Annotated in this window: 44 protein-coding genes and 3 tRNA genes; 33 read left to right on the top strand and 14 right to left on the bottom strand. The window is 37.5% G+C overall.

Annotation, left to right across the window (positions count from 1 at the left end; genetic code table 11):
* The first annotated feature begins 187 nt into the window (after positions 1–187).
* The 6 genes from KKC91_09140 to KKC91_09115 all read left to right on the top strand — a co-directional run bounded on the left by KKC91_09140 (position 188) and on the right by KKC91_09115 (position 4,542).
* On the top strand, positions 188–898 hold the full coding sequence (locus KKC91_09140) for an rRNA pseudouridine synthase (protein MBU0478716.1): 711 nt from the start codon (positions 188–190) through the stop codon (positions 896–898).
* A tRNA-Arg gene (locus KKC91_09135) sits at positions 889–962 on the top strand. Before KKC91_09140 ends, KKC91_09135 begins: the two co-directional genes overlap by 10 nt.
* A 34-nt stretch (positions 963–996) precedes the next feature.
* A complete protein-coding gene (locus tag KKC91_09130) occupies positions 997–1,902 on the top strand; it encodes a UTP--glucose-1-phosphate uridylyltransferase (GenBank protein MBU0478715.1) in 906 nt (301 codons plus the stop codon).
* Positions 1,895–2,887, top strand: a complete 993-nt coding sequence (locus tag KKC91_09125; protein ID MBU0478714.1) for a hypothetical protein — start codon at positions 1,895–1,897, stop codon at positions 2,885–2,887. Before KKC91_09130 ends, KKC91_09125 begins: the two co-directional genes overlap by 8 nt.
* 111 nt (positions 2,888–2,998) lie before the next feature.
* Positions 2,999–3,694 carry a nickel pincer cofactor biosynthesis protein LarB gene (larB, locus tag KKC91_09120; protein MBU0478713.1) on the top strand — a complete coding sequence of 232 codons (696 nt, stop codon included), beginning with the start codon at positions 2,999–3,001 and terminating at the stop codon, positions 3,692–3,694.
* 56 nt (positions 3,695–3,750) lie between these two features.
* Entirely contained in the window at positions 3,751–4,542 is a 792-nt protein-coding gene (locus KKC91_09115) for a sugar phosphate isomerase/epimerase (protein ID MBU0478712.1), read from the top strand.
* On the opposite strand, the gene KKC91_09110 is transcribed toward KKC91_09115, so the two are convergent.
* Both KKC91_09110 and KKC91_09105 read right to left on the bottom strand, forming a co-directional pair.
* Positions 4,528–5,505 (bottom strand): ROK family glucokinase, encoded by a 978-nt coding sequence (locus KKC91_09110; protein MBU0478711.1) that lies wholly within the window; start codon positions 5,503–5,505, stop codon positions 4,528–4,530. The two genes, KKC91_09115 and KKC91_09110, sit on opposite strands and share 15 nt — an antisense overlap.
* Positions 5,502–6,650 (bottom strand): MFS transporter, encoded by a 1,149-nt coding sequence (locus KKC91_09105; GenBank protein MBU0478710.1) that lies wholly within the window; start codon positions 6,648–6,650, stop codon positions 5,502–5,504. The genes KKC91_09110 and KKC91_09105 overlap by 4 nt, the downstream gene beginning before the upstream one ends.
* Positions 6,651–6,765: 115 nt before the next feature.
* Here KKC91_09105 and cysE point away from each other — a divergent pair, with 115 nt between their 5' ends.
* The 3 genes from cysE to KKC91_09090 are packed head-to-tail and all read left to right on the top strand — an operon-like array spanning position 6,766 to position 10,239.
* Positions 6,766–7,419, top strand: a complete 654-nt coding sequence (gene cysE / locus KKC91_09100) for a serine O-acetyltransferase (GenBank protein MBU0478709.1) — start codon at positions 6,766–6,768, stop codon at positions 7,417–7,419.
* A complete protein-coding gene (gene cysS / locus KKC91_09095; GenBank protein ID MBU0478708.1) occupies positions 7,412–8,809 on the top strand; it encodes a cysteine--tRNA ligase in 1,398 nt (465 codons plus the stop codon). The genes cysE and cysS overlap by 8 nt, the downstream gene beginning before the upstream one ends.
* A 5-nt stretch (positions 8,810–8,814) precedes the next feature.
* Entirely contained in the window at positions 8,815–10,239 is a 1,425-nt protein-coding gene (locus tag KKC91_09090; GenBank protein MBU0478707.1) for an FAD-binding oxidoreductase, read from the top strand.
* Here the strand turns inward: KKC91_09090 and KKC91_09085 are convergent.
* From KKC91_09085 to KKC91_09045, 9 genes are read right to left on the bottom strand one after another with little or no spacing between them, the layout of a single operon-like run.
* Positions 10,231–11,295 carry a uroporphyrinogen decarboxylase family protein gene (locus tag KKC91_09085; GenBank protein MBU0478706.1) on the bottom strand — a complete coding sequence of 355 codons (1,065 nt, stop codon included), beginning with the start codon at positions 11,293–11,295 and terminating at the stop codon, positions 10,231–10,233. The genes KKC91_09090 and KKC91_09085 overlap by 9 nt on opposite strands.
* Before the next feature lie 57 nt (positions 11,296–11,352).
* A complete protein-coding gene (locus KKC91_09080; GenBank protein MBU0478705.1) occupies positions 11,353–11,973 on the bottom strand; it encodes a threonylcarbamoyl-AMP synthase in 621 nt (206 codons plus the stop codon).
* The gene (locus KKC91_09075) at positions 11,945–13,054 is read right to left on the bottom strand and encodes a PilT/PilU family type 4a pilus ATPase (protein ID MBU0478704.1); all 1,110 of its coding nucleotides are present in this window, start codon (positions 13,052–13,054) and stop codon (positions 11,945–11,947) included. The genes KKC91_09080 and KKC91_09075 overlap by 29 nt, the downstream gene beginning before the upstream one ends.
* A gap of 40 nt (positions 13,055–13,094) precedes the next feature.
* Positions 13,095–14,207, bottom strand: coding sequence for a cell division protein FtsZ (gene ftsZ / locus KKC91_09070; protein ID MBU0478703.1), 1,113 nt, complete (start codon positions 14,205–14,207; stop codon positions 13,095–13,097).
* Positions 14,207–15,421, bottom strand: a complete 1,215-nt coding sequence (gene ftsA / locus KKC91_09065) for a cell division protein FtsA (GenBank protein ID MBU0478702.1) — start codon at positions 15,419–15,421, stop codon at positions 14,207–14,209. The genes ftsZ and ftsA overlap by 1 nt, the downstream gene beginning before the upstream one ends.
* A gap of 4 nt (positions 15,422–15,425) precedes the next feature.
* Complete coding sequence (locus KKC91_09060) at positions 15,426–16,283, bottom strand: FtsQ-type POTRA domain-containing protein (protein ID MBU0478701.1); 858 nt, start codon at positions 16,281–16,283, stop codon at positions 15,426–15,428.
* Entirely contained in the window at positions 16,273–17,184 is a 912-nt protein-coding gene (locus tag KKC91_09055) for a D-alanine--D-alanine ligase (GenBank protein ID MBU0478700.1), read from the bottom strand. The genes KKC91_09060 and KKC91_09055 overlap by 11 nt, the downstream gene beginning before the upstream one ends.
* Complete coding sequence (gene murB, locus KKC91_09050) at positions 17,181–18,122, bottom strand: UDP-N-acetylmuramate dehydrogenase (protein ID MBU0478699.1); 942 nt, start codon at positions 18,120–18,122, stop codon at positions 17,181–17,183. The genes KKC91_09055 and murB overlap by 4 nt, the downstream gene beginning before the upstream one ends.
* Positions 18,119–19,501, bottom strand: coding sequence for a UDP-N-acetylmuramate--L-alanine ligase (locus KKC91_09045; protein MBU0478698.1), 1,383 nt, complete (start codon positions 19,499–19,501; stop codon positions 18,119–18,121). The genes murB and KKC91_09045 overlap by 4 nt, the downstream gene beginning before the upstream one ends.
* Positions 19,502–19,612: 111 nt before the next feature.
* Here KKC91_09045 and KKC91_09040 point away from each other — a divergent pair, with 111 nt between their 5' ends.
* The 6 genes from KKC91_09040 (at position 19,613) to KKC91_09015 (ending at position 25,864) form a co-directional block, all read left to right on the top strand.
* Entirely contained in the window at positions 19,613–20,236 is a 624-nt protein-coding gene (locus KKC91_09040) for a sigma-70 family RNA polymerase sigma factor (GenBank protein ID MBU0478697.1), read from the top strand.
* The gene (locus tag KKC91_09035) at positions 20,236–20,751 is read left to right on the top strand and encodes a zf-HC2 domain-containing protein (protein ID MBU0478696.1); all 516 of its coding nucleotides are present in this window, start codon (positions 20,236–20,238) and stop codon (positions 20,749–20,751) included. Before KKC91_09040 ends, KKC91_09035 begins: the two co-directional genes overlap by 1 nt.
* A 27-nt stretch (positions 20,752–20,778) precedes the next feature.
* Positions 20,779–21,030: a hypothetical protein gene (locus tag KKC91_09030; GenBank protein MBU0478695.1), complete on the top strand. Its 252-nt coding sequence runs from the start codon at positions 20,779–20,781 to the stop codon at positions 21,028–21,030.
* Between the two features lie 14 nt (positions 21,031–21,044).
* Positions 21,045–23,291 (top strand): hypothetical protein, encoded by a 2,247-nt coding sequence (locus tag KKC91_09025; protein MBU0478694.1) that lies wholly within the window; start codon positions 21,045–21,047, stop codon positions 23,289–23,291.
* Between the two features lie 98 nt (positions 23,292–23,389).
* The gene (locus KKC91_09020; protein MBU0478693.1) at positions 23,390–24,751 is read left to right on the top strand and encodes a hypothetical protein; all 1,362 of its coding nucleotides are present in this window, start codon (positions 23,390–23,392) and stop codon (positions 24,749–24,751) included.
* A gap of 120 nt (positions 24,752–24,871) precedes the next feature.
* Positions 24,872–25,864 (top strand): hypothetical protein, encoded by a 993-nt coding sequence (locus tag KKC91_09015; protein MBU0478692.1) that lies wholly within the window; start codon positions 24,872–24,874, stop codon positions 25,862–25,864.
* 54 nt (positions 25,865–25,918) lie between these two features.
* Here the strand turns inward: KKC91_09015 and rnr are convergent, their stop codons facing one another.
* The 3 genes from rnr to KKC91_09000 form a co-directional block, all read right to left on the bottom strand.
* Positions 25,919–27,448, bottom strand: coding sequence for a ribonuclease R (gene rnr / locus KKC91_09010; GenBank protein MBU0478691.1), 1,530 nt, complete (start codon positions 27,446–27,448; stop codon positions 25,919–25,921).
* Complete coding sequence (locus tag KKC91_09005) at positions 27,426–29,030, bottom strand: SurA N-terminal domain-containing protein (protein ID MBU0478690.1); 1,605 nt, start codon at positions 29,028–29,030, stop codon at positions 27,426–27,428. Before KKC91_09005 ends, rnr begins: the two co-directional genes overlap by 23 nt.
* A gap of 24 nt (positions 29,031–29,054) precedes the next feature.
* Positions 29,055–29,128: transfer RNA gene (locus KKC91_09000), tRNA-Arg, on the bottom strand.
* A gap of 96 nt (positions 29,129–29,224) precedes the next feature.
* Here KKC91_09000 and tmk point away from each other — a divergent pair.
* From tmk to KKC91_08910, 18 genes are all read left to right on the top strand, one after another.
* Entirely contained in the window at positions 29,225–29,887 is a 663-nt protein-coding gene (gene tmk / locus KKC91_08995) for a dTMP kinase (GenBank protein MBU0478689.1), read from the top strand.
* The gene (holB, locus tag KKC91_08990) at positions 29,877–30,911 is read left to right on the top strand and encodes a DNA polymerase III subunit delta' (protein MBU0478688.1); all 1,035 of its coding nucleotides are present in this window, start codon (positions 29,877–29,879) and stop codon (positions 30,909–30,911) included. The genes tmk and holB overlap by 11 nt, the downstream gene beginning before the upstream one ends.
* Positions 30,904–31,686, top strand: a complete 783-nt coding sequence (locus KKC91_08985) for a stage 0 sporulation protein (protein MBU0478687.1) — start codon at positions 30,904–30,906, stop codon at positions 31,684–31,686. The genes holB and KKC91_08985 overlap by 8 nt, the downstream gene beginning before the upstream one ends.
* A 21-nt stretch (positions 31,687–31,707) precedes the next feature.
* A complete protein-coding gene (locus KKC91_08980) occupies positions 31,708–32,484 on the top strand; it encodes a PIG-L family deacetylase (GenBank protein MBU0478686.1) in 777 nt (258 codons plus the stop codon).
* 2 nt (positions 32,485–32,486) lie between these two features.
* Entirely contained in the window at positions 32,487–33,437 is a 951-nt protein-coding gene (locus tag KKC91_08975; protein MBU0478685.1) for a glucosamine-6-phosphate isomerase, read from the top strand.
* A gap of 29 nt (positions 33,438–33,466) precedes the next feature.
* Positions 33,467–33,552, top strand: a tRNA-Leu gene (locus tag KKC91_08970).
* A gap of 25 nt (positions 33,553–33,577) precedes the next feature.
* Positions 33,578–35,074, top strand: coding sequence for an Rne/Rng family ribonuclease (locus KKC91_08965; protein ID MBU0478684.1), 1,497 nt, complete (start codon positions 33,578–33,580; stop codon positions 35,072–35,074).
* 83 nt (positions 35,075–35,157) lie between these two features.
* Positions 35,158–35,490, top strand: a complete 333-nt coding sequence (gene rplU / locus KKC91_08960) for a 50S ribosomal protein L21 (GenBank protein ID MBU0478683.1) — start codon at positions 35,158–35,160, stop codon at positions 35,488–35,490.
* The gene (locus KKC91_08955; GenBank protein MBU0478682.1) at positions 35,483–36,130 is read left to right on the top strand and encodes a hypothetical protein; all 648 of its coding nucleotides are present in this window, start codon (positions 35,483–35,485) and stop codon (positions 36,128–36,130) included. The genes rplU and KKC91_08955 overlap by 8 nt, the downstream gene beginning before the upstream one ends.
* 13 nt (positions 36,131–36,143) lie before the next feature.
* Complete coding sequence (locus KKC91_08950; protein MBU0478681.1) at positions 36,144–36,419, top strand: integration host factor subunit beta; 276 nt, start codon at positions 36,144–36,146, stop codon at positions 36,417–36,419.
* Positions 36,420–36,488: 69 nt separating this feature from the next.
* On the top strand, positions 36,489–37,490 hold the full coding sequence (gene purM, locus KKC91_08945) for a phosphoribosylformylglycinamidine cyclo-ligase (protein MBU0478680.1): 1,002 nt from the start codon (positions 36,489–36,491) through the stop codon (positions 37,488–37,490).
* A gap of 71 nt (positions 37,491–37,561) precedes the next feature.
* On the top strand, positions 37,562–37,723 hold the full coding sequence (locus tag KKC91_08940; GenBank protein MBU0478679.1) for a transposase: 162 nt from the start codon (positions 37,562–37,564) through the stop codon (positions 37,721–37,723).
* 117 nt (positions 37,724–37,840) lie between these two features.
* Positions 37,841–38,971 (top strand): aminotransferase class I/II-fold pyridoxal phosphate-dependent enzyme, encoded by a 1,131-nt coding sequence (locus KKC91_08935; GenBank protein MBU0478678.1) that lies wholly within the window; start codon positions 37,841–37,843, stop codon positions 38,969–38,971.
* A gap of 22 nt (positions 38,972–38,993) precedes the next feature.
* A complete protein-coding gene (locus tag KKC91_08930) occupies positions 38,994–40,145 on the top strand; it encodes a Gfo/Idh/MocA family oxidoreductase (GenBank protein MBU0478677.1) in 1,152 nt (383 codons plus the stop codon).
* A gap of 84 nt (positions 40,146–40,229) precedes the next feature.
* The gene (locus KKC91_08925) at positions 40,230–41,636 is read left to right on the top strand and encodes a hypothetical protein (protein ID MBU0478676.1); all 1,407 of its coding nucleotides are present in this window, start codon (positions 40,230–40,232) and stop codon (positions 41,634–41,636) included.
* Positions 41,633–43,132 (top strand): hypothetical protein, encoded by a 1,500-nt coding sequence (locus KKC91_08920; GenBank protein MBU0478675.1) that lies wholly within the window; start codon positions 41,633–41,635, stop codon positions 43,130–43,132. The genes KKC91_08925 and KKC91_08920 overlap by 4 nt, the downstream gene beginning before the upstream one ends.
* Positions 43,129–45,981, top strand: a complete 2,853-nt coding sequence (gene uvrA / locus KKC91_08915; GenBank protein ID MBU0478674.1) for an excinuclease ABC subunit UvrA — start codon at positions 43,129–43,131, stop codon at positions 45,979–45,981. Before KKC91_08920 ends, uvrA begins: the two co-directional genes overlap by 4 nt.
* Positions 45,975–46,424 carry a DUF3109 family protein gene (locus KKC91_08910; GenBank protein MBU0478673.1) on the top strand — a complete coding sequence of 150 codons (450 nt, stop codon included), beginning with the start codon at positions 45,975–45,977 and terminating at the stop codon, positions 46,422–46,424. The genes uvrA and KKC91_08910 overlap by 7 nt, the downstream gene beginning before the upstream one ends.
* The last annotated feature ends 137 nt before the right edge of the window (positions 46,425–46,561 follow it).

Genomic DNA, 46,561 nt, shown 5'->3' with positions numbered 1-46,561 from the left:
CGTATCATATTTTCCTGGGCGCATTCTCTCTTCTCCTTTTTCCCGATACTTTCTCGGGATTCTGTTTTTTTCTTAGGAGAGAGGATAGCCCTTTCTTTTTCCTATCTCAATTACTTTTGCATAAAATATTTTACATTACCCCACTTTCTTGACAGCGCTGTCAGCGATGTGCTAGTTTACTGCTATTATGAAAATCAGGTTGCAGAAGGTTCTTGCAGATGCTGGCGTTGCGTCAAGAAGGGCATGTGATAAACTGATTGATGAAGGGCTTGTAAAGGTAAATAACGAGGTTGCCACAATCTCGGGGCTAAGGGTTGATCCGGAAAAAGACAAGATTACTTATAAGGGAAAACCTCTTAAACCGGTGAAAAAATTTTATGTTATGGTAAATAAGCCTACAGGGTATGTCTGTACCAACTCTGATGAAAAAGGAAGGCGAAAAACAATAGATCTTATTAAAGATATACCTGCACGGCTTTATACGGTTGGCAGGCTTGACTGGGATGTAGAGGGATTGATAATTCTGACAAATGACGGGGATTTTGCATACAAGCTGACACATCCGAAACATCATGTTCCAAAAACATATGTTGTGAAGGTCAAAGGCGCTATCGAATCAAAACAGGTTGCAAAGATTTTTTCAGGGATTTATATAGATGGAAGAAAAACACAACCTGCAAAAGCAGAGATATTAAAAACTTCCAGGCAGATATCGCATGTAAGGCTCACATTATTTGAAGGCAAGAAAAGAGAAATAAAACGTATGTTCTTTCAGCTTGGATATAGAGTTTACCACATTAAGAGGATTTCTATAGACGGACTTAAACTTAGAAATCTACAGTCTGGAAGATATAGAAATTTAAGAGATTATGAGATAAAAAGACTTATGCGCCTGTAGTTCAGCTGGATAGAACGACAGATTCCGGATCTGTAGGTCGGGGGTTCGAATCCCTTCAGGCGTACTATATTAATAAAAAAACAAAAAGGAATATTATTATGAAAATTGAGAAAGCCATTATTCCAGTTGCCGGATTGGGAACAAGACTTCTTCCTGCTACAAAATCGCAGCCTAAAGAGATGCTGCCTGTGGGCAGGAAGCCTGTTGTGCAGTATGTTGTGGAGGAGATAATTAATGCTGACGTTCCTCAAATACTTTTTGTTACAGGCAGAAAGAAAACAGCTATTGAAGACCATTTTGACCCGGACCCTGAACTTATAAAAAAACTTAAGGAATCAGGCAAATTCAGTCTTTTGAAGGATCTTGAATATGAGAAGGATGTGTCTGATTTTTACTACATTCGCCAGAGTGTACAGGCAGGGCTCGCAGACGCAATAAGATTGGGCAGAAATTTTGTTGGTCAGGAGCCTTTTATTGTTGCGCTGGGTGATTCTATAATAAGAAGTTCTGATAATAGTAATTTACTAAAAAGAATGATTGATGTTCACCTTAAAACAAATTCTGCGTGCACGATTGCTGTTGAAGAAGTTCCAGATAATGAGGTGTATAAGTATGGGATTATTGAGCCTAAGGACAAGAAAACCAGTCATACAGGCGAGGTTAAAGATTTGATTGAAAAGCCGGAAATCAGCAGGGCAAAAAGCAATCTTGCAATAGCAGCAAGATATGTGTTCAATCCTGTTGTGTTTGACTTTATTGATAAGACAATGCCTGACGATGGGGGAGAGCTTCAAATTACTGACTCAATCAGGCTAATAATTAAGAATGGACACAAGGTTAGCTATGTAAAACTTATTGAAGAAGAAAAAAGATACGATATAGGTAATTTTGAGAGTTACTTCAAGGCATTTATAGATTTTGCATTATTAGATGATAAATATGGATATCTTCTTAGACAGCATTTAATTAAAAAAATGCATACGGGTGAGCTTCAACATGATTAAAGCTTCTGCTCCTGGTAGAGCAGGTATTATAGGAAATCCCACAGACGGTTATGGCGGTAGTGTTATATCATGCTCTATTGCAGAGCAGGCATATGTTACTATTGAGAGATGCGACAAACTAGTTCTTGAAATAGGGAATGAAAAGTTCGTAACAGACAGCAAAGTGGAATTTAATATTAAAAGTGAGCATTTCCTGATACCAGAAGCTATACTTAATTACTTAAATATTTGGGAAATCAAGATGCATCTGAAAGCATGGAGCGATGTTCCTTTTCAGGCTGGTCTTGCCGGCTCTACTGCAATGCTTGTTGCATCATTGAATGCTATTCTGAAATTCCTGAATACAAGCGCTGGTTGCGAAGATAAATATCATATGGCTGAAATGGCAAGAACTATTGAATTGAATTATATGAAAATTCAATGCGGATATCAGGATCAATATATGGCAACATTCGGAGGTCTTAATTATATTGATTTTCGGGATAAAGAGCATTATAGACAATTAAAGCATGAGGTTTATGCTACAGTGGAGCCGCTTCATTTTTATGTTAAAGAGCTCCCATTTGTGCTTGCGCATACCGGAGTTAGAAGAGTATCGGGTTCTGTTCTTAAGCCAATACGCGACAGATGGATGGACGGTGATATGAAGGTTATATCAGCATATGAAAAGATTGCACATATTTGCAGGCAAGGGAAAAAGGCACTACTTAATAAGGACTGGGTCAAGTTAGGTAATCTTATGAATCAGAATCATAGAATACAGCAGGATCTTGGAGCATCAGGCAAAGAGAACGACCGTTTAATTGAGATAGCCCTGAAAAATGGTGCTTTAGGAGCAAAGCTTGCCGGCGCTGGGGGAGGAGGAACAATAATTGCATTACATCCAAAACCTGATAAAATGATCAAAAAACTTAAACGTGCTGGGGCAGATAGAATTCTTTTTTTAGACCCCAGTAAAAAAGCGGAAGTAGTAGATACAGAATAAGGGAGGAGGTGATAAGAATGGCGCATGAAAAAAACAAAGGACAAAAAAAGGACAAAAAAGAAGCCAAGCTCTCATTAAAGGAAAAGAGGAAGCAGAAGAAGCAGAAGAAGAATGAAAGTTGATAAGAAATCCGCAGAAAAACTTTGCGGCTTTCAATATCATGAACTTGGTTTTGCGAAAGTAGATACACATAGAAGTCTTCGCCTGGGAACTGATGAGGTTATTTTCTGTATTGGGAAAACTCTCTCTCAGATAGTAAGGATTGCGCAAGTTATTTTGGAAAGCAATAATAGGCTCATTGCTACAAAGGCGAATCGCGAAGTTTTTAAGGCAATAAAGTCGAGATGGGGTAAGGCAGTATTTCATGAGAAAGCCTCTATAATTACAGTTAATAAATTCCCTAAGAAGAAGACAAATAAGAATATTCTTATACTTACAGCTGGTACTGCTGATATCCCTGTTGCAGAGGAGGCCTCAGTTACTGCGGAATTTCTTGGAAATAATGTAAAAAAGATCTATGACGTTGGTGTTGCAGGAATACACAGGCTGTTTAAGAATCTAGGGGAAATTCAATCTGCAAACGTTATTATTGTAGTTGCCGGAATGGAGGGAGCTCTTGCCAGCGTTGTGGGAGGCATTACTCCGAAACCTGTTATTGGGGTGCCGACAAGTGTTGGATATGGTGCTAGTTTTTCTGGCATTACACCTCTTCTTACAATGCTCAATAGCTGCGCTGAAGGTGTTGTAGTTGTAAATATAGATAACGGCTTCGGCGCTGGGTATTTTGCAAGTCTTATAAATAAATGAGTTTTTCTCTCATCTCAATAATAATTTTTTAAAAACGGAGACACAGGAGAGTAATAATGGGTAAAAGGAAGATTGGTGTGTTTGTTGATAACTTAAAGCTTGGAGTTTACGGCGGTATAAAAAAAGCAAAGGAAATTGGAGCAGATGGGTGTCAATTTATGGTAACTCGTGGAGAATTATATCCTGACAATTTTTCAAAAGAAAAAAGAGGAAAACTCAAGAAATTTGTAAGTGGGCTGGGATTAGAAATCACAGCACTTTGCGGTGATTTTGACTGGGTCAAAGGATTTACAAATGCTGAGTTCAACAAAGTGAATATTCCTAGGATTAAAAAATGTATTGATTTAGCCTGTGATTTGAACACAAGGGTTGTAACTATGCATATAGGTAAGTTTCCGCAGGAAGAGAGCCATCAAGTTTATCAGGAGACATTCAGGACAACTGTTGAACTTGCAAAATACGCTGGAGAGAGAAACATTATATTAGCAACTGAGACAGGGCCTGAAGACCCGGTAGAACTTAAAATATTTCTGGATAGAGTTTCAAGTAAGGGAATTGGAGTGAATTACGATCCTGCAAATCTTGTAATGTGCGGTCCGTTTGATCATATAGGAGGTGTGAAAATTCTTAGAGATTATATTTGTCATACACATGCAAAAGATGGATTGTGTCTCGGAGAAGGTAAATACATAGAGCTTCCTCTGGGCAGGGGAGGCGTTGTTTTTGAATATTATCTGAAGGCACTTGATGAAATAGGATATGACGGCTATCTCACAGTTGAAAGAGAAGCAGGGGATAATCGTGTGGAAGACGTAAAAAAAGCTGTTGAGTTTTTAAGAACTTTCTGACTTGCTGATATTATTCTTTGCCAGCATTGCTGAACCTACTACACCTGCTTCATCACCAAGCTGGGCGTGAACGATCTGTATTTTTTCTGCAAGGAATGGAAAAACTCGTTTTTTAATCATATCTCTAAGTGGGTCAAAGATATATTTACCAGCATTAGCTATCCCACCGCCAATTACTATTATCTCAGGATTTAGAAAATTTATAACACCTGTAAGCGCAGTTGCCAGATATTGGGCAGTTTCTTTCCATATTTCAATTGCGAGCATGTCTCCCTTTTCTGCAGCTTCATAAACAATCTTTGGTGTTATTTTCTCCAAATCTCCATCAACTAGTTTCAGAATCATACTTTCTTTTCTCTGTATAAGTTTTTCAATGGTTCTTTTTATGATTCTATCTTTGCCGATATAACTTTCAAGGCATGCTCTTCCGCTGCATATGCATTTCGGGCCATCAACATTTACAGGGATATGCCCGATTTCTCCTGCGCTAAGCGAGCTTCCGCGATAGATATTTCCATCTATTATTATTCCTCCGCCAACACCTGTGCCCAGAGTCAGGCATACAATATTCATTGCATCTTTTCCTGCGCCGCATTTTAATTCGCCGTATGCCATGACATTAACATCATTATCAATAGATGTTGGAATATCCAGAGCAGATTCAACATATTCCTTCATATGCACATTCTCAAATCCTTTAATATTTGTTAATCCGTGTATTATTCCTTTTTCGCTATCTACAAGACCTGGTGATCCTATGCCAATACCTATAATTTCTGATTTATCCTTTCCTGTCTTACTTATAATATTTTCAATAGCTTCAACAATTTGTTTCAATACAATATCTTTACTCTCCCCAGTATCTGCTATAATCTTTTTTAAGATTTTGCCATCCATGTTTACGAGGCCTGTCTTTAAATTTGTTCCTCCAAGGTCTACACCAATTAAAAAAGATTTATTCATAATACTCCCCATTTTTTATATCTAAAGCGAACAGCTAACTGGATAATAATGCAAATAATCATAAAGATTATGCATGTGAAGTATGCTCCAGATGCGGAAAATAGTTTTGCTATAATTCCGCCAAGAAATGTTCCCAGTAAACTTCCACCCATTATAATCGCTTCATGAAAACCTGTTTTTTCGCTTTTAATACTCCGCGCTTGTGAACTGTAGAATAAACTTGAAGAATATAAAAAGCCAACAGTTACTCCTATCAGGGAAAAAGATAATGTCCACCACATAACATTATGGGAGAAAACAAGTATTACAAGTCCGGATATTAGCACAAGCTCATAGAAAAACAAATGTGAGAATGAGTACTGCCATCTATGATTTAGTCTGAGAATAAAAAATATTATAACCTGAAATATTCCCAAAACTGCTCTGAGGGAGCCTATAATCAATGGAGACACGCCAACATCCGTAGCAAATTTCGGAAAAAGCCAGACTATAACTCCCATAGAAAAGAACACAGCAAATACACCTATCCATGCAAGTATCAGGAAGAATTTGGACTGCGATTGATCGTTCTGCTTATTTTGAGTAGTACATTCTATTATTGGATCAGTTAATTTATTATGGATATGTCTGGCTACAAGATATGCTCCTATAAAACTCATTATCAGGTTAAGAACAAATAACATTTTAATATTCATGCCAGAAATAATAACTCCACCCATAAAACAGCCTATAACCACTGCAGAGCCCCATGCAACATTAAATGCTTGAAGGCTACGAGTAGTTTGAGCAGGATCTAATCTAATAGTTATATGGGATTGATATGTAGGCCAGAACATTGATAAAACTATACCCATTAAGCCGCATAATATAATGATAGCAGGAATATTATTGAATAATAAAAATCCAAGTATTATAAAAGGATATGTAATGGATACAGACAGAATAGCAGTTCTTTTATTGATGCGATTTGAGAGCAAACTTTGAAGTATACATAATGGCGCGTAGAAGATTGAAAATACACTTCCTGCCAGACCAAGAATAAATGGATTGCTTACGCCTAAATCAATTATATGAAGCGGGATTGCAATAAAGAGACTTGAGCCGATAAAAGCATATATAAAAGGAATTATAAATATATTTACCATTTGAACTTTCCCTTGGTCAGTATGCCAACTACAGCATACAGTGTCAAGAGAATCTGGTTGTTTTTAAGGAGCAAAAATGGTATTTTGTTTTTGAGTCAAGAAAAGGAGGTAGCTAATGTTTCAAACATTAAGGCATGATATACAGGCTGTGTTTGACAGAGATCCTGCAGCAAGAAATATGTTGGAGGTTTTAACATATGCAGGGCTTCACGCAATTATCTGGTACAGAGTGGCTCATTATCTCCATAAGAAAGATGTGCCATTCTTCCCAAGGCTTATATCACAAATAGCCCGGTTTTTTACAGGAATTGAGATTCATCCCGGCGCAGAGATTGGCAGAGGATTCTTTATCGATCATGGTATGGGTGTTGTAATTGGGGAGACAACAGTTATTGGGGACAATGTAACGCTATTTCAAGGTGCTACACTTGGAGGCACAGGCAAGGAAAAGGGGAAGAGGCACCCTACACTTGGCAATAGCATTGTTGTTGGTGCAGGAGCAAAGATTCTGGGAAATATTGTAATTGGCAATAATGTAATGGTTGGCGCTAATGCTGTAGTACTAAAAAATGTACCTTCGGATTGCACGGTTGTTGGTATTCCCGGGAGGATAACGCGAAAAAAGGGGAGGAAGGTTGCTGGCATAAGTCTTGATCACACAAACCTGCCGGATCCAATTGCAGAAAAAATCAAACATCTGGAGAAGATGATAAATGAAACCTCCTCTCAGATAAAGAACTGGGAGAGGGGAAAACATAAGAATGCTTAGGGTTTATAATACACTTACAGGTAAAAAAGAGGAGTTTCACTCTCTAGTTCCAGGCAAAGTCAGGATGTATAACTGTGGTCCTACAGTATATGACTATTTTCATGCAGGGAATGCAAGGAATTTTATTGTATTTGATGTAATAAAAAGATATCTCAAATATAAGGGGTATGAAGTTACCTTTGTACAGAATATTACAGATATTGATGATAAGATTATAAACAGAGCAAATAAAGAGAAGGTCTCTGCTGGGGAAATAGCTCATAAATATACGGATGCTTTTTTTGAGGATTTGAAAATTCTCGATATTACAAAGCCTGATATATGTCCAAAGGCAACTGAACATGTTCCAGATATTATTTCTTTGATTAAAAGGCTTATGGATGCAGGTTTTGCCTATCAAGTTGATGAAGATGTTTTTTTTGAAGTGGGCAAGTTTTCTGATTATGGTAAGTTATCAAAGCGTCCGCTTGATGAAATGAAGCATGCTGCAAGGGTTGAGATAGACAAGCGCAAAAAGCAACCCAGCGATTTTGCTTTATGGAAAAGAGCCAAACCTAATGAGCCAAGCTGGAATAGCCCGTGGGGTAAAGGCAGGCCAGGATGGCATGTTGAATGTTCTGCTATGAGTATGAAATACCTTGGAGAAACATTTGATATACATTCTGGAGGACAGGATCTGATCTTCCCTCATCATGAAAACGAAATAGCCCAAAGTGAGGCAGCAACAGGCAAGCCCTTTGTTAAGTATTGGCTGCATAACGGGTTTCTAAATATTAATGGAGAGAAGATGTCTAAATCTCTTGGCAATTTCTTTCTAGTGAGAGACATACTTAAAAGATTTAGGCCTCAGGTTGTACGATATTTTATGATATCTGCTCACTACCGCAGCCCGCTTGATTTTAGCGACGAAAGTCTCGCTGAATCAGGAAAAGCACTTGAGAGAATAGAAAATTGTTTTGACAACATTAGGGAAAATGCAAAGGATTTAGATACGCCTCAAAAAAATATACATCTAGAATGGATGAACAAGTTTGAGGAAGCTATGGACGATGATTTTAATACAGCATCTGCTCTGGGAGTTGTGTTTGATCTCATAACTGAAATTAATAGCTTGATAGCAGATAAGAGCAGAGATTCTGCTCAATTAAAACAGAATATTCTTAATCTGGAAACATTTTGTTCTATACTTGGGATCCTGCCAAGGATAGAGGATAAGGAATTGGATAGAGATTTGCTGGATTTAATTAAAGAACGAACGAAGGCTCGCAGAAAGAGGGACTGGCAAGGAGCAGACAGAATTCGGAGCCTGCTGGAAGATAGAGGCGTTATTCTCAAAGACAATCCGGACGGAACAACCAGTTGGAAGCAAAATAATACAAGCAGACACTAGACAATATGATAATTAAAAGGGATAAAGATCAGATAATTGGCTATTTAGAGGATGCTTCCAATTTAGAAGGAGGTAATGCTGATATTCTCTATATCCCTGAGAGTGAGGATGACGTAAAAGAGGTTGTTTGCGAATGTGCCAGCAAAAAAATACCCCTAACTATTTCTGCAGGAGGAACAGGAACAGTCGGCAGTAGAGTTTCGCGGAATGGCGCTATTCTTTCAGTAGAGAGACTGAATAAAATTCTATCAATAGATAAGGAAAATAAAAGAGCTGTTTTGCAGTCAGGGGTGATTATTAATGATTTTTTAGGAGTATTGTCCGAACAGAACTTATTTTACCCGCCATTTCCTACAGAAAGAACAGCTTTTATTGGAGGTAATATAGCAACGAATGCTTCCGGAGAATATAGCTATTACTTTGGATCAACACGTAATTATGTAAGAAGGATTAAAGTCCTGCTTTCTACAGGCAAACTTCTGAATATAGAAAGAGGCAAGATTTTTGCAAATAAGGAGGGAATTATTAGAATAGACGAATTAAACATCAAGATTCCTTCTTATATCAGTCCGCAAGTTAAGAATGCTGCAGGTTATTTTTCAAAGCCGCAAATGGATTTAATTGACTTATTCATTGGTTCAGAGGGCACATTAGGAGTAGTTACAGAGGCAGAGGTTGAAATAATTGATGATCTGCAGTCTCGGTTCATAATGGTTATCTTTCTACCCGATGAACAAAGGCTTTTAGAATTTGTTTCTGAAATTAAGAATAATTCAGGTCTAAATCCAGTTTCCTTAGAATATTTTGACAAAAACAGCCTGGACTTTTTAAGAAGCGATTTTCAGAGCATACCAGATAATTCAACAGCAGCTGTCTACATAGAAGAGGAAGAAGGGGAGAATACTCTGGATGCATGGTTAAATCTTCTGGATAAATATGAAGTTATTGATACATGGATAAGCCAGGATAAAAAGAGATATCAGGAGCTTATAAATTTTCGGCACAAGCTTCCGGAAAAAGTAAGAGATTACTTTAAAGAGATTAAATCACACAAGATCGCTCTTGATATTGCTGTGCCTGATGAATCATTTGAGAAGCTTTTCTATTTTTACAAACATGCTTTAGATAATGAGAAGATTCAATTTGTTCTCTATGGACATATTGGAGAAAACCATCTGCATCTTAATTTTTTCCCAAAGAATGAGAAAGAAAAAACAATAGTTAATGGTATATGCAGCAAAGCTGTCCATAAAGCAGTGGAAATGGGAGGGACAGTGTCTGCAGAACATGGCATAGGGAAGATAAAGCACAAGTATTTGGAAGTAATGTATGGCAGAGAAGGAATATTAGAGATGGTAAGGGTTAAGAAAACACTTGACCCATATTGTATTTTAGGGTTGGACAATATCTTTTCGAGAGGATTAGTTTAGTACACCATACTCTTTACACGCTTCTACAAATGTATCAATATTTTCCCACGGAACTTCTGGTTCCAGTACATGTGTTGGTGCGAGAACTAGTCCTCCGTCGTGTCCAACCTTTTCTATCATATTCTTTACAACATCTTTTACATCTTGAGGGGTGCCAAATGGCATTGTAGATTGTGTGCCAATCGTTCCCCAAAAGGAGAGTTTATCTCCATACTTATTTTTCATTATGACGGGATCCATGCACTCAGGCTGTACAGGGTTGAGAATGTCCAATCCAATCTCAATAAGTTCAGGGATAATGACTTCAATGTTGCCGTCTGAGTGATACCATGTAAGAACATTCGGATTTACGTCTTTCGCCGCTCTGATCTGTCGTTCCAAACGTGGTTTTAAAAATTCGCGCCATATGTCTGGACTCATCATCATTCCTGTTTGGGTTCCTACATCATCACCGAGCTTTACAATATCAACTCCAGCTTCAGCAAATTTTCTTGAAGCAACTATGTTTTTCTCTGCTATGCGTTCAAGCAGAGTATGTGCTAAATTTGGATTATCATAAAAGTTCATCAGCATGTCCTCCATTCCTCGAATTTGCCAGGCACTTTCAAAAGTATGCCCAACAAATGCGCACACAGCGTACCCCTTTTTATGAATATCTGAGACGTGCTTATCTTTCCCTTCATAGCGGTAATCTGCTTCACGGTCTGACATCGGATATTCCTCAATATCTTTTGTTGTTGTATCCGAGCCGGCTAGCGGAGAAATATAGTGTGTAAAGTGCTCTAATGACCCCGGTTCATGAGCTACACCTAAATCATCAAGATAATAACCTTCCTTGAGGGATTTTCCTTCATAATATCTACTGAAATCCAACTTGATTCTAGATGGATTTAGTCCTACATCTCTGAAGTCAAAATCATAATATTCCGACACATTATTGGTTTCTGTTCTCTGCTCAAACTCTTTTTGAAGTTTAGGTGTAAATGACAGTTCAAATGGAATGTGTTCTCCTCCTTGTCTTTTAAGTATTCTGATTATATTTTCTCGTTTTGTCATATTCATTCTCCAATTCATTAATGTTTCAATTATTGTATTTTAACATTTCTTCTACATCTATTGAAAGCGTGTTAAGCATGATTTTATCTGACTTGCTAATGCGCCTTCACGTAATATTGAAGGCGGACTGACACTGCAGTCTATAACAGTGGATTCTATCCCAGTTGGCATCTCATTATCGTCAATACATAAATCTACTTTATTCTCAAATATCCTCTCTAGTATCTTAACTGAAGTCGCTTGATAGTTATATCCAGAGATATTAGCACTTGTTGTAGCAAGCGGCACTCCTAACTCCTTTACTAGAAATCGCGGTATTGGATGATTAGGTATTCTGAAACTTATCGTATTGAAATTATCTGTTTTAAAGATACATGCTTGAGATATTGGAATATTTTCTTTTGCTCTTAAGATAATTGTGAGCGGACCGGGCCAGAACTTGTTCATAAGCTCTTTTGCTATTTGAGGGATATTGCAGGCAAGGTCTTTTACCTGCTTTAAATTAGAAACAAATAAAATTAATGGTTTTCTGCGATCTCTGTTTTTTAGGTCATAAATCCTATTTGCGGCTTGTTCACTATTGCACATGCATCCAAGGCCATAAACAGTATCAGTTGGAAGAACTATAACTTTCCCTTTTCTTAATGCTTCAACTGCCGAGTATCTGTTTATCTTCATCAAGAAAGATTCCTTCAAGATTCATTTTTAACGCTTCAGGATTTGTCGCATTGGCCATAGCTTGTTCTCTGCTTATAAAGCCCTCTTTGCATAATTTAACCAGGGACATATTAAATGTCTGCATACCATCTTCCTGTCCACCTTGAATAGCAGATATTATCTTATTCAGTCTGTTTTCCCTTATTAATCTAGAAACCACAGGGGTATTTATCAATATTTCCACTGCAGGTGTTAGGCCATCCTTGTCCATTCTTGGTATAAGCCGCTGGCAAATGACAGCTTTAAGATTAAGAGAAAGTTGCATTCTGATCTGATGATGTTGAGACGGAGGGAAAAAATCAAGTATTCTGCCAAATACGCCTGACGTATCAGTTGAATGAAGTGTTGTGAGTACAATATGTCCCGTTTCTGCCGCACCTAGAGCAATATGAAAACTTTCAATATCTCTCATTTCGCCTATTAGAATAACATCTGGATCCTGGCGCATGGCATGGCGCAATGCGATAGCGTATGAAGATGTATCTATATGTACTTCTCTCTGATTCACAATGCTTTTTTTGTCTTTATGGAGAAACTCAATAGGATCTTCAACTGTGATAATATGACGATTCAAGTTCTCGTTTATATAATTTATCATAGATGCAACAGTTGTTGATTTTCCACAACTTGTTGTGCCAGAAACAATGATTAAACCTCTGTTTGACAGGGATATCTTCTCTAACGTAGAAGGCAGATTTAGCTCTTTAAATGATCCTATCTGTGTTCTTACCCTTCTCAAAACCAATCCCACAGTTCCTCTCTGATAGAAAATATTAACCCTGAAGCGTCCTAAATTCGAAACTCCGTATGAAATATCCATCTCAAATTCTTTATCAAACTTTTGCCTTTGTTCGTCATTCATTAACTCAAGAGCAATTTCTCTGGTATCTTTTGAAGAAAGTATTTCGCCATATGAACATAACTCTCCATTTATTCTAATTTTAGCAGAGCTGCCCGCTTTCAGATGTAAATCCGTACCGTTTTTTTGAACCAGTTCTTTGAGATATTTTTCTATGTCCATTTTTCTCCTTGTATTACTCATCTTTCCCTCTCTTTTTAAGAGAGGGTCAGGGGATGAAATTCTAACCTGGTTTAGTTCTTAAAAATGTTGGTATGTCTAAATTACTGTCACCTCCTAGCTCTCTATTCACTTTTTCCCGCATAACTCGATCCTTTATTGTAGCTTCCTTTCTATGAACTCCTGAGACGTCTGAGATGAATTTTGCTTCCTTTTTTTCTAGAGATGGGATATCAGTAGCAATAATTGTAAGTTTCAGCTTATTATTTACTTTTTTATCTATAATAGCTCCAAATACTATATTGACACTGTGTGTAACCGCTTTACGAACATTATCAATGATTTTTTCAACTTCTCCAAAGCTGAGATCTTCGTCACCTGTTATATTAACAAGCATTGTCTTTGCACTCTTAACATCAACCTCTTCTAAGAGCGGACATAAAAGAGCATTCTTTACAACAGAGGATGTTCTCTCTTCACCATATGCAGTTCCTACTGCTAAGGTAGCCTCCTTGCCATGGGCTATTACCTGCCGAATGTCTGATATATCAAGATTTATTATTCCTGGGGCAGTTACTAGGTCAGAGATTGCACTAATAGTGTCAAATAGAGTGTTGTTTGCAAATTCAAATGCTTTTAAAAAAGATGATTCTTTGTCAATTGTTCCAAAAAGTTTCTGGTTTGGGATAGAGATTGTTGCATTGGATTTTTCCTTTATTGCTCCTAATCCATCTTTAGCCTGCAAACATCTTTTTTTCCCTTCAAATAGAAAAGGACTTGTAACTATTGCTATTGTTAGCGCCCCCAGTTCCTGGGCAATTTCGCAGATGAGTGGTGCTGCCCCTGTGCCTGTTCCACCTCCAAGTCCACAGGTTACAAATACAATGTCTGAGTTTTTTAATGCTTCAGCAACTTCTGCTCTACTTTCATTCAGACTGCGGCGTCCTAAATCTATATTAGAACCTGTTCCAACTCCTTCTGTTGTCTTTAGCCCGATTTGAATTTTATGGGGAACAATAGATGCTTTAAGAGCCTGTATATCTGTGTTAATATTAATATATTCTATTCCAGAGAGGCCTTTTTTATATATTGCATCTACAGAATTATTACCTCCTCCACCAACTCCAACCAGTTTGATACTTGCACCTGCTGTCGTCTCTTCAACTATTTCAAACATTAGAAAAAATCTCCAAATATCTTCTTTACACTTCCTGTCATTCTACCCATAAGATTTTTATTTTCAAATTTTGACGTTCCTCCAAATTTTCTGAAGTCAGAACCATGTTGTAATAGGCCGATACACGTTGAATAGCTTGGTCCCTCAGGTATGTCTCCAAGCTGGTACGCAAGGTTTGGCGTACCTATTCTTGTTGGCAGATTGAATATATCTCTTGCGGTTGAAGACATTCCCTTAAGTAAAGAACTGCCACCCGTGAGAACTACTCCAGAGGCAATTAAATTTACGAAATCAGCTCTTTCTATCTCTTCCTTTACAATTCGGATAGTTTCTGCAATCCTGGGTTGAACAATCTCCGAAAGCTGATACGGTGAGAAATGATTTGGGTCTTCTTGATTATTAGTATTTGTTTCCATGTCTAATCCAGCACCGTATTTTTTCTTTATTTTCTCCGCTTCCGGTGTAGAGATATGAAGACCTATAGCTATGTCATTTGTTATATGATTACCGCCTATTGCTAGTACCTGAGAGTACTTCAAGCTATCTTTTTCAAAAATAACAAAATTTGTTGTGCCTGCTCCCATTTCAATCAATACAACGCCAAGCTCCTTTTCACTCTGCGATAGTACTGATTCAGAAGAAGCTAATAGATTAAATATAATATCTTCTATCTTAAACCCAGCCTGATTGACGCTTTTTATGAAATTCTGTGTATGTGTTATCATTCCAGTAACAATATGTGTCATTATTTCAAGTTTTACACCATTCATGCCGATTGGATCCTTAATCTCTGCCTGTCCGTCCACAATGAAGTCTTGAGGTAAAACCTGAATAATCTCTCTCCCTTCTGGCAAAGCAATTGCTTTAGCTGTTTCTATCACGTTTCGAGTATCTTCAATTGTTATCTCTCTATCTTCTCTTCTAACTGGAACACTACCTTTACTATTAACTGTCTTGATATGTCCACCGCCGATTCCCATAAATACAGACGAAATTTCTAATTCCGATGTCTTTTCTGCCTCTCTAAGAGCTTCCTTGATATCATCAGTCACAATATCAATATTAACAATAAGCCCTTTTTTCAGGCCTTTGGTAGGAACAGTTCCCATCCCTATAATTTCTATGCTATTCTCTTTGTCTAATTTGCCAACCATGGCGCATATTTTAGAAGTTCCTATATCCAGTGCTGTTACAATGTCTTTTCGAGTTCGCATGAGTTTACTTTCTGTATTTTACAGGAATAGCGTTTAAATCCGCTCCAAAACGCAGATCTATATAGAGAAGTTTTTCCCTTTGAGTTTGTCCAAGTCTACTTAGAAGATCCTCTAATATTGCGAGTTTTTCTTCAAAGTCAGTTTTGCCTATTTTGATTTTTATTTCATTATCTTGACACATAAAGTCAAGAATTAGATTTTTAGATTCTTTAACATTTATATTCTTTAAACTGCCAAATTCAGCAAGTCTTCCCATATTATAAGTCTTTATAATTGCAATAATCTTTTTTATTAATTCAGACACTTCGGGATTAGATGCAATATTTTCTCCTGAATATACATTGTTTATTTTCAATCCTATTATTTCCGGCAACCCTCTTGAATCATTAAGCTTAATAATTATTCCATCTTCATCTATCCCATATATATTACGACTGTATGATATTTGTCCAATAGGAATTCTTTCTGTTATATCTACTAAAATCGTATTTGGAAATGAGCGTTCAATAACAACCGTCTTTACATTTGCTAGTGCCTCACAGTGTGATCTCAATGTGTCGATATCAAGAGTAAAAATATTCTTACCTTTTATGCTATTAATTTCCTTTAAAATAACTACATTATCAAGAAATTTATCGTTATTTACAATAACATTATTAATACAAAAGTAATTTGAATGAATAATGAATTTTTTAAATTTTAATACTATGAAGAAAGTAGCATATATGATTAGAAAGAGAGTTAAAATTTTACTTATCTGTAGTGCTCTCTTTTTAACTACCTTCTTATGTAAACGAGGTGCAGCAGAGATTCTAGACGCTATTTTAACATTCTTGCGAAGTTTTGTTTTTCTACTTTTCATGTTTCTTGATTGCCAGATCCAGTAATCTCAGACAGAGTTCTATAAAACTTATTCCAGCCGCCTGTGCGGCTTTTGGCAGAAGACTTGTTTCTGTAAGACCTGGAATTGTATTAATCTCTAAAACATAGGGATTTAGTTTGCAGTCAAGTTTCATATCCACTCTTGACATCCCATAGCATCCAAGTATCTTATGCGCCTTGAGAGCTATCTGCTTTATCTGTGTGCTTTTCTCCTCTTGAAGCTCTGCAGGCACAACGAAATCCGTGGATTTTTTCTTATATTTTGCATTAAAGTCGTAAAATCCGAATTTTGGAATAATTTCAATTACCGGCAAGGCTTTCTCCTCTAATATACCAACTGTTATTTCTTTTCCGTCTATATACTTTTCGCATATTATATTATCATCATAATGGAAAGCAGTTTTCAGAGCTTTCTCGAATTTATCTTCTTTTCTTACGATAGATATTCCGATTGTTGAGCCCTCGCTAGATGGCTTAACAACTATAGGAAAGTTCTCCAAAGTATTAATATGATATTTGCCTTTGCTCATTACTCTGAACTCTGGAGTCGGAATTCCAGCAGTCTGAAACAAACGCTTGGAAGCTATTTTATTCATAGAGAGTGCACTTGCAAGAACTCCTGAACCCGTATAGGGAATATTTAATATATCGAGCATTCCCTGAATTGTTCCATCCTCTCCGGGTTTCCCGTGAAGAGCAATAAATACCAGATCTATTTTCTCCTTTATCAGCCTGTCAGGCAACTCTCTATTAACATCAAAAGCGGTAACATTCAGCTGAGCCGCTTTAAGAGCCTTTAGTACACAATTCCCACTTTTAAGAGATATTTCTCTCTCAGAAGAAGGCCCTCCCATTAAAACAGCAATACGCCTATTTTTCATATTCCTATAATTTTAATTTCTTCTTCTAGTTTTATGCCAGTTTTTTCAAAAACTGTTGATTTTATTTTTTTAATAAGTTCAAGTACATCATGAGCGCTTGCATTGCCATTATTAACAATAAAGTTAGCATGTTTCTCTGAGACCTGTGCATCTCCAATAGCAAGCCCTTTTAATCCAGTTTGATCAATTAATTTACCGGAAGAATGGCCATCCGGATTTTTAAATATGCATCCTGCGCTTGGTATGTCAAGAACCTGTGTGGACTTTTTGTGCTCCAAAAGCTTGAATATGCGTTCATTGATTTCTTTTTTACTGCCTGTTTTTAGTTTTAGTTTTACCTCAAGTATTATGTATTTAGATAAATTAGACTTGCGATACCCAAAACGCAGATCATTTTTCCCAAGTTCAGATACATTACCCTTCATATCAATTACTTTAACTGATTCAACCAAATCCCCAATTGCTGTATACTCTACGTTTCGGATTTCGGATTTCGGATTTCGGATTTCTTTCGTTCCTGCATTCATACTCACTGCGCCGCCAACAGTCCCTGGAATTCCTGCAGTAAATTCAAGTCCTGTAAGTTCTTCTCTTGCAGCCTGTTTTAGAAGCTTTGAGAGCAAGGCGCCAGTCCCACAAGTAATACGTTCTCCTTTTATTTTGATACCACATAACCCACGTTCCAAATTCAACACAACGCCTCTTATTCCTTTATCACTACTGATTAAAACGTTTGTTCCTCCACCAAGGGTTGTAACAGGAATGTTATAACTATTACAGAACATGAGAATGTTTTTGATATCTGAGATATCTTTTGGATATATCCACACATCTGCAGGGCCGCCAATTCTAAAAGAGGTGTGCTTGGATAAAAGTTCATTAAACCTGATCTCTCCTTTTATCAAATTAGAGAGCTCTTTAGTTAATTTTTTATTCATATTAATTTCTCAGCAAGTTCCTCTGCTACCGCAGAAATATCACCTGCTCCCATACAAAGCATTATATCTCCTTTCTCTATAGTATTGCTCAGATAACTGAGAATTCTACTTTTGTCAGGAATATATACGGCATTTTTGTAGCCATTATTTTTCATAGCATTAAAGATTATATCTGTATTAGCCCCTTTTATAGGAGCTTCTCCTGCGCTGTATACATCGGTTAATATGACCTTATCAGCTTTTGATAATGAGGCAGCGAATTGTTTATATAGCTTTTCAGTTCTTGTATATCGATGAGGCTGAAATACAGCCACAATACGCTTTCTCCCTAAGTTTTTAGCTGTTTCTAAAACAGCTTGAATTTCAGCCGGATGATGAGCATAATCATTTATAACCATTACATCTCCAATATTCGCCTTGATCTGGAATCTTCTGTCAACGCCTTTAAAACCTTGCATGGCTTTCCGTATTGCATCAAAGGGTAATCCTATTTCCACGCCAAGCGCAATTGCCGAAAGCGCATTAAGTACATTATGTTTTCCCGGAACGCTGAGTGTAAAAGAACCAAGTAATTCAGCATTTTTATATACATCAAAACGTGTTGAAAGCGCTTCGCATATCAGGCCCTCAGCCCGTATCTCAGCATTCTTGCTCATTCCATAGGTTGTTATTGGAGTTTTGAATTTTCCTTTATGTAGTTTGAAAATCAATTCTTTTACGTTGTTATTGTCAATACAGCAAAATATTCTGCCGGATTTATCTATACGCTCTGTAAAATACAGGAACGTATTTATGATATTCTCAAGATTTTCATAATGCTCCAGATGGTCTTCATCAATATTTGTAATAATTCCAAAATATGGATTTAGTTTCAAAAAAGACTTATCACTTTCATCAGCCTCTGCTACAAACCATGGGCTTATCCCTAAGCGGGCATTCCCCCCTAAAGAACTAATCTCGCCTCCTATTATTACTGTCGGGTCGTATCCTGTTTCTATAAGCATATGCGCAATCATTGATGTTACAGTAGTTTTTCCATGGCAACCTGTTACAAATATACTCTTTTTGTTATTTGCTATTTTTGCGAGAAGTTCTGCTCTGTGAATTATTGGGATTTTCTTTTTTCTGGCTTCAGCAAGTTCCGGATTAGATTCTGAGATAGCTGTGGAATAAACAACTAACTCCTGAGCTATTATATGCTTAGCATCGTGTCCGATAAAAATATGCGCACCATTTATTTTTAGTTTATTGATTATTGATGAGGTTACCTTGTCTGAGCCGCTTACCTGATATCCTGATTTAAGCAGAATATAGGCTATCCCGCTCATTCCTATACCACCGATGCCAACAAAATGAATAGATTTTACGTTTTTTAGCATTTGCAATATTATACTAAACCTGTATCGTTAATTAAATAGGAATCAATTGAAAAGTTAATAAAAAACATGTAACTTAATTGAACCTTTTAACCTATTTTAGCATATATAAATATGGAAGAACTAAATAAGTCAGCAGGTACACATGAACTAGATGATGAAACTTTAATAGAGAAGTTTAAAAATGGTGATCGTGGAAGCTTCAATATGTTGGCAAAAAGGTATCAAAAACGAGCTGTGAACTACCTTTATAAGCTTAGTAGAAATTTTGAGTTAGCGGAGGATATAGCCCAGATGGCATTTCTAACTCTATATCAAAAGGCAGCACTTTTCCATACCGGTTGTAGATTCCGACCATGGTTTTATAAGATATTGACAAATCTATATTATTATGAAATGCGCAAGAAAAAAAATTTTCTTCAGTATAGTTTGGACGCTTCTTATGAGTTTCCTAATGGCACGACTGTAAGCCTTAAAGAAACAATAGCTAGCAAAGCCGGAACACCTCTGGATGAATTAAAGGAAAAAGAAAAGCGGGCTAATATGAAGAAACTCATAGCTTCATTGCCACATAAACAAAAGGCAGCGCTCGTTCTTTATATATATAATGGACTGAACTATAAAGATATAGCCTTGACCCTGGGCTGTAGTGCGGGAACAGTTAAATCACGCATCCATTACGCGCTAAGAAGTCTAGGGGAAAAGGTATCTCAACTTAAAAGGGAAGGAAGAATTTAATGAGATGCAGGCGAATAAATAAGAATCTTCTGTCTTTCTATAATAATGAGCTGACCAAAACTGATAAAGAAAAAGTTAAGCTACACCTTGAGACATGCTCTAATTGCAGAGGAGAATATGATGTCTTGATAAATACAATTAATACTATAAATGATCTGGAGGATGTTGAGCTTTCCCCGGACTTTAACAGCAGACTAGAGGAGAAGATAGTAGCACTTGATAGGGAACAAATAAAAAAGGCAGGTCTAATATCATCTTTAAGAAGTTTGTGGGAGTATCCTTTGTTTTCTCCAGAACGACTTTGGCCTGAAGTGGCTGCATGCGTTTTAGCCATGCTTTTTATTAGCCTTATTCAATTCTCATGGCCCATAGTTAACCTAGATTATCCTATTACAAAATGGCCAGCTGCAAGGAACTTTGACCTAAGGGAAATAAGCTTAAATTATAACTTTTTGGGAATCAGTCTGCAAAATAGGAATGGAGATATTTCTTTAAGGATACATGTAGGGTCCTAGAAATTAAGAAAAAAGGAGGTGAAAAGCATGAATGTAATATTATTAATAGTCAAGATAGCAGCAGTGATAGGCATGTTCTTCTTGTTTGTATGGCTTCTCAAATGGCTCTGGAACATAACTATGACAGTAATATTCAATTTAAAAGCCATCACTTACTGGCAGGCTTTCAGGTTATTGCTTATTGCCATGATTCTCTTTGGCCGGCCACAAGCTAAATTGGGAAAAAGAGCTATACAGGAAAAGGTTCCTGCTCAAGAGCTGCTAGAAACATTCAAATAAAATAGAGGCGAATTATGTTAAGAAAAAAGAAGATCAGCAAAAGTCTTATTATCGCTTGTCTAATTTTACTCATTGGCATTACATTTGTTCTGACAAGCTATGCCCAAGCAGACGATAGAGGACAGTCTATCACCCAAGAGCAGTACATAGATATTATGAACAGGGTTCTTGATTCTATTATAACTAATTGTCAAAACCAGCCCCAGCACAAGATTAATTTTTCTGCAAATCTATTTTTCGCCCATGAAGTCTGTATCAAGAACATGCCTCTGGAGACTCTCAAGAAATGTGTGGATGCTTTAAAAGAAGCAGGCGTAAACAGAATTGACATCAATATGGGATTATTTCCATGGCTGGATAATCATCAGGAGACAATTCAAAAATACGATAACCTTATTGAATATATCCGTCATCATAATCTGCAAATTGCTATAAATGCATTTTATGGACCAATGTATCACCGCGTCAATAGTTTTGAGGAATGGAGAAATATGGCACTTCAGATCTATCCTGAAATTGCAAAACGATATACACCGGAAATTTTTATAGTAATACATGAACCTACTACAATGGCCAGTCGAATGGGTTTTGAAGTTAGCCCGGAAGAGTGGGGAGAATTTGTTAAAGAAACAGCCAGAGTCGTTAAGGCCGTTTCGCAAAAAACGCGTTGCGGGGCAGGAGTATTGGCAGACCCTGTGTTTATACAGTCTGAACAGAAATGTTTTGATAAATTTTTATCCATTGATGAACTCGAGATAATAACCCTGGATATTTATAATATTAGAAGTTTTGATGCAGCAAATAAAATGATTCGAGAAGCCAGAAGACAAGGGAAAAAAGTCTACATTGAAGAGACATGGCGGTCGCCATACTACGTACCACAAGCAGGTAAGACTGAAACACTAGACAACATCAGTGCTATGGGAATTGGAAATGAAGCATTTCAGACACTTGACGTTAAGTGGTTAGAAGCAATGTCACTTTATGCCAGTGTATGGGGACTTGAGGCAATAACGCCTTTCTGGATACAGACCTTCTTTAAATATGTAAAAGAAGGGGGTAATGCACTTAGCCAAGGTTATAATCTACAAGTGATCGAAGCTATCAACAATGAAGAGCGTACCAAGACCTTTGAAGCATTCAAAGAGATTATCCAGAAAAGAGGCCTAGCCCAAACAGCAATAAAGCCAGAAATAAAGCTGGGCAAAAATAATAATTATAGTTCTCGATTGGTAAAAAGCATAAAAATAATTCAAGAAGATGGCGGCAGGGTTGCCTGGTCTCCAAAAGATGACTTGATTGCCTTTGATAGAAGAGGAGAGGATGGTTATTATGATGTTTGGATTATGAAGTCTGATGGCTCAGGGCAAAGATGTCTCACCTGCGATAACCCGAATGTCCCTCAAAAACATAATGGGCAACCTGCATGGCATCCTTCTGGTGAATATATTGTATTTCAAGCGCAGAATCCAAGCTTGGCAGGTTTTCCGAATATTTTTCAAAAAATAGAGAAAGCGTTTACAGGACCTGGATCAGGGGTAAATAACAATATTTGGCTTATGGACAAATGTGCAAAGCAATTCTGGCAGCTGACAAATATTCCTGAAAGAAAAGCCGTTCTTCATCCTCATTTCTCCCATGATGGGAAAAAACTTATTTGGTCAGAAATGATAGATCGTAATATCAAACCTTCAGGGAGATGGGTTATAAAAATAGCAGATATTATTATTAACCATAGTAATGTTCGTCTTGAAAACATATTAATACTGAATCCGGGTGATATGCAGTTTTATGAGACTCATGGATTTTTCCCTGATGATAAGATTATCCTGTTTTCCGCAACAAAAGATGGCCAATATAAGAATCTGGATATTTATTCATACAATCTTATTACAACAGAATTAATAGCGCTAACGAATACATCACTTTCAGAATGGGATGAGCATGCTCATTTCTCGCCAGATGGCAGGAATATAATTTGGATGTCCAGTATGGAAATACCACAGCAAATTAAGCAATATGAGGTTTTAGCTGACTACTGGATAATGGATTCAAATGGTAAAAACAAAAAAAGGCTTACTTATTTTAATAATCCAAGCAGCAAGGAATATATCCCTGGCGGTGTGACTGCTGCTGACTTTGCGTGGTCTCCTAACGGGGGAAAAATAATTGCATACTTAGTTCTTAGAATCAAAAATGAGTTAGGCAAAAAAGTAATAATTGAGCTATCTGAAGCCTCGGGAGGTAATGTTAAGAATTGATTGGAATAAAAATTGTGATGATAGAGCTTGGCATTGACCAGGATGGTTAATAAATATATGATAGGATGAATCCAATTTAGAAAAAAGGGAGGTAAAGTATGAAGAAGACAATAATAAGGATAGCCGGCATAGGATGTTTAATTGCAATAATTCTGGCTTCAAGTATGAATGGATACGCTCAGGACAAAAAAAGAGGGCATAAAAGGGGAGCGCTTCAAGATACCTATGAGAGAGACAAATTGCCGAATATTACCCAGGAACAGTACATTTCCAAAATGAATAATATTTTGGATAAAATTACTGAGCAGTGTAACAAATACCCGCAGCAGCCACTTAGTTTCAGAGCAAACCTTATCTTTGCTCATGAAATATATATCAAAAATACGCCGTTAAAGACACTCAAGAAGTATGTTGATGCCCTGAAAGAAGCAGGTGTCAAGGGAATTGATATAAATATGGGTTTTTTTCCTTGGTTGGATAACGACCAGGAAACAATTAAAAAGTATGACAAACTTATCGAATATATTCGAAAAAAGAATCTGGAGCTTATAATAACCCCACAGTATTCCGCGGTGTATCATCGATTTAACAGTTTTGATGAGTTGAAGGAAGCAGCAATAAAGATTTATCCCCGAATTGCCGCTCGCTTTGAACCTGAAATATTTATAGTACTGCATAAGCCCTCCAATGTGGCTAAAAGGATGAGAATCCAGGTATTGCCCGGTAACTGGTCTAAATTCACACAGGAGATCATAGTATCAGTAAAGAAAGCATCTCCGAATACCAGGCTCGGCGCAAGCATCATGCCTTCTTCACAGGAGTCACAGCAGATATTTAATGAGCTTTTATCAATCGACGAATTGAATGTATTATCTTTAAACATTTATTCATTTAAAGACATGCAGCCAGTAAATAAAATGATTACTACAGCCAAAGAAAAGGGGAAAAATATTTATATAGGAGAGACCTGGCGCCCAATCTACTATAGTCGAGATGTTGGTAAGAAGATAAAATTGACTAACTTAATCAGCGCCTGGATCGGTGATAATAAGTTTCAGGAACTCGACAGCAAATGGCTTAAAGCTATGGCTTATTATGCCAGTGTGTGGGGTTTAGAAGCCATGACGCCTGTGTGGACTCAGACTTTCTTTAAATATCCGGAGGAAAGTGCAGCTACTACTGATGCAGATTACCATCAGGAAGTTATCAAAGCCATAAATAAGAAAGAGCGCACCTCTACCTTTATGGCTTTTATGGAGATTATCCAACAAAATAAGGATTCGGTCGTTTCCAGGAAAGAAGCATCTGCTCCAGCGGGTATTCCTGCTCCAGCTCATCCCAGCCCGGAAGATATACGACGAGAAATTCTTTCTGATCCTCATTTTCTTAGTGAGATACTTTCCGATCCTTCTATCGTTGATGGGGCAATGCAGCCCGTTCCTGTTAATCCAGTTCCTTAATGATGGCTGGTTAGATGTAAACTAGATTAAAAATCCTAATACGAACTTATATGGAATTTTTTCAAGAAACATGCAAAAACCAGTGAGCTGGGCTTTATGTTAGATATTGGAAGATAAAGTATGTTCAAACTAAAAATAAAAAGAGAATACTTAATATTAATCTTTCTATTGTTCTTGTCTCCTGTATTAGGGGAATTGCTTTCTGGCTCTACTCCGCCACTTTGTTTCTTTAGCCCAAATGCTCTTTTATTAGGTGTACTCTTATATGGCTGCGGTACAGTCCTTATTAGAGAAGCCAGAGTAAGATGGAAACTACAATGGTCAATTATTTTTCTTGCGGTTGCTTATGGAATTGTTGAAGAAGCGCTTACTACAAAAGCATTCTTTAATACAAATTGGATTGATGGAGGGGTTCTTTTGGGGTATGGAATGTTTCTTGGGGTACAATGGTCATGGACAATTGTACTCTTGCTTTTCCATGCAACAGTGAGCACTTTGATTCCTATTGCAATTGTAGACTTATTATGGCCAAAATACAAAAATGTTTCTCTTTTGGGAAGAAGAGGATTAGTATTCAGTTTTACTGGTTTCATATTTATTGTCGTAATGGGCATGAAAACTTTTGGCACAGTAGCAGGAAACAAAATGATACCCTATTGGCCGCACCCTTTTTTACTACTCGGAAGTTTCCTTATTGTGTTATCTTTAATTGGGATAGCCTTTAAGAATAGAAATAGCAGGATAACTACAAGAAAAATACCATTACTTTTACCTTTTATTTTTGGATTCCCAGGCTTTTTTTATATGTGGTCTCTTCAAGCAATCCCAAACATATTAGCAAAATCCCAACCACCTTTATTTACAATTTCCATTCAGTTAGTTGAAATTATCTTTGTTTTGTTATTCGTTTTTTTTCAGATATACCATCAAGATATTACTAAGCATCATATCGTGGCCTTAATTTTTGGGTCTATTCTTTACTGGATTCTTCTGACGCCGATTTATGAAATAAAAGGTGTGCTTGGCTTAGATCCTGCTCAAGGATATCTTATAGTAGGAATTGTCAGTTTAATCTTGTTAATTATGTGGAGACATAGAGTGTTAAAAAATTAATGAAAATACCGTGTTTTTGAGTTTTTCGACAGTTTCAACAACGCACAATGTTGATCAGCCGCTTGTTTTATTTTCAATCAATATAAAATCGATTAGCCCTTTATTACTATCCACTCTAACTACTTGTACCTTTACTGCGTCTCCAAGCTGGAATCTTCTCTTTGTGCGTTTTCCTACAAGTGCAAACTGTTTCTCAGAGAACGTATAGTAGTCGTTCTTTAGTGCGCTGACATGAACAAGCCCTTCAGCTAAAGTATCATTAAGCTCAACAAACAAACCATATGGCTGAACACCGGATATTACACCCTCAAATACATCCCAAAGTTTATTTTTCATAAACTCAACCTGTTTTAACTTAATTGATTCTCTTTCTATTTTAACTGCTATTTGCTCTCTTTCAGAAGCAATGCCTGCAATCTCAGAAAGGTTATCTATACGATTTTTAAACTTGTTTTTAAGAATTCTGTGAACAATTAAGTCAGGATAGCGTCTGATAGGGGATGTGAAATGAGTATAGCAGTTTAATGCAAGCCCAAAGTGCCCAACATTCTTGGTAGAATATATTGCTTTTTGCATGCATGTTAAAAGAATCTGGCTAACAAGAACGTGGTCCTTTTGCCCATTTGTTTTATGCAGGAATCTCTGTATGTATTTTGGATTTTTAGATTTATTTTGATCAAATCTATAATTCAGTGTTTTTGCAAGCAATGCGAAGTCTTTTATTTTTAGGTCGTCTGGAGTTTCATGAACGCGATAGATCATAGGAACCTTATTTTTGGTAATGTATTCTGCTACACACTGATTTGCAAGAAGCATGAATTCCTCGATCAAAATATGGCTGGATAATCTCTTCTTTTTTTGAATATCAATGACTTTCCCATTCCCGTCAAGTGATATCTTAATCTCAGGCACATCAAAATCAATGTATCCTCTCTCCAATCTTTTTTTATCTAATATCCTGCTTAGTTTGTACATAGTTTTTAAGGCTAATGATATTTCCGTGTGTTTACTATTGGAGTGGATTAATTCCTCTGCGGATTCATAGGATAGCCTTGCCTTGCTTTTAATTAGGCTCTCAAAGATTTCGTATTCTCTAATATTGCCCTGTGCATCTATTTTTATCATAACTGTTAAAGTTAATCTGTTTTCGTCAGGCTTTAAACTGCACAGATTCTCAGAAAGTTTGGAAGGCAGCATTGGAATCACCCTATCAGGAAGATATATGCTTGTTCCTCTGGAAAGAGCCTGGCTGTCTATATGCTTATTCTTATTTACGTAATGATCAACATCCGCTATATGAACGCCCAGTAAGAAACTTCCATTCTCAGTTTTCTCAATGGAGACTGCATCGTCAAAATCCTTTGCATCTTCGGGGTCTATTGTAAAACATGTAAGTTCCGTTAGGTTGCGGCGTTTCTTAATTTCTTCTTTAGAAATAAATGGATCAATTCTTTCGCATTCTTCTATTACTAATTTTGGGAAACTTTGGGATATTTTGAATTCATCTAAAATAGACCTGATAGGATCAGTTATCTTCGGAGTGGTGTATCTATGGGATTTTTTACTGTGCACGTCGTATTTCATCAAGATTATTTACAATCTTTGCTTCCTGCTTTAGGTTTTTGAACCATTTCTCATATACCGACTGCTTCTTTTTTTGCAGTAAAGTCTGTTTAATCTGCTCCTTCTGTGCATCAAATTCTTCTTTATCAGCAGCTTTTTTCTCAGCAAGTTCTATTACAAATACATCTTGCGATTCTGATACTTTTTTTATATTGCCTTTTTCTAAAAGGAACGCGTCTGTTATGAGTTTAGGGGCATATCCTATGTCTTTTGCATACACTCCTCTTTCAAAAAACTCTGTTTGCTTAACATTATATTTAAGCTTTTTTGCTAACTTTTCGATATTCTTTGCTGATTGAGATTTTTCGATGAACTCATCTGCTTTTTTCTCAGCTAGTTCCTTTGATTTAAGAGCAGTTAACCTTTTGTGTACTTCATCCTTTACTTCTTCTATCTGCTCAGGTATGTAGGATGGCTTTAAATCCACAAGTCTTAATATGCAAAACCCTTTAGCTGTTTTAACGGGGTCGCTTATATCACTTTTTTTAAGAGAAAATGCGCTTTGTGAGAACTCACGGGAATATCCTATTTCTGGAATTTGTTCTCCTTCTGCGAAATACCCTGTCTGCTTTGATGAGAGATTCTCTTTTTTTAGTATATCTTCCCATTTATTCTCTTCACCCAGGTCAATAGAGAGATCATAAGCTCTCTCTTCAGCTAATTGCTCTGCTTTTTCTTTTGTAAGTTTCTCTTTTATCTGAGAGCTTACCTGTTCTAGAGGCTTAATTTCTTCAGGCTTTTTATCAACCACTCCAAATTCCTGTTTATTCTCCGCATAATATTTTTTAATTTCATCATCTGAAACTTCGATTTTTTCTTTAAAGAGCTCTGGTTTGATAAGAACGTATTCTATGTTAATTCTATCAGGCTGCTTGAATTCAGCTTTGTTTTTGGAAAAATATTCAGTAATATCTTTATCATTCACAGATACCTGAGTTTTGAACTCGTCTACACTGAAGCATATATAGTTGATTTTTACTTTTTCATTTTTTAGCATAAATTCACCTAAAATTACCTTGTCGCTTATTATAACTGGATCAGTAATCTTTCTCCAAAGATGTTCAAGCGCAAGGGACTTCCTAATTCCATTCTCGATTTCTTGCCACTGAGAAGCAGGGAGACCATTTACATACTGTTCAAACTTTGCCTTATCAAATCCGCCTTCCTTGTTTTTAAATACAGGATCTTGTTTTATTCTATCTATAATCTCTTTATCTGAGATTTTTACGCGCTGTTTCTTTATCTCCTGCATAAGAAGCTTTTGATCTATCAACTGATTTAGAATCTGGTTATCCATATCCATGTTTTTTTTGATTCTGTCAAACTGATCTCCATACATTCTTCTATAATTTCTTTCCGTAGCTGTTAGAGCATATCTAAACTCTTCATACTTGATATCAGCTCCATTTACTTTTGCCACAGTAACATTTGTTCTTGCTTTCGATGTCGCACCCATTCCCCATGCAAAGAATATTGTAGCCAGAAAGCTTAATGCTGTTATCCACATTATTGGCTTCATGTTTTTTCTTATAGACTTAAGCATTGATTTTTCTCCTGATTTAAAAAGTACGCCAGGAGGGACTCGAACCCCCGACCCTCTACTTAGAAGGCAGATGCTCTATCCAACTGAGCTACTGGCGCAGGTATAATTTCAAGTATACTAGCAAAAAGCACAACCCAGTTCAAGGTGCAAATTCCAATAGACAAAACAGCATGTAATGTTATAATCGACACGTTATGAAAAAAGGGTTTCTATTAACATTGGAGGGGCCTGAGGGTAGTGGGAAATCCACGCATTCCAGGTTACTTGCTAGTTATCTTACTCAGAAAGGCATTCGGACTTATTGCACGAGAGAGCCCGGCAGCACAGCATTAGGAGAAAAAATGAGGCAATTACTGCTCTCTCCTTTACACAAGAATATGTCAGTAAGAACCGAATTACTGCTGTACGAAGCAGCACGGGCGCAGCATGTTGATGAGATTATTATTCCTGCATTAAAAAAAAACATTACTATAATTTGTGATCGCTTCTATGATGCTACATTTGCATATCAAGGGTATGGAAGGAAAATAGATTTAGATATTATAAAGAATATAAACGACTTTGCCATAAATAAGATAAAACCAGACCTGACAATTCTTTTGGATATTGATGTGAATATTGGATTAGAAAAATCCCTGCGCTTATCGAAGGATTCTTTTCCAAGAGGGGAGAGTGATAGGATCGAACAGGAAGATATTGAATTTCATAAAAGAGTGCGGGAAGGTTATCTTAATCTTGCTCGAAGAGAACCAGTACGTATAAAAGCAGTTACAGTAAAAAGCGAAATCAGTGAGACACAGTTAGAAATCCAGAAGCATATAGATGATTTATTGAGAAGAAATAATTATGTCGTTTAATGATATTATCGGGCAGGAAATAGCTGTAAAGCTTTTGCAGAATTCGTTGAAACATGGAAGGATTCCTCATGCTTATATGTTCATTGGTCCCTATGGAGTAGGCAAAAGGTTGGCAGCAATTAATCTTGCCAAGGCATTGAATTGTGAGGGGGTTAGTGAGATTCCTTGTGATAGATGCGCATGTTGCAAAAAGATAGATGCTTATATGCATCCGGACGTAAAATGCGTTTATCCAACAGGGTCTTCTTTGTCCATAACAATTGATAATATTAGGGAATTAAGAACACAAATATCATTTAAAACATATGAGGGTAAGAAAAAAATATACATTATTGCAGAAGCAGAAAATATGACCATTCAAGCCGCAAACTGCATTTTAAAAACTTTGGAGGAGCCACCTGAAAATTCCGTATTAATCTTAACCTCTACGAGCTCGCATCTGCTTTTACAGACTATAGTTTCGCGATGTCAAGCAGTTCCCTTTATAAGGATAGAGCTTCATAGAATTGAGAACTTTTTAGTAGAACATCATAGAGTAGACAAATCACTTGCTCATTTCATAGCCAATTTATCCCAGGGTAGTTTAGGAGAGGCGCTTAAGTTAAAGGATGACGCCCAAATACCTCTTGTAAAGAGTAGGTTAATGGATATGCTTAGCAGGCTGAAGAATGAAGATGTGATTACTCTTGTAGGAGAATTTAATAAGGAAGTTTTTAATAATGGGGATAGTGAGCGAAGCAGGGATGTTAGAGAATATAGAAACAAGTTGCATATGAGCTTAGACATGCTTACAACATGCCTCAGAGATATTGCGATCTTGAAACAAGCTGGAGAACAAGTTTCTCTTATTAATTTGGACATTAGCGAGGATCTTAAGCAATTAGAGAGTAAATTTTCTCTGTCTCAGATTGAAAGGTTTTTGGACACAATTACTGATATGAAGGCGTATGTAAGAAACAACGTCAGTTCCCAGCTTATTCTGGAGAAGTTGTTTTTAGATATACAAGGAAAAGTAGATGCATAAAATAATCCAGGTTAGGATTTGCAAAGACAGAACATTATGGCTTGATATTGGCAACACTGTTGCCAAGTATAATGATTACTGTCTAATAGAAGTAGATGGCGACAAATATTATGCTAAAATTATATCAGGGATACAAGAGGTAGCTGATTGTATATGCTCTAAAGAAAGAGGACAAATCATTAGAGTTGCAACGGAGAGTGATATAAGTCAGATACAGGATATATTTGAGAGAGAGAAAAAGTCATTAGCAATATGTTTAGAAAAAGTAACCAAACATAATCTTCCAATTAGAGTTATAGATGCAAAGTGCATACATGAGGGAAATAAAATAATATTCCATTTTGTGGCGGACGATAGAGTGGATTTTAGAGACCTGTTAAAAGACATTGAGCATACATTAAAAACAAGAATAGAATTAAGACAAGTGGGCGTACGAGATAGAGCAAAAAATATTGCAGGATATTGTGGGCATTGTGGGAGGGTTCTTTGTTGTGCAAGTTTCATTAAGGAGTTTCAGGCAGTTACCATTCAAAATGCTAAATCTCAGAATTTTCACTTAGACCCCTCAAAAATATCAGGCTTATGTGGTCGCTTGATGTGTTGCCTGAGATATGAATCAAAGTCGTATCAAGAAATGAAAAAGTCTTTTCCTAAAATAGATGCAACGATAGATACAGAATATGGGCAGGGGAAGGTGGTTGATTTAAATATACTCAGAAGCAGTGTTACTGTGGAATTAGAGAGTGGTAAAAGATACGAACATAAGATAAAATAGGAGGAAGGAGGGTATGAAATTATGAAGATTTTTGGTATTGGAATGCATCCTGATGATGTAGAATTTATTATGGCTGGAACTCTTGCTCTACTGAAGAAAAAAGGGCATAAGATAACCATTGCAACCGTGGGTTCAGGGGATATGGGGTCTGTTGAGTATGTTCCAGCAGACTTGAGCAGAAAACGGTATATGGAAGCTAAGTCATCAGCAAAACTGCTTGAGGCAGAATATATTAGCTGTGGCATATCCTGCTTACATGTTGTGTTTGATAATCCAACAAGATTCATGGTTACAGAAATGATACGAAAAGTGGATCCTGACATTGTTATTACCATGTCTCCTCAGGATTATATGAAGGACCATGAGATAACTGCTGATTTAGTGTGGGACGGGTGTTTTAACGCACCAATTCCCAATTATCACACTGCCTTAGTAAATCCAGCAAAAGCGACATCCAAGATTCCATATCTATATTATGGAGATTCTCTGGATTTAAAGGATAGATTTGGCAATCCTGTGCATCCTGAATTTTATGTAGATATTAAAGATGTAATGGAAACCAAAACAAGCATGTTAAGGAAACATGAAAGTCAACGCTCCTGGTTGAAAAGACAGCACGGTATGGACAAATACACAGAGACTATGAAGGAGATTTCAAGCAGAAGAGGAAAAGAAATTGGCATAGAATATGCCGAAGGATTCAGACAGCATAAAGGACATCCGTTCCCTCAGGATAATATTTTAGAGAAGTTGTTAAAGGACAAGGTTAAATATAAGAAACAAGATAATGGAGGATAATTATGGATTTAATGAGCACAATTAAAGGATCTTTATTAGAGAATTTCTTCCCGCAAGGGTGGGATATTGAGAAGCTGGATAAATGTTGTGATAATCCCCCGGAGTCAGTTACCGAGCGTCAGGATTGGTGGAACAAGAAGTTTGAACCTGTTCCATGCGAAACTTTGAGTGATTTTGATACTATGATGGGTCATGAAATAGCTATAGAGATTAGAAGGACAAAAGATGAGGGCAGGAAGATAGCGTTTATATTGCCTGTTGGTCCAATGGGAATGTATAAATGGGCCGTTTATTTTCTAAAAGAATGGAATGTGGATTGCAAGCATGTTTATGGGTTCAACATGGATGAATGGAGCGATAAAGATGGAAACACATTACCTCCTGATAATATAGGAACTTTTCAAAATGCAATGCAGCAAGCTTTTTATGGACCGCTCGGAGATCTGACTGTTCCAAAAAACCAACGACATTTTGCGCTTAAGAATGTTCTTCCCACATATGCTGAGAAGATAGGACAGCTCAAAAAAGAGGGGGCAAAACTCATAGTTGTTTTTGGTATTGGAAGAGTGTTTCATATTGCTTTTTGGGAGCCGCATTTTGCCGGCGAATTTTTAGGAGAGGAAAAATGGAAGAAGCAGGAATACAGATTGGGAGCAAAACTACATCCTTTGACCATAGAACAGAACGCAATAACCAGTTTTAAGAGTCGCACAACTCTAGTTCCATGTTTTGCCAATACAATTGGTCCGGGTCTATTCCTCAAAGCGGATAAAATAATCGGCGGATGTGATGGGACATTAGGTAGGGGAATGATGTGGCAGGGATTATCTCTCTGGGTTACTTTAAGACACGGACCAAATATCTGGATTCCTTCCAGTTTTATGCCTACTTTGGCTGGAAAACTCTTCTTCCTTAAAGAGCTTGCAGGCCCGCTGGTGCCAGACTGTAATTGATTAAATGGGAATACTAGATTAAAATACTAGCCGGGGTGGTGAAACTGGCAGACGCGCCGGACTCAAAATCCGGTGGAGCTTAAACTCCATGAGGGTTCGACTCCCTCCTCCGGCACCGAACAAACATTTAGGAGAATGTAGTGAAAAAGGAATTGATTATAAGCGTAGACGCTTATGAAGTAAGGACAGCGCTGTTGGAAGAAGGTGTGTTAGCGGAGTTTGCTATTGAAAGAAAGGGAGAGAGACGCATTGCAGGCAATATTTACAAGGGCAGAGTAAAAGCCATATTGCCAGGCATACAATCTGCATTTGTAGATATAGGGCTGGAGAAAAATGGATTTCTGCATGTTAAAGATATAGCAACTCCTTCAGCAGTACCAGAAGATGTGGAAGAGGATGAAGGAAATGGTGAAATAGTTTCGAGGAGATCCCGAAAAGACTCTATATCAGATATATTGACTAATGAACAGGAAATACTTGTTCAAGTTATAAAGGAACAATTGGGAACCAAAGGGGTGAAACTATCCTCTTTTATTTCCATACCCGGCAGATTCTTGGTTTTGATGCCAACAGTTGATCATATAGGTGTCTCCAGGAAGATAGATGATCAAAATGAAAGATATCGTTTAAAGGAGATTGCTAAAAAAATTAGAACTGAGAATATGGGGCTCATTATTAGAACAGGAGGCGTAGGAAAGACAGAAAAGGAGTTTTATGATGAAATTAATTATTTGGTAAGACTTTGGAGAAGGATTCAGAAAAGGGCAAAAATATCTGAGGCATTGACTGTAGTTTATCAAGAGTATAACTTGATCCACAGGCTTGTGAGGGACTTATTGCGTCCTGATATCCAAACAGTGCTGATAGATTCAAATGATGAATACAACAAGTTGAGGCAGTTTGTGGGTGGAGTACTGCCTGAAATGAAATCTCGTATAAAATTTTATAATGAGAAACAAAAGTTATTCGATAAGTATAATTTAGAAAAGGAAATAGATAAGGCGTTGCGAAACAAAGTGAGATTGAAAAGCGGCGGGTGGATATTAATTGAGCAAACAGAGGCTCTTGTTTCTATAGATGTAAATACAGGGAAATATGTGGGAAAAAGCTCCTTGGAAGATACAGTTTTAAAAACTAACCTTGAAGCTGCTGTAAAGATAGCTCGCCAGCTCCGTCTCAGGGATATGGGCGGAATTATAATAATCGATTTTATTGATATGAAGTATGAAAAGCATAAACATGAATTATTGCGAGTCTTTAAAGATGCTTTAAAAAAGGACAGGGCTAAGACTACAGTGGCGCAATTGAGTAAACTTGGTCTTGTAGAAATGACCAGACAAAGAGTTAAGCAAAGTGTCATTGATTACTTGTTTCAAGTTTGTCCTTATTGTAAGGGAAATGGCAATATAAAGTCATTAGCAACTACATGTATTGAATTACAGAGAAGGGTAGAGCAGTTATGTGCAACCAGATCAATGCAGACTATCTGGGTAAAGATTCACCCGTATATATCTTCCTATCTTCTCAAGCATTATAGGAAAACACTGACTGGGTTGGAATTAACATATAATAAGAAGATCATTCTAGAATCAGATCTGAGTATGCATATAGAGGCTTCGGAAATAGAATGTTTGTAACACTATGGCATGCAGGACATTCGAGTTTGACAATTGCTTATGTATATGATAATCTTCGCTGACAATTGGAAAGGAGATATAAAGTGCAGGCAGTTATTGTTACAGGTGGTAAGCAATTCAAAGTTTCAGAAGGGGACATTATAAAAATAGAGAAGATCGAAAAAAAGGTTGGTGGCAAGATCGATTTTGAACCTATCTTAATTTCTAATAAAGAAACCGTATCCATAGATAAAAGTCATCTAGAGAATGCTAAGGTTCATGGAGAAGTTATCTCACAGGTCAAAGGGAAAAAAATTATAGCATTTAAAAAGAAAAGACGCAAGGGTTACAGTCGTAAGATTGGACATAGGCAGCTTTTAACGGAGGTTAAGATTGGGAAAATATCTCTTGGGAAGGTAGAGAAAAAGAATGCGTGATAGAAAACTAGAGGCAGATATTATAGCTTTAAAGGGATTCATTCAGCTGTGGGTCGCATTTGGAGATCTTCTAAAACAAGGCGGAGAGAATTTAACTTCTGTAAATCCGGTGAAAGAGCAGGAGTTTATGGAATCCAAAAGTCTTCTTGCGCGTAAGTATGAGTCAATAGGCAATATACTTGAAAGGCAGTACAGTCCTGATAATAAAATATCAAGTATACTTAGTCAGTCAGTTTCATTGAGTAATATAGCTGCCTCGGATATGCAATCCAGAAAACTGGGAAATGATTGGCATGTTTCCTATATATTCTTGAATAAACGATTGGGAGGGCTTGAAGGGCAGAAGGAGGCGCTTTCAAAGATCAGCAAAATAGGAACCGTAATCATACCTAAAATCAGAAAAGGGTTAATTAAGCTTTTCATTTTTGCAATACTAATAGCTGTTTTAACAGCAGGAGCTTACGTTGGATATAGAGTATTTTTTGTAAAGACTGTTGCAGAACCTAAGGCAAAGACAAATGTTCCTGCACAGGCAGCGGGAAGTGTTGTTGAGGATAAGTCTATTATCGCTAATATTAGAAACATGCTAGACCAAATATCAAGTAGGATAAAGAAAGAAGAACAAAGCAAAATCAAGTAGGAGAGACTAGGTAATGACGAAGAGAGACATTGTAATAAAAATTTCTGAGGAATTGGGAGTGACTCAAGTTATCGTAGCAAAAGTGGTTGATAAACTATTGCACTATGTGTGTGATAGTGTTCTCAAAGGAGAAAAAGTGGAATTGCGCAACTTTGGTGTTTTTAAACAAAAGTCGAGAAAAGCCAGATTAGGCCGTAATCCAAAGACTGGACAAGAAGTGCCTATCCCTGCAAGAAAGGTTGTTTTATTCAAGCCGGGAAAAATAATGAAAGAAAGGATGCTCGGCTAGAGAAGATATGTTCTTAAAGCGCAAGGCTCGGCTTTTTAGTATTCGGGCCTTATTTTTTTGTGATAAAAGATGAAAAAGTTAACGTACAAAAAAGCTGGCGTGGATATAAAAAAAGGGGACAAATTTGTAGACATAATAAAACCTCTTGCAAAATCTACGTTTGATAAAGGTGTTCTTAGTGGTTTAGGCGGTTTTGCGGGTTTTTATGAGCCTGATATTACTAAGTATACTAAGCCAGTTCTACTTGGCGCAACAGATGGTGTTGGCACAAAGCTTGAAATAGCCTGCAAGTGTAAAACATACAACACTGTTGGCATAGACCTTGTGGCAATGTGTGTGAATGATCTTATTGTGCAGGGCGCAAAGCCTTTATTCTTTCTTGATTATTTAGCTACAGGGCGTCTTAATGTTAAAAGCGCAGCAAGTGTTGTAGAAGGAATTGTCAAGGGATGCAGGGAGGCAGAGTGCGCTTTGCTTGGCGGAGAAACAGCAGAAATGCCCGGATTTTATAAGCCGGGCGAATATGAGCTTGCAGGATTCACAGTAGGGATTGTGGATAAGAATAAAATAATAACCGGAGCAAAAATCACTTCAGGTGATATCATAATAGGACTTCAATCCTCAGGGCTGCACAGCAATGGTTTTTCTTTAGTAAGAAAGGTATTTAATATTGATAAGATTGATTCAGGATTAAAGAAAGAGCTTCTGACACCTACCAGAATTTATGTCAAGGTCATTATGAAGCTTTTGGAAAAATGCAAGATAAAAGGTATGGCGCATATAACTGGCGGAGGCATTGAAGGAAATCTTGTAAGGGTTCTCCCAAAAGATTGCCAGGCTCATATAAATACAAAAAGCTGGAAAACACCACATATATTTGAACAAATTCAGAAAAAAGGGAATATTGAAGCAAAGGAAATGTTTAAAGTGTTTAATATGGGAATTGGGATGATACTTGTGGTTTCCAAAAAAGAAGCTGATAAAGTAATGTCTTTTCTCTCTGAAGTAAGAGAAGAAGCCTATTTGATTGGTGAGATTTCAAAAGGCAAGCGCGGAGTGAAACTAGTTTGATTTTTAGCATTTGTCAAGCGCCTTAAACATCTGTCAAGGTAATATTGCGTGCCGCTTCTTCCAATTAATATATGGAGTACGTATTTTTTGTATCAAATTGGCTGATTAAGTACAATTTTAATCGCCCTCATCAAGCGCTTGATTATTTAACACCTATGAGATATATTGAGAATTACAATGAGAATCTTAAACAAAAAGTGTTACTTATGTGCCCAGCCAGCACATTCTATTGACATTATACGGACTTGGCATTATCTTATTTACCTTAAGTTTAAGGGAGAGAATTAGTGAATTCACATATCAAACCAGCTGAGAGGACAAAAGGCATTAAATATGCTGTCAGAGATATTATGCTAATAGCTGAGAAGGCAGCCTCTCAGGGCAGAGAGATGCTTTATCTCAACATAGGTGATCCAATAAAATTTGATTTTAAAACGCCGCATCATATTATTGAAGCTACATATAATGCAATGAAAAGTGGATTTACAGGATATTCTCCATCGTCTGGAATTGATGAAGCGATTGAATCTGTTAAGAATGAAGCGTGTAGAAAGGGAATAAAAAATATTCAGGACATCTTTATTACAAATGGAGGAAGCGAAGCTATTGAAATAGCATTAACAAGTCTTGTGAATCCTGATGAAAATGTATTAGTACCTTCACCTGGTTACCCTTTGTACACAGCAGTGCTAACAAAGCTTGGAGCAGGAATCAATTCATATTACTTAGATGAGGAGAATGACTGGCAGCCAGACATTAATGATATAAAGAGAAAAATAGATAAAAATACAAGAGCGATTATTATTATAAATCCTAATAATCCAACGGGTGCAGTTTATACAAGAGAAACTCTTAATCAAATTGTTAATCTTGCTCTTGAGCATAATCTTGTAATATTTTCCGATGAAGTATATGACAAACTTGTTTTTGATGCTGAGGAGCATATTCCTACTGCTTGTGTCTCAAAAGAGGCATCTGTCCTTACTTTTGGCGGGCTTTCAAAGTCATATCTTTCCCCAGGACTGCGTATTGGATGGTGTGTTGTAAGCGGCAAAGAGGAAAATTTAGGAGACTATTACAGGGCTATGCAGAAACTAACACGTGCAAGACTCTGCGCAAATCATCCTGAGCAATATGCAATAAAGCCAGCTCTAGAAGGGGATCAATCGCATATAAAAGAAGCAAATGCAAAGCTCAAAGGAAGAGCAGATATTACATACCAAATGCTCAATGCTATTCCAAGTATCAAGTGTGTAAAACCAAAGGGCGCCTTTTATGCATTTCCTAAAATAGATGTGCCCGTATCAGACCAGAAATTTGTTTCTGATTTAATCTATGAAACAGGCGTTGTTGTTGTCCCAGGCGCAGGATTCGGACAAAAGCCAGAAACAAAACACTTCAGGATTGTTTTCCTGCCGGAAGAGGATGTTCTTAAAAAAGCATATGAGAAAATCAGGCAATTTATGTCCAAATATAAGTAAGCTTTAATACATTAGAGGTCTAATGAAGCAAGTTAGAATAGGTATTATAGGCGTAACAGGCAGGGGTAATCTGTGGAAACACTGGCATAATCCCGAAGGAAAATCAGTAGTTGCCGGAGGAGCAGATATTTCAGAGAAGGCATTACAAGAGTTTAAAAGTGAAATCAAAGGGAAAATCTTTATTACATCAGATTATAAAGAGCTGCTTAAAAGAAAGGATATTGATGCGATAGCTGTTATGTCTCCTGACTTTACCCACGAGGAATATGCTATAGCTGCTCTTGAAGCGGGAAAACATGTTTTCCTTGAAAAACCGATGGCTATTACTACGGAAGGTTGTGACAATATTCTAAAGGCATGGAAACAATCTGGCAAAAGGCTGATGATTGGATTCAATATGCGTCATATGCGCATTTTCCAGACAATGAAAGACATCGCAGACACTGGTACTATTGGCGAGATAAAAGCAGTATGGGTACGGCATTTCGTTGGTAGCGGTGGACGGTGGTATTTTCGCACATGGATGTCTGAAAGGAAGAATGCAACCAGTCTTCTTCTGCAGAAAGCGGCTCATGATATTGATATGATTCATTGGATTACTGGCTCTTATACCAGGAAAGTAGCTGCTTTTGGCAGTTTAGACTTCTACGGAGGGAATAAGCCCAATGATTTAACATGCCCTGAATGTCAGGAAAAAGAGACATGTACGGAATTTAAATCGGGTAAACATAAATATATCAAATGCGCTTTTCGTAAAGCGATTGATGTTGAGGATAATACTGTTATGATTATGGAGTTGGAGAACGGCATAAAAGCATCGTATGAACAGTGTCATTTTACTCCGGATTATTGGAGAAATTACACATTCATTGGCACTGAAGGCAGAATGGAAAATCTTGATGATGATAGTAAAGTTATTGTAAAAACGAGGCGCTCTGGCAAATGGAAAGAGTTTGCTGATAGAACATATAATATCAAGCCTGTCGAAGGCGGACATGGCGGAGCTGATCCAGTTATATGTAAGGATTTTATAGAAATGATTCTTACAGGGAAAGAACCTGTTTCAACACCTGAAGCAGGCAGAATGGCTGTTGCAACGGGATGCGCAGCAACAGAATCATTAAGAAATGGCGGGAAGGTGATAAAAATACCTTCAATGCCTGCTCTGAGATAAATAAAAAGAATTGGAAATTGAAGGGTCAGTAAAAATTATTAATCCGTAATTATTATCTGCAATTTATCAAAGAAAGGAAAATTTATGAAGACAAAAAAATCTACATTTGCGCTCTACCTTGGAAATCGTGGCTTTTTCCCTGCAACACTGCTTAAAGGTGCACGTAGTGAGATGAGTGCAGCTCTGAACAAACTGGGATATGAGACTCTAATGCTAGACGTTAATGCCACTCGTAATGGAGCAGTTGAAACTGTAAAAGAAGGAAAGATATTTGCCGATTTTCTTCGGAAAAACAATGGACTGTTTGATGGTGTGATTCTGTGCCTTCCCAATTTTGGGGATGAAACAGGCGCAGTTGCAGCTCTTAAAGATGCTGGCGTTCCTATATTAATTCAGGCATACCCGGATGAACTGGATAAGATGAGACCAGAATTGCGAAGAGATGCGTTTTGCGGAAAGTTCTCCATCATGGATATGTTTTGTCAGAACAACATATCTTTTACTGCGCTTAAACCGCATACTGTACATCCAAAAGATAATAAGTTTGCTGCAAATATCGATTTTTTCGACCGAATATGTAGAGTTGTGAATGGAATGGAAAAACTGGTTGTTGGAGCCATAGGCGCGCGAACAACAGCATTTAAAACAGTTCGTATTGATGAGCTGACACTTCAAAAATACGGGATTACTATGGAAACATTGGATTTGTCGGATATTTTTGCAAGGATGTCCTCATTCAAGAGCACTGAAAAAAAGATACAAGCAAAGGCAAAGAGGCTGGAACAATACTGCTCATGGAAAGGAGTTCCTCAAAAAGCATTTCATACCATTGTAAGACTTGGCGTTGCAATTGATAGCGTTATTGAGGAATATAAGATGGACGCAGTAGCAATCCGCTGCTGGCTCGAGATGCAGCAGCAGCTTGGCATTTCACCATGTGTTCTTCTAAGCGAAATGAATGATCGTGGTATGATTGCTGCCTGTGAGGTAGATGTGGGCAATGCAGTGACCATGTATGCCTTATCTCAGGCATCGAGTGAAGTTGCCACATGCCTGGACTGGAACAATAATTATGCTGAGGAAGAGAATAAGTGCATCCTTTTTCACTGTGGCCCCGTTCCACAAAGCATGATGACCTGCAAGGGTAAAATTACTGATCATGCAATCCTGGCCAATGCTGTAGGTAAAGGACATTCTTATGGCTGTAACGTAGGTCGTATTTCGCCTAATCCAATAACATTCGGCAGTATGCTGACTGGGGCAGGTAAACTAAGGTTCTATCTTGGAGAGGGTCGGTTTACAGATGATCCTATCCCAGAAGATTTCTTTGGTTGTGCAGGCGTGGCAGAGATTGAGGGATTACAGAATGTGCTTCAAAAAATAGGATATATGGGACATCGTCATCATGTTAGTGTTACTCCCTCTCACGTGCTCGAGCCAGTAAAAGAAGCATTTGAGAAATATCTCGGCTATGAGGTAGGTGTAGTATGAGTTTGTTAGGGATAGATGTAGGTACAACAGGCTGTAAGGCTGCGGCATTCTCGGAGGATGGTATTTGTCTAGCAAGTGCTTACAGAGAATATGATATTCTGCATTCGCGGCCTGACTGGGCAGAACTTGACAGTCAGGAAGTATTAACTTTGGTCAAATCCTCTATCGCAGAAGTTGCTGCACAAACCCGCAAGGATCCCATAAGTGCGTTGAGTGTGAGCTCAATGGGGGAGGCAATGACGCCTGTTACTGAAGACAGAAAGATTTTGGGAAATTGTATCCTTTCTTCTGATATTCGTGGAGGAGAGCATATAGAATCTTTATCAAAAGAAATTGATCAGCAATCCTTTTATGAAATCAATCCAAATATTTTAGGGCTTAATTATTCCTTACCAAAACTTCTCTGGCTTCATCAATATGATCCTGAATGTTATGCAAAAACATATAAGTTTCTCCTATGGGGTGACCTTATCACATTTATGCTCGGAGGTGAGGCTGTTACAAGTTATTCCCTTGCAAATCGCACACTATTTTTTGACATCCGAAAAGAAGATTGGTCCGATAAGCTCCTGACAATCAACAAGATTTCACGTGAGAAACTTCCAAAACCTGTACCTAGTGGAACCATTGCAGGTACAGTTAGTAACCTGATAGCTAAGGAACTCAATCTCGACAATGGAGTAAAAATAGTAGTTGGCGGACACGACCAATGCTGCAACTCTCTGGGTGCGGGGATATATCAGCCAGGCACTGCAGTATGTGGTATAGGAACCTTCGAATGTATAACACCAACCTATAATCATATTCCTGATTCTTCCCTGATGATTAAGAATGGGCTCAATATTGAACATCATGTACTTCCCAATCTTTTTGTATCCTTCGTATACAATCAGGCAGGATCGTTGGTTCGGTGGTTTAGGGATACCTTTGCATCAGCTGATAAAAAAATTATCAAAGATGGATACGATATTTATGAAAGACTTTCAAATGAGATGCCTGTTGAGCCGAGCAACTTACTAGTTCTTCCTTACTTTGAAATGACTGGTCCACCGGATTTTATCTCTGACGCATCCGGTGTTATTGTTGGGTTAAAAACAAGCACCACAAGAGGCGAAATTCTTAAAGCTATCATGGAGTGTGTTGCTTTTTATTTTGTAGACAATCTTAATGCTTTAAAGGAGATTGGCATTGACACTTCAGAATTTGTAGCAACAGGTGGAGGAGCAAAATCGTCCCACTGGCTACAAATCAAAGCAGATATTTTCGGTATTCCCTTTGTGCGTCCATGTATTACAGAGGCAAGTATCCTTGGAGCTGCTATACTTGCAGGGATTTCAACAGGGGTTTTTAAAGATCCGGGAGAAGGCGTTAGATGTTTTGTTAGGCGAGATACGATCTTTGAACCAAATTCTGCACGGCACAAAATTTATCTCGAAAAACTTGAGAAGTACAGGGAACTCTTTCCGCTTCTAAAAGATTTTCTTTTGTCTTCATGAATAGCAGCAGTATAATTATCAAAGGTGCCCGCCAGCATAATCTTAAGAACATAGATCTGGAAATTCCACGAAACAAGCTTGTTGTTATTACAGGCCTGAGTGGTTCAGGAAAATCCTCTCTGGCTTTTGATACTATATATGCAGAAGGACAGAGAAGGTATGTAGAAAGCCTGTCTTCTTATGCACGTCAGTTTCTTGAACAAATGGATAAACCTGATGTTGACTATATTGGAGGACTTTCTCCTGCTATCTCTATTGAACAAAGGACCTCTGCAAAAAATCCCCGCTCAACAGTTGGAACAGTAACGGAAATTTATGATTATCTAAGAGTATTGTTTGCACGCATAGGAGAAGTCTACTGTTATAAATGTGGAAGAGAAATTGCGCGTCAAACTTCCCAGCAAATCGTTGACAGTATTATGAAATTCCCCCAATCCTCTAAAATTATGCTTATGTCCCCAATAGTGAGAGGTAGAAAAGGAGAGTATAGCGCTCTTTTTGAGGATATTAGAAAGAAAGGCTTTGTAAGACTCAGAGTTGATGGGAACATCTATAATGTGGAAGACGAGATAAAACTCAATAAAAACAAAAAACACAACATTGAAGTCGTTGTAGACAGACTCGCTATAAAATCAGATATCAAATCACGTCTTAGTGATTCTGTAGAAACTGCTCTAAAACTGGGTGAAGGATTAATTTTGGTATGTATCAACAATAAGAAAGATATCCTGTTTAGTGAACATTTTGCATGTATTAAATGTGGAATAAATTACTCTGAACTCACACCTCGTATGTTCTCGTTTAACAGTCCTTATGGTGCATGTAAAACATGTAACGGACTGGGCAGGAAGATGGAAGTTGATCCTGACCTGATCGTGCCTGATATGAATCTGTCAATTAATGAGGGCGCAATTATTTCGTGGAGCAATCCGATAACAACAAAACACCACCGCTGGAAAGCAGCAACAAGAAGATACCTGTTTCAGATGCTGGAGACAGTTAGCGATCACTATAATATAGACCTTGATATTCCATTCAAGAATTTAAGCAAAGAACATCAAAACATGATTCTGTATGGCACAGAAGAAAAACTAGATTTTACGTTGCGACTCAGACGTAGAATCCACAGACATAGAATGAAATTTGAGGGGGTAATTAACAATCTTGAGAGAAGATGGAGTCAGACTGATTCTGAATATGTAAAGTCAGAGATCTACAATAAATACATGAGAGTCAGATTATGCCCTGAGTGTGAAGGCGCAAGACTTTCCCCTCAGAGTCTTGCTGTAAGGATCAATAAGAAATCAATAGCTAAAATATGTTCCTTATCAATTAAATCTGCTATCAGATTTTTTAATACTCTGCGTTTGGGTAAAACAGAAGAAGTTATTGCGCATGATATTCTAAAAGAAGTCAGGGAACGATTAACATTTCTCTCCAATGTAGGACTTGACTATATTACACTGGACAGAACAGCGCAGACTCTTTCAGGAGGAGAAGGAGAGAGAATTAGGCTCGCTACACAAATTGGCTCAGGTCTTGTAGGAGTATTATATATCCTTGATGAGCCAAGTATTGGACTTCACCAAAAAGATAACAGAAAACTACTGAAGACATTAACCAGTCTGCGCGACCTGGGGAATACAGTTATTGTTGTAGAACATGATGAACAGACAATAAGAAATGCGGATTATGTAATAGATCTTGGCCCGGGAGCTGGCATTCACGGCGGAGATCTTGTAGCATGCGGTAAGCTGGAAGAAATAATTAAAAACAAGAATTCTATTACAGGTAAATACCTGTCGGGAAAAATTAAAATTGATACACCTAAACAAAGAAGAAAACCAACTGAAAAGCAGCTTAGAATACTTGGGGCTTTTGAACACAATTTAAAAAAGATAAACGTAAATATTCCGCTAGGATTATTGGTATGCGTTTCAGGAGTATCTGGTTCCGGCAAGAGCACACTGGTTGACGAAATATTGTACAGGGCATTAGCTCAAATCCTGTACGGCTCAAAAGAAAAGCCAGGTAAACATGTCGATATTAAAGGATTTTCTCAAATAGATAAGGTTGCAAATATCACTCAGTCGCCGATAGGCAGAACCCCTCGTTCCAACCCTGCCACATATACAGGCGCTTTTGATTATATAAGACGCCTGTTTTCTCAGGTTCCGAGCTCAAGGGCAAGGGGATATAAGCCTGGAAGATTCTCTTTTAATGTTAAGGGCGGAAGATGCGAGGCATGCAAAGGTGACGGCTTAAAAAAGATTGAGATGCACTTCCTTCCGGATATTTACGTAACATGCGAAACATGTAGAGGAACGCGATTCAATAGAGAAACTTTGGAAATAAAATACAGGGATAAAAGCATAGCAGACGTCTTGAATATGACAATTGAAGAGTCTCTGAAACTTTTTGAGAACATTCCGCCTGTAAAAAGGAAGTTGCAGACTCTAAACGATGTAGGTCTCGGGTATATAAAATTAGGACAGTCTGCTACCACTCTCTCAGGAGGAGAAGCACAAAGGGTTAAGCTGGCTAGTGAGTTGAGTAAGGTTTCAACAGGCAGGACACTCTATATACTTGATGAACCAACCACAGGTCTGCACTTTGCAGATGTTCAGAAGTTATTGGATGTTTTAGGAAAGTTAGTGGATAGGGGAAACACAGTGTTGGTAATTGAGCACAATTTAGATGTTCTAAAAACAGCTGATTATATTATAGATCTTGGACCAGAGGGAGGAGACAATGGGGGAGAAATCGTAGCAGAGGGAACTCCGGAACAAGTTGCTAAGAATAAGCGCTCATATACTGGAAAGTTTCTGAAGAAAGTTCTGGAATGCTGATAATAGATGAAATTGTTGTAGACGATGCTATTCTTAAAACCCATTTTTCATGCTGCCTTGAAATCTGTCATGGGCACTGCTGTGCAACAGGAGACTTCGGAGCCCCAATATCTGAGGAAGATGTAGAAATAATAGATAAACATTTAAAAGGCATTGAAAAATATCTTCCAGAGGAAAATATAAGACTCATAAAAAAGAATGGATACGCAGAAACATATCGAAGCGGAAGTCGTTGTGTTGAGTCTCTTTACGATGATGGACCGTGCGTTTTTTCATACAAGCATGAAGGAATAACCAAATGCGCTATTCATACTTATTGTGTGAACACTGAAATAGATTCCGTCCAAATAAAACCCATATCCTGCTCTCTATTTCCAATAAGAGTTATACAACTAGGGAAAATAATATCATTAAGATACTGCCAGTATTCTGAATGTAAATAGGGAACTAGACAGATTTGGCGAAAAATGGGGCATAAGCGTAAGTCTATAAGTAAGAGTGTGTTACAGAGCAAATTTCGGTAAAAACAGAAAAATCATTCCCTAAAATGGTTGAATTCAAAATGAAAATATCAAGAATT

The sequence above is a fragment of the bacterium genome (assembly GCA_018812485.1).
Lineage (GTDB): Bacteria > JAHJDO01 > JAHJDO01 > JAHJDO01 > JAHJDO01 > JAHJDO01.
The sequence above is the reverse complement of the archived record's forward strand: the minus strand, read 5'-3'. Positions and strand labels throughout refer to the sequence as shown.

Bases quoted from the DNA above. Each gene is read 5' to 3' on its own strand.
- KKC91_09025 (MBU0478694.1), top strand. From the start codon at position 21,045: ATGTTAAGAAAAAAGAAGATCAGCAAAAGTCTTATTATCGCTTGTCTA.
- KKC91_09005 (MBU0478690.1), bottom strand. From the start codon at position 29,030: ATGCTTAAGTCTATAAGAAAAAACATGAAGCCAATAATGTGGATAACA.
- KKC91_09015 (MBU0478692.1), top strand. From the start codon at position 24,872: ATGTTCAAACTAAAAATAAAAAGAGAATACTTAATATTAATCTTTCTA.
- KKC91_09140 (MBU0478716.1), top strand. From the start codon at position 188: ATGAAAATCAGGTTGCAGAAGGTTCTTGCAGATGCTGGCGTTGCGTCA.
- KKC91_09085 (MBU0478706.1), bottom strand. From the start codon at position 11,295: ATGACAAAACGAGAAAATATAATCAGAATACTTAAAAGACAAGGAGGA.
- purM (MBU0478680.1), top strand. From the start codon at position 36,489: ATGAAAAAGTTAACGTACAAAAAAGCTGGCGTGGATATAAAAAAAGGG.
- KKC91_08950 (MBU0478681.1), top strand. From the start codon at position 36,144: ATGACGAAGAGAGACATTGTAATAAAAATTTCTGAGGAATTGGGAGTG.
- KKC91_09080 (MBU0478705.1), bottom strand. From the start codon at position 11,973: ATGAAGATAAACAGATACTCGGCAGTTGAAGCATTAAGAAAAGGGAAA.
- KKC91_08985 (MBU0478687.1), top strand. From the start codon at position 30,904: ATGCATAAAATAATCCAGGTTAGGATTTGCAAAGACAGAACATTATGG.
- KKC91_08940 (MBU0478679.1), top strand. From the start codon at position 37,562: ATGGAGTACGTATTTTTTGTATCAAATTGGCTGATTAAGTACAATTTT.
- holB (MBU0478688.1), top strand. From the start codon at position 29,877: ATGTCGTTTAATGATATTATCGGGCAGGAAATAGCTGTAAAGCTTTTG.
- KKC91_09055 (MBU0478700.1), bottom strand. From the start codon at position 17,184: ATGAAAAATAGGCGTATTGCTGTTTTAATGGGAGGGCCTTCTTCTGAG.
- KKC91_09060 (MBU0478701.1), bottom strand. From the start codon at position 16,283: ATGAAAAGTAGAAAAACAAAACTTCGCAAGAATGTTAAAATAGCGTCT.
- KKC91_09040 (MBU0478697.1), top strand. From the start codon at position 19,613: ATGGAAGAACTAAATAAGTCAGCAGGTACACATGAACTAGATGATGAA.
- KKC91_08975 (MBU0478685.1), top strand. From the start codon at position 32,487: ATGGATTTAATGAGCACAATTAAAGGATCTTTATTAGAGAATTTCTTC.
- ftsA (MBU0478702.1), bottom strand. From the start codon at position 15,421: ATGCGAACTCGAAAAGACATTGTAACAGCACTGGATATAGGAACTTCT.
- KKC91_08980 (MBU0478686.1), top strand. From the start codon at position 31,708: ATGAAGATTTTTGGTATTGGAATGCATCCTGATGATGTAGAATTTATT.
- KKC91_09035 (MBU0478696.1), top strand. From the start codon at position 20,236: ATGAGATGCAGGCGAATAAATAAGAATCTTCTGTCTTTCTATAATAAT.
- cysS (MBU0478708.1), top strand. From the start codon at position 7,412: ATGCTTAGGGTTTATAATACACTTACAGGTAAAAAAGAGGAGTTTCAC.
- KKC91_09115 (MBU0478712.1), top strand. From the start codon at position 3,751: ATGGGTAAAAGGAAGATTGGTGTGTTTGTTGATAACTTAAAGCTTGGA.
- larB (MBU0478713.1), top strand. From the start codon at position 2,999: ATGAAAGTTGATAAGAAATCCGCAGAAAAACTTTGCGGCTTTCAATAT.
- KKC91_08955 (MBU0478682.1), top strand. From the start codon at position 35,483: ATGCGTGATAGAAAACTAGAGGCAGATATTATAGCTTTAAAGGGATTC.
- ftsZ (MBU0478703.1), bottom strand. From the start codon at position 14,207: ATGTTTGAAATAGTTGAAGAGACGACAGCAGGTGCAAGTATCAAACTG.
- KKC91_09045 (MBU0478698.1), bottom strand. From the start codon at position 19,501: ATGCTAAAAAACGTAAAATCTATTCATTTTGTTGGCATCGGTGGTATA.
- KKC91_09075 (MBU0478704.1), bottom strand. From the start codon at position 13,054: ATGAGTAATACAAGGAGAAAAATGGACATAGAAAAATATCTCAAAGAA.
- KKC91_08935 (MBU0478678.1), top strand. From the start codon at position 37,841: ATGCTAATAGCTGAGAAGGCAGCCTCTCAGGGCAGAGAGATGCTTTAT.
- tmk (MBU0478689.1), top strand. From the start codon at position 29,225: ATGAAAAAAGGGTTTCTATTAACATTGGAGGGGCCTGAGGGTAGTGGG.
- KKC91_09130 (MBU0478715.1), top strand. From the start codon at position 997: ATGAAAATTGAGAAAGCCATTATTCCAGTTGCCGGATTGGGAACAAGA.
- KKC91_09090 (MBU0478707.1), top strand. From the start codon at position 8,815: ATGATAATTAAAAGGGATAAAGATCAGATAATTGGCTATTTAGAGGAT.
- KKC91_08930 (MBU0478677.1), top strand. From the start codon at position 38,994: ATGAAGCAAGTTAGAATAGGTATTATAGGCGTAACAGGCAGGGGTAAT.
- murB (MBU0478699.1), bottom strand. From the start codon at position 18,122: ATGAATAAAAAATTAACTAAAGAGCTCTCTAATTTGATAAAAGGAGAG.
- uvrA (MBU0478674.1), top strand. From the start codon at position 43,129: ATGAATAGCAGCAGTATAATTATCAAAGGTGCCCGCCAGCATAATCTT.
- KKC91_09030 (MBU0478695.1), top strand. From the start codon at position 20,779: ATGAATGTAATATTATTAATAGTCAAGATAGCAGCAGTGATAGGCATG.
- KKC91_08910 (MBU0478673.1), top strand. From the start codon at position 45,975: ATGCTGATAATAGATGAAATTGTTGTAGACGATGCTATTCTTAAAACC.
- KKC91_08925 (MBU0478676.1), top strand. From the start codon at position 40,230: ATGAAGACAAAAAAATCTACATTTGCGCTCTACCTTGGAAATCGTGGC.
- KKC91_09105 (MBU0478710.1), bottom strand. From the start codon at position 6,650: ATGGTAAATATATTTATAATTCCTTTTATATATGCTTTTATCGGCTCA.
- KKC91_08920 (MBU0478675.1), top strand. From the start codon at position 41,633: ATGAGTTTGTTAGGGATAGATGTAGGTACAACAGGCTGTAAGGCTGCG.
- rnr (MBU0478691.1), bottom strand. From the start codon at position 27,448: ATGAAATACGACGTGCACAGTAAAAAATCCCATAGATACACCACTCCG.
- cysE (MBU0478709.1), top strand. From the start codon at position 6,766: ATGTTTCAAACATTAAGGCATGATATACAGGCTGTGTTTGACAGAGAT.
- KKC91_09125 (MBU0478714.1), top strand. From the start codon at position 1,895: ATGATTAAAGCTTCTGCTCCTGGTAGAGCAGGTATTATAGGAAATCCC.
- KKC91_09020 (MBU0478693.1), top strand. From the start codon at position 23,390: ATGAAGAAGACAATAATAAGGATAGCCGGCATAGGATGTTTAATTGCA.
- KKC91_09110 (MBU0478711.1), bottom strand. From the start codon at position 5,505: ATGAATAAATCTTTTTTAATTGGTGTAGACCTTGGAGGAACAAATTTA.